This window comes from Janthinobacterium algoris, assembly GCF_051380935.1.
Lineage (GTDB): Bacteria > Pseudomonadota > Gammaproteobacteria > Burkholderiales > Burkholderiaceae_D > Janthinobacterium.
Genome location: NZ_JBNYXZ010000007.1, coordinates 225,300 through 282,801, shown reverse-complemented (window position 1 = coordinate 282,801; position 57,502 = coordinate 225,300). Strand labels below are relative to the sequence as shown.

General features: G+C 62.6%; 51 protein-coding genes (2 of these 51 only partly in view). 16 read left to right on the top strand and 35 right to left on the bottom strand.

The window, feature by feature from the left end:
- A protein-coding gene (locus ACQ4W7_RS13205) for a hypothetical protein (protein WP_436530993.1) crosses the window boundary here: on the bottom strand, positions 1-241 show its 5' portion. 224 nt of this gene lie to the left of the window's left edge; only the first 241 of its 465 coding nucleotides appear in the window; its start codon is at positions 239-241; its stop codon lies beyond the left edge, outside the window.
- 292 nt (positions 242-533) lie between these two features.
- On the opposite strand from ACQ4W7_RS13205, the gene ACQ4W7_RS13200 reads away from it, so the two are divergent.
- The gene (locus ACQ4W7_RS13200) at positions 534-1,286 is read left to right on the top strand and encodes an SDR family oxidoreductase (RefSeq protein ID WP_436531027.1); all 753 of its coding nucleotides are present in this window, start codon (positions 534-536) and stop codon (positions 1,284-1,286) included.
- A 76-nt stretch (positions 1,287-1,362) separates the two neighbouring features.
- On the opposite strand, the gene cheY is transcribed toward ACQ4W7_RS13200, so the two are convergent.
- The 15 genes from cheY to ACQ4W7_RS13125 form a co-directional block, all read right to left on the bottom strand.
- A complete protein-coding gene (cheY, locus tag ACQ4W7_RS13195; RefSeq protein ID WP_010396677.1) occupies positions 1,363-1,761 on the bottom strand; it encodes a chemotaxis response regulator CheY in 399 nt (132 codons plus the stop codon).
- A gap of 147 nt (positions 1,762-1,908) precedes the next feature.
- Complete coding sequence (locus ACQ4W7_RS13190) at positions 1,909-2,979, bottom strand: protein-glutamate methylesterase/protein-glutamine glutaminase (RefSeq protein ID WP_426072316.1); 1,071 nt, start codon at positions 2,977-2,979, stop codon at positions 1,909-1,911.
- A 107-nt stretch (positions 2,980-3,086) separates the two neighbouring features.
- Positions 3,087-3,695 carry a chemoreceptor glutamine deamidase CheD gene (cheD, locus tag ACQ4W7_RS13185; protein ID WP_071078257.1) on the bottom strand — a complete coding sequence of 203 codons (609 nt, stop codon included), beginning with the start codon at positions 3,693-3,695 and terminating at the stop codon, positions 3,087-3,089.
- 9 nt (positions 3,696-3,704) lie between these two features.
- The gene (locus ACQ4W7_RS13180; protein WP_131687379.1) at positions 3,705-4,577 is read right to left on the bottom strand and encodes a CheR family methyltransferase; all 873 of its coding nucleotides are present in this window, start codon (positions 4,575-4,577) and stop codon (positions 3,705-3,707) included.
- A 71-nt stretch (positions 4,578-4,648) separates the two neighbouring features.
- Complete coding sequence (locus ACQ4W7_RS13175) at positions 4,649-6,370, bottom strand: methyl-accepting chemotaxis protein (RefSeq protein WP_436530991.1); 1,722 nt, start codon at positions 6,368-6,370, stop codon at positions 4,649-4,651.
- Positions 6,371-6,558: 188 nt separating this feature from the next.
- Entirely contained in the window at positions 6,559-7,065 is a 507-nt protein-coding gene (locus ACQ4W7_RS13170; RefSeq protein ID WP_034758356.1) for a chemotaxis protein CheW, read from the bottom strand.
- Between the two features lie 30 nt (positions 7,066-7,095).
- On the bottom strand, positions 7,096-9,297 hold the full coding sequence (gene cheA, locus ACQ4W7_RS13165) for a chemotaxis protein CheA (RefSeq protein WP_436530989.1): 2,202 nt from the start codon (positions 9,295-9,297) through the stop codon (positions 7,096-7,098).
- A 43-nt stretch (positions 9,298-9,340) separates the two neighbouring features.
- Positions 9,341-9,706 carry a response regulator gene (locus tag ACQ4W7_RS13160; protein WP_034758362.1) on the bottom strand — a complete coding sequence of 122 codons (366 nt, stop codon included), beginning with the start codon at positions 9,704-9,706 and terminating at the stop codon, positions 9,341-9,343.
- A gap of 83 nt (positions 9,707-9,789) precedes the next feature.
- Complete coding sequence (locus tag ACQ4W7_RS13155) at positions 9,790-10,338, bottom strand: chemotaxis protein (protein ID WP_101480496.1); 549 nt, start codon at positions 10,336-10,338, stop codon at positions 9,790-9,792.
- Positions 10,339-10,384: 46 nt separating this feature from the next.
- Complete coding sequence (motB, locus tag ACQ4W7_RS13150) at positions 10,385-11,350, bottom strand: flagellar motor protein MotB (RefSeq protein ID WP_426072319.1); 966 nt, start codon at positions 11,348-11,350, stop codon at positions 10,385-10,387.
- A 58-nt stretch (positions 11,351-11,408) separates the two neighbouring features.
- Positions 11,409-12,269 (bottom strand): flagellar motor stator protein MotA, encoded by an 861-nt coding sequence (motA, locus tag ACQ4W7_RS13145; RefSeq protein WP_426072320.1) that lies wholly within the window; start codon positions 12,267-12,269, stop codon positions 11,409-11,411.
- A 220-nt stretch (positions 12,270-12,489) separates the two neighbouring features.
- Complete coding sequence (locus ACQ4W7_RS13140) at positions 12,490-13,251, bottom strand: class I SAM-dependent methyltransferase (protein WP_436530986.1); 762 nt, start codon at positions 13,249-13,251, stop codon at positions 12,490-12,492.
- A gap of 103 nt (positions 13,252-13,354) precedes the next feature.
- A complete protein-coding gene (gene flhC / locus ACQ4W7_RS13135) occupies positions 13,355-13,918 on the bottom strand; it encodes a flagellar transcriptional regulator FlhC (RefSeq protein WP_426072322.1) in 564 nt (187 codons plus the stop codon).
- 39 nt (positions 13,919-13,957) lie between these two features.
- Positions 13,958-14,275, bottom strand: a complete 318-nt coding sequence (gene flhD / locus ACQ4W7_RS13130) for a flagellar transcriptional regulator FlhD (RefSeq protein ID WP_353658013.1) — start codon at positions 14,273-14,275, stop codon at positions 13,958-13,960.
- Between the two features lie 285 nt (positions 14,276-14,560).
- The gene (locus tag ACQ4W7_RS13125; protein ID WP_436530984.1) at positions 14,561-14,869 is read right to left on the bottom strand and encodes a hypothetical protein; all 309 of its coding nucleotides are present in this window, start codon (positions 14,867-14,869) and stop codon (positions 14,561-14,563) included.
- Positions 14,870-14,879: 10 nt separating this feature from the next.
- Here ACQ4W7_RS13125 and kynU point away from each other — a divergent pair, with 10 nt between their 5' ends.
- The 5 genes from kynU (at position 14,880) to ACQ4W7_RS13100 (ending at position 20,777) form a co-directional block, all read left to right on the top strand.
- On the top strand, positions 14,880-16,130 hold the full coding sequence (kynU, locus tag ACQ4W7_RS13120) for a kynureninase (RefSeq protein WP_436531025.1): 1,251 nt from the start codon (positions 14,880-14,882) through the stop codon (positions 16,128-16,130).
- Positions 16,131-16,138: 8 nt separating this feature from the next.
- Positions 16,139-17,026 carry a tryptophan 2,3-dioxygenase gene (kynA, locus tag ACQ4W7_RS13115; RefSeq protein WP_426072325.1) on the top strand — a complete coding sequence of 296 codons (888 nt, stop codon included), beginning with the start codon at positions 16,139-16,141 and terminating at the stop codon, positions 17,024-17,026.
- A 17-nt stretch (positions 17,027-17,043) separates the two neighbouring features.
- Positions 17,044-17,589: an RBBP9/YdeN family alpha/beta hydrolase gene (locus ACQ4W7_RS13110; protein ID WP_436530982.1), complete on the top strand. Its 546-nt coding sequence runs from the start codon at positions 17,044-17,046 to the stop codon at positions 17,587-17,589.
- A 105-nt stretch (positions 17,590-17,694) separates the two neighbouring features.
- Positions 17,695-19,749, top strand: coding sequence for a toxin-antitoxin system YwqK family antitoxin (locus tag ACQ4W7_RS13105; protein WP_436530980.1), 2,055 nt, complete (start codon positions 17,695-17,697; stop codon positions 19,747-19,749).
- Positions 19,750-19,751: 2 nt separating this feature from the next.
- Positions 19,752-20,777 carry a leucine-rich repeat domain-containing protein gene (locus tag ACQ4W7_RS13100; protein ID WP_436530978.1) on the top strand — a complete coding sequence of 342 codons (1,026 nt, stop codon included), beginning with the start codon at positions 19,752-19,754 and terminating at the stop codon, positions 20,775-20,777.
- Between the two features lie 2 nt (positions 20,778-20,779).
- On the opposite strand, the gene ACQ4W7_RS13095 is transcribed toward ACQ4W7_RS13100, so the two are convergent.
- Positions 20,780-21,814, bottom strand: a complete 1,035-nt coding sequence (locus ACQ4W7_RS13095; RefSeq protein WP_436530976.1) for a hypothetical protein — start codon at positions 21,812-21,814, stop codon at positions 20,780-20,782.
- 133 nt (positions 21,815-21,947) lie between these two features.
- Here ACQ4W7_RS13095 and ACQ4W7_RS13090 point away from each other — a divergent pair, with 133 nt between their 5' ends.
- A complete protein-coding gene (locus ACQ4W7_RS13090; RefSeq protein ID WP_436530974.1) occupies positions 21,948-22,688 on the top strand; it encodes an alpha/beta fold hydrolase in 741 nt (246 codons plus the stop codon).
- A 302-nt stretch (positions 22,689-22,990) separates the two neighbouring features.
- Here ACQ4W7_RS13090 and htpG read toward each other — a convergent pair whose 3' ends face one another.
- Both htpG and ACQ4W7_RS13080 read right to left on the bottom strand, forming a co-directional pair.
- The gene (gene htpG / locus ACQ4W7_RS13085) at positions 22,991-24,919 is read right to left on the bottom strand and encodes a molecular chaperone HtpG (RefSeq protein WP_436530972.1); all 1,929 of its coding nucleotides are present in this window, start codon (positions 24,917-24,919) and stop codon (positions 22,991-22,993) included.
- A 98-nt stretch (positions 24,920-25,017) separates the two neighbouring features.
- The gene (locus ACQ4W7_RS13080; protein WP_436530970.1) at positions 25,018-26,442 is read right to left on the bottom strand and encodes an aminotransferase-like domain-containing protein; all 1,425 of its coding nucleotides are present in this window, start codon (positions 26,440-26,442) and stop codon (positions 25,018-25,020) included.
- Between the two features lie 127 nt (positions 26,443-26,569).
- Here ACQ4W7_RS13080 and ACQ4W7_RS13075 point away from each other — a divergent pair, with 127 nt between their 5' ends.
- From ACQ4W7_RS13075 to ACQ4W7_RS13065, 3 genes are all read left to right on the top strand, one after another.
- Positions 26,570-27,487: a DMT family transporter gene (locus tag ACQ4W7_RS13075; RefSeq protein ID WP_426072333.1), complete on the top strand. Its 918-nt coding sequence runs from the start codon at positions 26,570-26,572 to the stop codon at positions 27,485-27,487.
- A gap of 176 nt (positions 27,488-27,663) precedes the next feature.
- Positions 27,664-28,857 carry an aminotransferase-like domain-containing protein gene (locus ACQ4W7_RS13070; protein ID WP_436530967.1) on the top strand — a complete coding sequence of 398 codons (1,194 nt, stop codon included), beginning with the start codon at positions 27,664-27,666 and terminating at the stop codon, positions 28,855-28,857.
- A gap of 403 nt (positions 28,858-29,260) precedes the next feature.
- Positions 29,261-30,619, top strand: a complete 1,359-nt coding sequence (locus tag ACQ4W7_RS13065) for a diguanylate cyclase (RefSeq protein ID WP_436530965.1) — start codon at positions 29,261-29,263, stop codon at positions 30,617-30,619.
- Here ACQ4W7_RS13065 and ACQ4W7_RS13060 read toward each other — a convergent pair.
- The 5 genes from ACQ4W7_RS13060 to ACQ4W7_RS13040 form a co-directional block, all read right to left on the bottom strand.
- Positions 30,616-32,889, bottom strand: coding sequence for a TonB-dependent hemoglobin/transferrin/lactoferrin family receptor (locus ACQ4W7_RS13060; protein ID WP_436530963.1), 2,274 nt, complete (start codon positions 32,887-32,889; stop codon positions 30,616-30,618). The two genes, ACQ4W7_RS13065 and ACQ4W7_RS13060, sit on opposite strands and share 4 nt — an antisense overlap.
- A gap of 250 nt (positions 32,890-33,139) precedes the next feature.
- Positions 33,140-34,717 (bottom strand): FGGY-family carbohydrate kinase, encoded by a 1,578-nt coding sequence (locus ACQ4W7_RS13055; RefSeq protein WP_436530961.1) that lies wholly within the window; start codon positions 34,715-34,717, stop codon positions 33,140-33,142.
- A 3-nt stretch (positions 34,718-34,720) separates the two neighbouring features.
- Entirely contained in the window at positions 34,721-34,948 is a 228-nt protein-coding gene (locus ACQ4W7_RS13050; RefSeq protein WP_426072338.1) for a hypothetical protein, read from the bottom strand.
- A gap of 123 nt (positions 34,949-35,071) precedes the next feature.
- Positions 35,072-36,625 (bottom strand): glycerol-3-phosphate dehydrogenase/oxidase, encoded by a 1,554-nt coding sequence (locus ACQ4W7_RS13045; RefSeq protein ID WP_436530959.1) that lies wholly within the window; start codon positions 36,623-36,625, stop codon positions 35,072-35,074.
- An 11-nt stretch (positions 36,626-36,636) separates the two neighbouring features.
- The gene (locus ACQ4W7_RS13040; protein ID WP_436530957.1) at positions 36,637-38,247 is read right to left on the bottom strand and encodes an FAD-binding oxidoreductase; all 1,611 of its coding nucleotides are present in this window, start codon (positions 38,245-38,247) and stop codon (positions 36,637-36,639) included.
- A gap of 139 nt (positions 38,248-38,386) precedes the next feature.
- Here ACQ4W7_RS13040 and ACQ4W7_RS13035 point away from each other — a divergent pair, with 139 nt between their 5' ends.
- From ACQ4W7_RS13035 to ACQ4W7_RS13025, 3 genes are all read left to right on the top strand, one after another.
- Positions 38,387-39,466, top strand: coding sequence for an AraC family transcriptional regulator (locus ACQ4W7_RS13035; RefSeq protein WP_436530955.1), 1,080 nt, complete (start codon positions 38,387-38,389; stop codon positions 39,464-39,466).
- Positions 39,467-39,558: 92 nt separating this feature from the next.
- The gene (locus ACQ4W7_RS13030) at positions 39,559-40,341 is read left to right on the top strand and encodes a 3-hydroxybutyrate dehydrogenase (RefSeq protein ID WP_436530953.1); all 783 of its coding nucleotides are present in this window, start codon (positions 39,559-39,561) and stop codon (positions 40,339-40,341) included.
- Between the two features lie 64 nt (positions 40,342-40,405).
- Positions 40,406-41,254, top strand: coding sequence for a DUF2071 domain-containing protein (locus ACQ4W7_RS13025; RefSeq protein ID WP_436530951.1), 849 nt, complete (start codon positions 40,406-40,408; stop codon positions 41,252-41,254).
- 32 nt (positions 41,255-41,286) lie between these two features.
- On the opposite strand, the gene ACQ4W7_RS13020 is transcribed toward ACQ4W7_RS13025, so the two are convergent.
- Positions 41,287-41,883, bottom strand: coding sequence for a hypothetical protein (locus tag ACQ4W7_RS13020; RefSeq protein WP_436530949.1), 597 nt, complete (start codon positions 41,881-41,883; stop codon positions 41,287-41,289).
- A gap of 73 nt (positions 41,884-41,956) precedes the next feature.
- Positions 41,957-42,310: a winged helix-turn-helix transcriptional regulator gene (locus ACQ4W7_RS13015; RefSeq protein WP_436530947.1), complete on the bottom strand. Its 354-nt coding sequence runs from the start codon at positions 42,308-42,310 to the stop codon at positions 41,957-41,959.
- A gap of 114 nt (positions 42,311-42,424) precedes the next feature.
- Here ACQ4W7_RS13015 and ACQ4W7_RS13010 point away from each other — a divergent pair, with 114 nt between their 5' ends.
- Both ACQ4W7_RS13010 and ACQ4W7_RS13005 read left to right on the top strand, forming a co-directional pair.
- Entirely contained in the window at positions 42,425-43,132 is a 708-nt protein-coding gene (locus ACQ4W7_RS13010) for a glutathione S-transferase family protein (RefSeq protein ID WP_436530945.1), read from the top strand.
- A gap of 118 nt (positions 43,133-43,250) precedes the next feature.
- Positions 43,251-45,341, top strand: coding sequence for a S9 family peptidase (locus ACQ4W7_RS13005; protein ID WP_436530943.1), 2,091 nt, complete (start codon positions 43,251-43,253; stop codon positions 45,339-45,341).
- 67 nt (positions 45,342-45,408) lie between these two features.
- Here the strand turns inward: ACQ4W7_RS13005 and ACQ4W7_RS13000 are convergent, their stop codons facing one another.
- From ACQ4W7_RS13000 to ACQ4W7_RS12965, 8 genes are all read right to left on the bottom strand, one after another.
- On the bottom strand, positions 45,409-47,463 hold the full coding sequence (locus ACQ4W7_RS13000) for an esterase-like activity of phytase family protein (protein WP_436530941.1): 2,055 nt from the start codon (positions 47,461-47,463) through the stop codon (positions 45,409-45,411).
- A 71-nt stretch (positions 47,464-47,534) separates the two neighbouring features.
- Positions 47,535-48,461 carry a helix-turn-helix domain-containing protein gene (locus ACQ4W7_RS12995; protein WP_436530939.1) on the bottom strand — a complete coding sequence of 309 codons (927 nt, stop codon included), beginning with the start codon at positions 48,459-48,461 and terminating at the stop codon, positions 47,535-47,537.
- A gap of 55 nt (positions 48,462-48,516) precedes the next feature.
- Positions 48,517-49,434 carry a helix-turn-helix domain-containing protein gene (locus ACQ4W7_RS12990; RefSeq protein WP_436530937.1) on the bottom strand — a complete coding sequence of 306 codons (918 nt, stop codon included), beginning with the start codon at positions 49,432-49,434 and terminating at the stop codon, positions 48,517-48,519.
- A gap of 15 nt (positions 49,435-49,449) precedes the next feature.
- A complete protein-coding gene (locus ACQ4W7_RS12985) occupies positions 49,450-50,925 on the bottom strand; it encodes a mannitol dehydrogenase family protein (protein WP_436530935.1) in 1,476 nt (491 codons plus the stop codon).
- Positions 50,925-51,974, bottom strand: a complete 1,050-nt coding sequence (locus ACQ4W7_RS12980) for an ABC transporter ATP-binding protein (RefSeq protein ID WP_436530933.1) — start codon at positions 51,972-51,974, stop codon at positions 50,925-50,927. The genes ACQ4W7_RS12985 and ACQ4W7_RS12980 overlap by 1 nt, the downstream gene beginning before the upstream one ends.
- Positions 51,975-51,992: 18 nt before the next feature.
- Complete coding sequence (locus tag ACQ4W7_RS12975; RefSeq protein ID WP_426072353.1) at positions 51,993-52,811, bottom strand: carbohydrate ABC transporter permease; 819 nt, start codon at positions 52,809-52,811, stop codon at positions 51,993-51,995.
- 10 nt (positions 52,812-52,821) lie between these two features.
- Complete coding sequence (locus ACQ4W7_RS12970) at positions 52,822-53,682, bottom strand: carbohydrate ABC transporter permease (RefSeq protein ID WP_099402681.1); 861 nt, start codon at positions 53,680-53,682, stop codon at positions 52,822-52,824.
- A 163-nt stretch (positions 53,683-53,845) separates the two neighbouring features.
- Positions 53,846-55,150 carry an ABC transporter substrate-binding protein gene (locus ACQ4W7_RS12965; RefSeq protein ID WP_426072354.1) on the bottom strand — a complete coding sequence of 435 codons (1,305 nt, stop codon included), beginning with the start codon at positions 55,148-55,150 and terminating at the stop codon, positions 53,846-53,848.
- A gap of 310 nt (positions 55,151-55,460) precedes the next feature.
- Here ACQ4W7_RS12965 and ACQ4W7_RS12960 point away from each other — a divergent pair, with 310 nt between their 5' ends.
- On the top strand, positions 55,461-56,735 hold the full coding sequence (locus ACQ4W7_RS12960) for a maltoporin (protein ID WP_436530930.1): 1,275 nt from the start codon (positions 55,461-55,463) through the stop codon (positions 56,733-56,735).
- Positions 56,736-56,811: 76 nt separating this feature from the next.
- On the opposite strand, the gene ACQ4W7_RS12955 is transcribed toward ACQ4W7_RS12960, so the two are convergent.
- On the bottom strand, positions 56,812-57,502 hold the final stretch of the coding sequence (locus tag ACQ4W7_RS12955; RefSeq protein WP_436530928.1) for a chitinase C-terminal domain-containing protein. It continues 1,622 nt past the right edge of the window; the window shows 691 of its 2,313 coding nt (coding positions 1,623-2,313); the start codon falls outside the window, past its right edge; the stop codon is at positions 56,812-56,814.

The window sequence follows — 57,502 nt, the reverse complement described above, 5'->3', positions numbered from 1 at the left end:
GTATCGGTAAACCGCCCTGCGGGCCATTCTGGTTCAGGCTGACATAATCATGACCGCCCACGCGGTGCAGATAGGCATGCCGGCCATCGCCGTCGGCTGCCGGCTGTATGGCAGGCTCCTGGACGTCGCCGGGCTGCATCTCGACGACGGCGGGTGCAACGCTGGCTTGCTCAAGGCTCACGCCGCAAGCTGCCAGCAAGGCCGTGCTCAGGGCAAAGAATAATACGGGTGCTCGGCGCATGTTGCGCTCCTTCTTGTCGGGGTCGGGGACAGAGGTGGAATAGTGCAGCGATCATGAGCCACTTTAGTTGACGTGTAAAGTTAACTTTGGGAAATATTTCATTCCACTTCGCAACTAGCTGCATGGCAGCTTTTGCCAGGCCACCGGCACAGTGGCTTGAACAGGATTGTTAATCTTCATTGCACACTAAAACCATGACGCCCATCTTTATCCACGCAACAATAAAGATCACAATAGCCATACCGGCTCGCAGAAGCACCGCACGGGCCGCCCACCCGACAGGAGAAGCATGATGAATACCATACTCACCCCAGCCAGGGTCGCCATCGTCACAGGCGCCTCGCGCGGCATCGGCGCGGCCATCGCCTGCCGCCTGGCGCGCGACGGCATGCAGGTCGTCGTCAATTACGCCAGCGGCAAGGAGGCGGCGGAACAGCTGGTGGCCACCATTCTTGCCGACGGCGGCACCGCCATTGCGGTCAAGGCCAACGTCGCCGAGGCGGGCGACGTGCAAGCACTGTTCGATGCGGCCGAAGCGGCCTTCGGCGGCGTCGACGTGCTGATCAACAACGCCGGCATCATGCCGCCCGCGCTGCCTGCCCTGGCCGACACGGATGACGCCACCTTCGACAGCCTGTTCGCCGTCAACGTCAAGGGCAGCTTCAACACCATGCGCCAGGCGGCGACGCGCTTGCGCCACGGCGGCAGCGTGGTCAACTTCTCGAGCAGCGTGATTGGCCTGGCCCTGCCCGGCTATTCCGTGTATGGCGCCAGCAAAGCCGCCATCGAGACGATGACGAATATCTTCGCCAAGGAATTGCGCGGCAAGAACATCACCGTCAACGCCATTGCCCCCGGCCCCACGGCCACGGCGCTGTTCTTGAACGGCAAGACGGCAGAAACGATACAGCGCATGAGCAAGATGGCGCCCCTGGAGCGCCTGGGCACGCCTGACGACATCGCCGCCGCCGTGGCCTTTTTGGCCGGTCCCGATGGCCGCTGGGTGAATGGACAAACTTTACGCGCCAACGGCGGCCTGGTGTAAGCAAGCTGCGAGCCGACGAAAAAAAACGCTGCCAGTGCGAACTGGCAGCGTTTTTTTGAAGCGGTTCAAACCGTGATCAAGCGCCGGCTTTTTCCAGCTTCTCGAAAATCTTGTTCAGCTTTTCATCAAGGGTCGCGGCCGTGAACGGCTTGACAACATAACCGCTGGCGCCAGCTTGCGCGGCGGCGATGATGTTTTCTTTTTTCGCTTCGGCGGTGACCATCAGCACGGGCAGCTTGGCCAGTGCGGGATCGGCGCGGATATGCTGCAGCATCGTCAGGCCATCCATATTAGGCATGTTCCAGTCCGAGACGACGAAATCGTAAGATTCCGCGCGCAGCTTGGCCAAGCCCATCACGCCGTCTTCCGCCTCATCGACGTTGGCATAACCCAGTTCCTTCAACAGATTCCGGACAATGCGGCGCATCGTCGAAAAATCGTCAACGACTAAAAATTTCATCTTTGGATCAGCCATGAATAACTCCGTTGTTTCTGTAGCGGTTTGTTAATAATATCGACATGAATGCCGACATTATGGTCGACACTACGGCAGCAAGTTGTAGGATAGCATTTTCGTTGCTTTTAGGCGAACAAACTTGCCCCAGATCATACAAAACGTGGCTTACACGCGCAAAGCACGCATGCCATGCGCAGCCAGGTGTCCCAGCACCATGCCGGGCAGCGCCGTCAAAGCGCCGACCTCATGCGTAGCACCGACGGCGATCGCCTCACGCGGCATGCCGAATACCACGCAACTGGCCTCATCCTGCGCAAAATTATACGCTCCTGCGGCCTTCATCTCCAACATGCCTTGTGCGCCATCCTTGCCCATGCCGGTCAGGATCACGCCGACGGCATTCTTGCCTGCCGATTGCGCGGCCGAACGGAACAGCACATCGACCGAGGGGCGGTGACGGTTGACCGGTTCGCCCTGGTCGATCTTGGTCATGTAGTTGGCGCCGCTGCGCGTCAGGGTCAGGTGCGAATGGCCGGGCGCGATGTAGGCGTGGCCGGGCAGCACGCGTTCGCCGCCTGCCGCTTCCTGCACCGATATCTTGCACAGCGAATCGAGGCGGCGCGCAAACGAGCGCGTAAAGCCTTCCGGCATGTGCTGCGTGATCAGGATGCCGGGGCAATCGGACGGCATCTGCATCAAAAATTCGCGGATCGCTTCCGTGCCGCCCGTGGAAGCACCCACGATGATCAGCTTTTCGCTCGACGTCAAGGGACTGCGCAGCGCAGGCAGCGGTGCGGTCACCTTGTCGCCAGCCGACGGCAGAGTGCGCGCGCGGATGCGCGCCTTCGAGGCGGCGCGGATCTTGTCGGCGATCATGTCGGTGTACTCGCGCATGCCGCTCTGGATGGAAATTTTTGGCTTGGTGACGAAATCAACGGCACCCAGTTCCAGCGCGCGCATGGTGATTTCCGAACCGCGTTCGGTCAGCGACGACACCATCAGCACCGGCATCGGACGCAAGCGCATCAGTTTTTCCAGGAAGTCCAGGCCATCCATCTTCGGCATCTCGACATCAAGGGTCAGCACGTCAGGGTTGGTCTGCTTGATCATCTCGCGCGCCACCAGCGGATCGGGCGCGGCCCCCACCACTTCCATATCGGGCTGACTATTCACGATTTCCGTCATGACGCTGCGAATCAGCGCCGAATCATCCACGATCAATACTTTGATCTTCATAAAATACCCTTCCAGGCCTTGCGGCCCTTATTCTTTATCAAATTAACACGTCCGACAAACCTGTCGCAGGCCGCAAAGCGCGACGCGCGGCAGGTTTGGTCCGGCGCTTAAAACAATTCGATCTCGCCGCCCACCGGGGCAACCTTGAGACGGCTTGCATAATCGAGTTCGCGGCGCACCAGAGTGTCGTTGTGCGTCTGCATCAGCTTTTTCACCAGGACCTTGCCGCTGCGGGGGAAAAAATACACCTTGCGCGGGTGGATGTCATTCAAGTCCTCGGCCACCACGCGCATCTTTTCCGCCTTCAGGTAATTGATGACGAAGGCCGCATTGCGTTCACCGACGTTGATCGCCGTGAAGCCGCGCAGCACGGCGCCGCCGCCAAACACTTTCGCTTCCATGTTTTCGCGCCGCGCACCAGCTTTCAACAGATCGTTGATTAGTATCTCCATGGCGTAAGTGCCATAGCGCATCGATGCGGAGATCGGACTATTCGGATCGCTGCCGCCGTCGGGCAGCATGAAATGGTTCATGCCGCCCAGGCCCGTGACACGGTCGCGGATGCAGGCCGAGACGCAGGAGCCGAGCACGGTGACGATCAGCATATCCTTGTTGGTAAAGTAATACTCGCCAGGCAAAATCTTGGCGGCGTCACAATTGAACGTCCTGTCGTAATAGACGTTAGTGGCAAATTGCTCTTTGGATTCCAGGCTCATATTTCACTCTCATGTACGATGCGACGATGCCTTGGGCGCGGCGCCCCGAGGCTGGTCGAGCTCATAGACTGTTTTACCGCGCAGCTTCAATGAATCCGACACGTACAGGAAATTCTCCGAATGGCCCGCAAACAGCAGGGCATCAGGCTTCATCAATGGCACAAAGCGCGACAGGATCTTGCGCTGCGTCGCCTTGTCAAAATAAATCATCACGTTACGGCAAAAGATGACGTCGAACTGGCCCGTCAATGGCCAACTGTCGGCCAGCAGGTTGAGCGGCTTGAAGGTGATCATCTGGCGCAGTTCCGGGCGCACCCGCACCTGCCCCTCGCGGTCGCCCTTGCCGCGCAAGAAAAAGCGCCGCGCACGGTCGGCCGGCATCTTGTCGAGCCGGTCCAGGTTGTAGACGCCATTAGCGGCCGTGGCCAGCACATTCGTGTCGATGTCCGTGGCGATGATGGTCACCGGCGGCGTGAGCGTATTAAACGCCTCGCACACCGTCATGGCGATCGAGTACGGCTCCTCGCCGGTGGAACTGGCCGAACACCAGATGGTGATCGGCCCGTTCAATTTTTTCACATGCTCGGCCAGCAGCGGGAAGTGATGCGCCTCGCGGAAGAACGACGTCAAGTTGGTCGTCAGCGCATTCGTGAACGCTTCCCACTCGTCGCCCATGCGACCCGCTTCCAGGTCGTCCAGGTAGCGGACGAACGAGGAGATGCCGGTCGCGCGCAGGCGCCGCGCCAGGCGGCTGTAGACCATCTCCTGCTTGCTGTCGGCCAGCGCAATGCCGGCCCGCTTGTAAATCATGGCGCGGACCCGTTCGAAGTCCTTGCCGGTGAAATCAAATTCCTTGACCGAATCCGTTTTAGTTTGCGGCATTTTGTTTTTACCTCTCTATGACTACTCTGACCAATGCCTTTGCAAGTATAACTAGCGGGACCGGGTTGGCGTCAGAACTCTTCCCAATCGTCGCCGCCGGCCGCCGCCAGCTTTTTCGCGGGCGGTGGCGCGCCGGCTTGCGCTGCCTTTGCCAACCGCCGTGTAGTTGCCGCCACTGCCGGTGCCGGCCGTGCCGCTTTCACCGGCACGGGTGCGGGCGCGGGCATGGCCGCCTGCACCGCGCTCTCGCCGTCCAGCTTGAAGATGCTGACGGCGTCGGCCAGTTTCTGCGCCTGCTCCTGCATGCTCTCGGCGGCGGCCGCCGCTTCCTCCACCAGCGCCGCATTTTGCTGCGTCATCTGGTCCATCTGCGCGATGGCCTGGTTGACTTCCTCGATGCCATGGCTCTGTTCCTGCGTTGCCGCCGTGATCTCGCCCATGATGTCGGCCACCTGCCGGATCGACGTGACGATCAGCCCCATGGTCTGTCCCGCCTCATCCACCAGGCGACTGCCGGCATCAACCTTGTCGACCGAGTCGCCGATCAGGCCCTTGATCTCTTTCGCTGCGCCAGCGGACCGTTGGGCCAAATTACGCACTTCGGACGCCACCACCGCAAAACCGCGTCCCTGCTCGCCTGCGCGCGCCGCTTCGACGGCCGCATTCAACGCCAGGATATTCGTCTGGAAAGCAATGCCGTCAATGACGCCGATAATATCGACAATCTTGCGCGAACTGTCCTTGATGGAACCCATGGTGTCGACCACTTGCGCCACTACCTTGCCGCCCTGCTCCGCCACCGACGATGCCGACACGGCCAGCTGGTTGGCCTGGCGCGCGTTGTCCGCATTCTGCTTCACGGTCGACGTCAGCTCTTCCATCGACGACGCCGTCTCTTCGAGCGAACTGGCTTGCGTTTCCGTGCGCGCCGACAGGTCCGCATTGCCGCTGGCGATCTCGCGCGACGCCACGGTGATGGTGTCCGTCCCATTGCGCACGTCGCTGACCGTTTGCACCAGGCTCTCGTTCATGTCCTTGAGCGCCTGTTGCAACGCGCTCGTTTCATCCTTGCCCTCGACCACCACGCGCGCTGTCAGCTCGCCGGCTGCCACCTTTTGCGCTACCGCCACGGCACCGGACAGCGGCACCGTGATCGAGCGCGTGATGAAGATGGCGCACCAGGCGCCGATCGCCACCGCCGCGCCGCCCAGGATGAAGAGTACTGTCATCAGGCGCGCATCGGCCGCCAGCGAGTCGTCCATGAAGCTTTGCTGCGCCACATGCTGCAAGTCGAGCAGCTTGTTGATATCAGCCAGGGTCGTCTTGTTCAAGGGGTCGATGCGGGTGGCAATCACCTTTGCCGCACCCTCGCTGTTAAACGCCAGCACCTGCCCCATCGCTTCCTTGAAAGCGGCATCGACTTCGCCGTCGACCTTGGCGATATTGGCCAGCAGCGCCTTCTCGCCCTCGGACAGGCCCAGGCTGGCCAGCTTGCCGCGCGCGCCGTCGTACAGCTTGCGCTGCTCGCGCACCTTGCCCTCTTCCACCTGCATCAGGCCCACATCGCCTTGCAGGCCGATATTGCGCATGGCGATACCGGTTTCCAGCATCGCGCTTTTCATCAGCGACGCCTGCGTATTCTTTTCGCTTGCCAGTGCCAGGCCCGTGAGCAACTGGGCCTTGTTACGGTAATTCAGTGCATTCGCCGAAACGATCACCACCACCAGGATGGCGAGGATGCTGCCAAAACCTATCCCCAGCCGGGTGCCTATCTTGAAATCGCGCAAACTCATTACAGTCTCCAATATTTATGTGAACGGCGCCCGTTCAACCGGACGGCGCCGTGTTATGGCCTGGTCTCTGTCGGACCTTGCAGCCTGCCGGCGCGCCTCTGCTCGCGCCGGTACATGCATATCTGTAGTGATACTTTGCGTGGCAAAACGGCAGCGCACCGGGCGCCGCCTTGCTGCCATCCGGCTGCTTACGCCGCCAGCTTGTCGATCAGGCCCATCTCGCTGCTCGACATCAGTTTGTCGATATCGACCAGGATCAGCATGCGCTCGTCGATGGTACCCAGGCCGATCATGTAGTCGGTCGAGAAGGCGGTGCCCATTTCCGGCGCCGGCTTGACCTGCTCCGGCGTCAGGGTCGTGACGTCGGAGACGCTGTCGACCACCATGCCGACGATACGACCGCCGATGTTCAGGATAATCACCACCGTGAACTGGTCGTACACGGGCGTGCCCAGGTTGAACTTGATGCGCATGTCGACCACGGGAATGATGATGCCGCGCAGGTTGATCACGCCCTTGATGAATTCAGGCGCGTTGGCGATGCGCGTGACCGCTTCATACCCACGGATTTCCTGGACCTTCAGGATATCGATGCCGTACTCTTCGGAGCCCAGGGTAAAGGCCAGGAATTCACGGCCGGCGATGTCCTTGCCGTCGCCCGCATTGCTTCCGGATGTTTGTTGAGTATCTGACATGGTGCGTTTTCCTATCTTTATCTATCGGTATTACGAAAAAATGGACTCGTCGGCCAGCTGGCGAGAGGAACGGATCAGGGCAGCGACATCGAGAATCAGCGACACGCCGCCATCGCCCAGGATGGTGGCGCCGGAAATGCCCACCACCTTGCGGTAATTCGATTCGAGGTTTTTCACCACGACCTGCTGTTGTCCCACCAGGTCGTCGACAAACAGGGCCGCCTTGCGCCCTTCCGTCTCGAGAATCACGCAGATACCTTCCGAGGGACTGGTAAAGCGCGGTACGATATCGAACATCTGGTACAGCGGAATCAGCGGCAGGTATTCGCCACGCACTTTCACCACCTGCCCGCGGCCAGCGATGTCCTTGATATCCTCAACGGCTGGCTGCAACGATTCGATGACAAAGCCCAGCGGTAAAATATACACTTCGTCGCCGACGCGGATCGACATGCCGTCCAGGATGGCCAGGGTCAGCGGCAGCGAGATGGAAATCGTCGTGCCGAAACCCTTCGCCGAACGGATATCGACCGCGCCGCCCATGGCGCTGATATTGCGCTTGACGACATCCATGCCCACGCCGCGGCCCGACACGTCGGTGACCGCTTCGGCGGTGGAAAAGCCGGGCGCGAAGATAAGCTGCCACACGTCGGCGTCACTCATCGTCTCGGACACGTCCAGTCCCTGCTGCTGCGCCTTGGCCAGGATGCGCTCGCGGTTCAGCCCCGCGCCATCATCGGAAACTTCGATGATGATGTTGCCGCCCTGGTGGCTGGCCGAGAGGAACAAACGACCGGCCTCAGTCTTGCCGGCGGCCACGCGGGCGGCCGGCATTTCCACGCCGTGGTCGATGCTGTTGCGCACCAGGTGCGTCAGCGGATCGACGATGCGCTCAATCAGGCCCTTGTCCAGTTCCGTGGCGGCGCCATTGGTGATGAAATCGACCTTTTTGCCCAACTTGGTCGCCAGGTCGCGTACCATGCGCGGGAAGCGCGAAAAGACGAAATCCATCGGCATCATGCGGATCGACATCACCGCTTCCTGCAAGTCGCGCGTATTGCGCGTCAGGTGGCTGACGCTGTCGAGCAGTTTCTCGTGCAGCATCGGGTCGAGCGCACCGGCGCGCTGCTCGATCATCGCCTGCGTGATCACCAACTCGCCCACCAGGTTGATCAGCTGGTCGACTTTTTCAATCGAGACGCGGATCGACGACGATTCGGTACCGGCCTTCTCGCCCTCTTTTTTGGCCGGTTTCTTTTCCGGCTCCACCTCGGTCGCGGCGCTCGCCACGGCCGGCCCGCCGGCAGCGCCGGCGTTGCCCGCCTTGGCGGCATCGGCGCGGATCTGGGCCAAAGGCTGGAAGAAACCATAGCCTTGTTCGGCGTCGCTCTGTACACCGGCGGCGGCGCGGATGTCCTCGAGCGGCTGGAAGAAACCATAGCCGGGGTCCATCGCGCCCTGAGCGGCAGGCGCCCCTGGCAGGGGGTCGAAGAAACCATAGCCCTGGGCTTTTTCCTGCGCCGCGCGGGCCGCTTCGGCTTCGCCTGGCGCCAATGGCGGCGCCTGCGTGATCACCATGTCGTCGGGATTGAGCACGAACGAGCAGATGGCCAGGATATCGTCCAGGCTTTCATGCGTCGTCACTTCCAGCAGCTTGCGTGCGTCGGCCAGGGTGGACACGGCGACATCGCCCAGCAAGCCCAGTTCGGCCGCCAGCGCCTCGACTTCGCGCTCTTCCATCTTCGGCAGTTCCAGGCGGTAGCGCTGGCCACCGGCGTGGCTGACGGCTGCCTTTTCCGTCGTATGGAAGGCCGGCGCGACAGGCGTGAGCGCGGCCACGGGTACGTCCTGCGAGAACGACTGCAGCATCATGCGCACATTGGCCACGGCATCCTGGTCGACGGCGCTGCCCAGGCGATGGCCGTCGAGCTGCATCTTGAGGATGTCCTTGGCGGCCAAAAAGGCGTCGACGTGTTCCGCCGTCAGGGCCATCTGGCCCTGGCGGATGCGGTCGAGCAGCGACTCGAGGATGTGCGTCACCTCGCTCATGTCGCTCAGGCCGAACGTCGATGCGCCGCCCTTGATCGAATGGGCGGTGCGGAAAATGGCATTCAGGTCTTCGGCGTCGGGCGCCGCAATATCAACGGCCAGCAACAGCCGTTCTTTTTCAGCCAGCAGTTCTTCGGCCTCATCGAAAAAGACCTGAAAAAACTGGCTAATATCGATGGTCATAGGGTGACTCCGTCAATTGCATCGTTGCGCTGCGCGACTGGCATCAGCCGATCACCTTCTTGACCACTTCGATCAGGCGTTGCGGATCGAAGGGCTTGACCAGCCAGCCATTGGCGCCGGCGGCACGTCCTTTCGACTTCATTTCGTCCGACGACTCCGTCGTCAGCATCAGGATGGGCACCTTCTGGTACGTCGGCAGTTCGCGCAGCAGTTTGATCAGCTCCAGGCCATCCATGCGCGGCATGTTCTGGTCCGTCAATACCAGGTCCACGGTTTGCAGCTTGGCTTTTTCCAGTCCGTCCTGGCCATCGACGGCCTCCACCACCTGGTAACCGGCGGCTTTCAGACTGAACGCCACCATCTGGCGCAATGAGCTGGAATCGTCCACTGCAAGTATCGTTTTGGCCATCTTTGCTCCCACTTATTCCGGGCATCCTGCCCGAGTATTTGATTAATCAATCCATGCAACCGCAAGCGTTCCGTATTGGCATGCTAGAACAGCTCGATGTCGCCACTTTCCAAATGCTGTTGACTGACAGCCTTGCGCAGCACGCTGCGCAACTCCAGGCTTTGAATCGCCAGCGCCATGCTGACCCGTCCCAGCAAGGCGACAATTTCTTCATTGTCGCTCTCCGGCAACATCTCCGCGCCATGCGAGCCCAAGGTACCGAGGAACTCGCGCAAGCCCGTCACCCGTTTCAAGGTGCGCTCGATCAGCTGACTGGTCATGTCCTGGAACTGCAGGCTGGTGATGGCGGCATTCACGTAGCCTCCCACTTCGTCCTGCAACGCCAGCAGTTTTTCCCGCTGCTGCTCGGCCGGAATACCGCCTTCGAGCAGCATGGCGATGGTATCTTGCTGCGCAGCGACGGCTGCATGTATCGCCATGAAATTGAAGGACAGCTTCTCGATCGCCTCTTCCAGCAAGATGCCGGTCTGCACCAGGTCGGTTTCCACCTCCGTCAAGTGCTTGCGGCCATGGTCCGACACGCCAGACAGCAGGCGTTTTACATGCGAGCCAAGTATTTTCTTTCTTGTCATAAAGGTCTCATTGTTTCAATACACCACGCGTAGACAGCCTTGCATGTCATTTTTTCGCCGCTGCCGGGATGGGAGCGGGCGGCGCACCCGCCGCCAGCCCTGAAGCGATAGCGGCGGAAGCGGCATCGGTCACCGGCAGCTCGATCGCCGACCCATCGCGCAGAACATTTTCTTCCGTGCGTTTGTTCATGACAATGATGCTGATGCGCCGGTTGATCGGATTGAAGGGATCGAGCTTGTCCAGGTGGGCGGCCGAGCCCAGTCCCACCACGCGCAATACTTTTTCTTCCTTCATGCCGCCAATCACCAGTTCGCGCCGCGACGCATTTGCGCGGTCAGCCGACAATTCCCAGTTGCTGTAGCCGGCATCGCTCATGTAGGGCGTCGAATCCGTGTGCCCGGACAGGCCGATGCGATTCGGTACTTCATTGAGCACGAAGCCGATGGCGTGCAGGATTTCCTTGGTATAGGGTTGCAGATTCGCATTGGCGAGCGCAAACATCGGACGATTCTGCTCGTCGACGATCTGGATGCGCAAACCTTCGCTGGTAATATCGAGCAGCAATTGGTTCTTGTATTTTTTCAGCAGGGGATTGGCATCGATGGTCGCCTCAATGCGCGCCTTGAGCGCCTGCAGGCGCCGGCCTTCCTCGCGTTCGAGCGCGGCCTTGGCGGAATTGAGGTCAAACGACTTGCGCTGCTGCTCTTCCTGCGCCTTGCGCACTTGTCCATCCTGGCGTGACAGGTCCTGGCCGCCGCCCTGGATCACGGAGTTGCTCTCGCCGCTGCCGGAACCGCCCGCCATCGCCACTTTCAGGGGCGTCTTGAAGAATTCGGAAATGCCGTTCAAGTCGCCCTTCGACGTGGAACCCAACAGCCACATCAGCAGGAAGAAGGCCATCATGGCCGTGACAAAATCGGCGTAAGCGATTTTCCACGCCCCGCCATGGTGGCCGCCAGCCGTTTTCTTGATACGCTTGACGATAATCGGGCGCATGCCTTCATCGGCCATGGCGTCCCCCTTCCGTGTGCTGCAAATGACTCATGGTGTCCAGGCGTATGTTCACTGCTTACTTCGTTTTCGATTTCTTGATGTGGTCTTCCAACTCGTTGAACGTCGGGCGCTCGGTCGAGAACAGGACCTTGCGGCCGAACTCCACGGCCAGCGCCGGCGCATAGCCGTTCAAGCTGGCCAGCAAGGTCACTTTGACGCACTGGAACATCTTGCTCGACTCATCCAGCTTCTGCTCCAGCAAGCTGGCCAGCGGCCCCACGAAACCGTAGGCCAGCAAGATGCCGAGGAAGGTGCCGACCAGCGCGTGCGCGATCAGCATGCCCAGCTCGGCTGGGGGTATGCCCACCGATTCCATCGTGTGCACCACGCCCATGACGGCGGCGACGATACCGAAAGCGGGCAAGCCGTCGCCCACCTTGGCAATCACGTGGGCCGGCACGGCGCCTTCGTGATGGTGCGTCTCGATTTCGTTGTCCATCAGGTTTTCGATCTGGAAGGCATCCATATTGCCTGATACCATCAGGCGCAGGTAGTCGGTCATGAATTCGACGATGTGGTGATCGGCAAGCACGGCCGGATACTTGGAAAACAGGGGGCTCTCTTCGGGTTTGTCGATATCGCCTTCGATCGACATCAAGCCTTCCTTGCGCACCTTGCTGAGCACTTCGAACAGCAGCGACATCAGTTCCATGTACAGCTCTTTGGTATAGCGCGAACCCTTGAACAGGCTGGGCAAAGCGGCGATCGTCGCCTTGATGGCCTTGTTATTGTTACCAACAAGGAAGGCGCCCAGGGCGGCGCCGCCGATCATCAGCAACTCCAGCGGCTGGAACAGCGCCGCCAGATGGCCGCCGGCCATTGCGAAGCCGCCAAAGACCGAGGCGCAGACGATGATGTATCCGATTATGACTAACAAAGTGCCCTGACTCCCAATAAAGGCCGGGACTGTGTGCCCGGCATGTTCAAACCCGTTCCTGCCCTCTGGCGACTGCGGCGCCGACGAAGACAGCGGCAAAAAAAGTGACCGAAAGTCAATTGAAATGCGTCGCTTTTCAATGCAATTCCGAGAAAATGCCGTGTGGAACTACAATAACGTGAGATCGCCCTCCGGGCAAGCAAATAACGCAGACAATTGCTTAAAAGCACCATATGTAAAGCAAAGGGCCACCCTCTGTGGCGGCGATGGTCTTATCGGGTTCGCGTGCCGCAATCTGGAATTCGTAACTAAGAAGCATGCTACCGGGCAACATCTCCCTTTCCGCCTTGCGCCACAGGGCCGCCATCGCCGCTGGCGACAGGTAAGCAAAGACCGCGTCGTAGCGGCTGAAATCGAGCGCTTCGTAGTCGCCGCGCAGGAAGCGCGCACGGCTCCCCGACAGCCGCGCGCGCAAGAGGCTTGCCAGCCACGGCAGCGGCGCCAGCTCGATGCCGGAAAACTGCCCATCGGGCCGGCGCCGCGCCAAGTCCAGCACCAGGCCGCCCAGGCCGCTGCCTATATCGATCAGGCGCACGCCGGGACGGTCCGCAATCAGCTCGGCAACCGCACGCCATACGCGCGGCCCGGACGGATAAAACGGCACTTGCGTGCGAAACGTGGACCAATACAGGCTTAGCAGGAAGACAAAGGCCGCCAGGAACACGGCCGGGGGCCAGTGCAACAAGCTGGCCGCCAGCAGCGCAGGCGCAAACAGCAGGCCGATGGCGCACCACCAGCGCGCCAGGCCCGCGCGCCAGGTAATAAGCGCCGCCAGCACGCCCTGCAGCAAGGCGACGACCGGCAACGACATGGCCAGGCCCACACGCGCCAGGCCATATACTAATAGCAACATCAAGGGAAAGGCCAGCACCTGGATCAGGATGGCCTTGAGCGCGGGCGCGCGCAGGATTTGTTGCAGCATGGGACAGTCATCGGAGGAAAACGCCAGTGTAAGCGAAAGCACCATGAAAAAGCCGGAGTCCGGTCTGGCGACCGGCTCCGGCTTGAACGATGCGGGGGCAGTCTCAGGCGATCACACTCGGCGACGCGATTGCGGCCGCTTCATCGCGCGCCTTCTTGGTCTTGCCTGCACGCGAAGGCATGTGGCACAGGCCGCAGACGTAATCGGCGTTCAGGTCGAGGCAGTTGACGACAAACTTGCCGCCGCACTTGCCGCAGGGCGCCATGTTCAGCATCTTGCTGCTGAAAAAGCGCACCAGGGTCCAGGCCCGCGTCAGCGACAGTTGCGGCTCTTCACCGGCCTCTGGCGGCATTTGCTCCAGATACAGCTTATACGCCTTCATCACGGCTTCGATGCCGGTGGCGCCGGCGTGGTCGACGAGGAATTTGTGGATATTGATGAACAGTGAGGAATGGATATTCGGCTGCCAGGTGAGGAACCAGTCGGTGGAAAAGGGCAGCATGCCCTTGGGCGGCGAGACGCCCTTCAATTCCTTGTACAGGTTCAGCAGGCGTTCGCGCGACAGCGAGACTTCGGTCTCCAGCAGTTGCAGGCGCGCGCCCAGCTGTATCAACTCGATGGCCAGCTTGATTTCTTGCGCTTCCGATACGACACTTTTCTTGGCCATGCTGACTACTCCGCGACTGACGAGTACAAATTTAAAAACTTAGGCGATTTCTTCGACGCCTTGGCCGGCCATCAGGATAGCGGCATGCGACTGGGCCAGCGAGCGGTCTTTATTGTAGTTCGTCAACATACCCAGGATGGCGCCGTCGTCGAAGCGGAAGCGGGCCAGCATCATGTTGCCGCCTGCGAGCTTCAGAATCTGCGCATTGCTCATGCCTTCGATCAATTCGGCGATTTCGGCGGCTATGCCCAAACGGAAGATGGCCGTTACCTTGTCCGCACGAATCATTTGCTGGGCCAGCATCAGGTAGCTCAGGTTAGCGTCGCGAATCTCAGCCATCATGTCGTTAGCAGTCATTTCCATCTCCTCAATCCGTTGAATTCAGCTGGCGTTGTTTGTTGCCAGTGAGATACATTCTGCAGGAGCAACATCAAACGCAACAGAGGCGAAGGACTGTATTTTTGGTCGGGAAATGGCGGACAGGACCGTAGGTGTTTGTCTGACAAACACTGCTCGATCATGGTCGCACGCCAGTAACGGCGCGGATGTGGAAGGTGGGCGCGGGGCGGAATTTACCCGACTTCAGGCCTGTAAAAAATATCACTTTTTTACAACAACTTGACCAGAATCAAGTCTGCTTACCTAGATAACGGCTGCCTTGGCAGGAACTTTAGGGCTTTTTCGAAAAATATTTAAAAGCCCCGCGTTCTTTTTGAGCGGTTTAGCACCGTTCATATGATTGTTGACGGCGGCGCCTGGCAAAACTTTAGGGCGATTTGAAAATATTTTAAAAAATCGTGATTTTTTTCGTTGACGCCCCACAGGGAGGTACTTTCCGCCCCCGTTCAGCGCGCAAATTCCGCTTTTTGGCGGGGATTTGCTACACTGGCTGCTTCCGCATAATACTTTAGACTTCAAACAATATTGTGCTATTAAGACAAGAATTAACATGAAAGCCACCATGATTTCTCGACATGACTGCAGCGCGCGCGATCTCGATGATCCCCTGGCGCCCTTGCGCCAGCAATTCGACTTGCCGCAAGGCGTAATTTACCTCGATGGCAATTCCTTGGGCGCACGGCCGAAAGCGGCCCTGGCCCGCGCCCAGCACGTCATCACGGCAGAATGGGGCACGGACCTGATCCGCAGCTGGAATACGGCTGGCTGGTTCGACTTGCCCAAGCGACTGGGTGACCGCCTGGCCCCGCTGCTGGGTGCCGGCACGGGCGAAGTGGTCATCACCGACACCACCTCCGTCAACCTGTTCAAGGCTCTGGCCGCCGCCCTGCAGATGCAGGCCAGCGATCCCACCCATGCCGCGCGCAGAATCATCGTCAGCGAGCGCAGCAACTTCCCCACCGACCTTTACATGGCGCAAGGCCTGGCCGCCTGGCTCGACCGCGGCTACCAGCTGCGCCTGGTCGACAGTCCCGAGGAACTGGCACAAGCCATCGATGCCGATTGCGCCGTCGCCATGCTCACGCACGTCAACTACCGTACCGGCTATCAGCACGACATGGCCGCCATCAGCAGCCATTGCCACGCGCAGGGCGCGCTGGCGCTGTGGGACCTGGCCCATTCGGCCGGCGCCGTGCCGCTGGACCTGAACGGCGCCGGCGCCGACCTGGCCGTCGGCTGCACCTATAAATATCTGAATGGCGGCCCCGGTTCGCCCGCATTTATCTGGGTGCCGGCAAAGCACCAGGCGCGCTTCCGCCAGCCTTTGTCCGGCTGGTGGGGTCACGCCACGCCGTTCGCCATGGACCCGGGCTACACCCCGGCCGACGGCATCGCCCGCGCGCTGTGCGGCACGCAGCCGATTCTCTCGCTGGCCCTGGTCGAATGCGGACTGGATATCTTTGCGCAAACGAGCATGGAAGCCATCCGCCGCAAGTCGCTGGCCCTGACCGATTTGTTCATCGCCCTGGTGGAACAGCGCTGCGCCAGCCATCCGCTGGGCCTCGTCACCCCGCGCGAGCATGCACGGCGTGGCAGCCAGGTCAGCTTCACGCACCCGCACGGCTACGCCGTGATGCAGGCGCTGATCGCGCGCGGCGTGATCGGCGACTACCGCGAGCCGGCCATCATGCGCTTCGGTTTCACGCCCCTGTATACGAGCTTTGCCGACGTATGGGATGCCGTGGACATCTTGCGCGACATCCTCGATAACCAAGCCTACGACATCGCCGCCAAACGCGACGCGGTGACCTGAACCATCCCATGAGCGACGAAAAGAATATGAACAAGGAAAACACCAGCGGCTGCCCCATGCATGCCGGCGGCCAGGAGGCGCAGTGGCATGGCGCGCAGATGGATTTCAGCGAATCGATGAGCTACGCTAACTACCTGGCGCTGGACCGCATCCTGACGGCCCAGCATCCGCTGTCGCCGAACCACAACGAAATGCTGTTCATCGTGCAGCACCAGACCAGCGAATTGTGGATGAAGCTGATGCTGCACGAAATGCATGCCGTGCGCGCCAACCTGCAAAGCGGCGACCTGGCGCCCGCCTTCAAGATGCTGGCCCGCGTAGCGCGCATCATGGACCAGCTGGTGCATGCGTGGGACGTGCTGGCCACCATGACGCCGCCCGAATACACGGCCATCCGCCCCTACCTGGGCGCTTCGTCCGGCTTCCAGTCCTTCCAGTACCGCGAAATTGAATTCATTTTAGGGAACAAGAACGCCGCCCTGCTGAACGTGCACACCACAGCGCCGGACACCTATGCGGTGCTCGACGCTGCCCTGCGCACGCCGTCCGTCTACGATGAAGCCGTCAAGCTGCTGGCGCGCAGCGGCCTGCCCATCGCCCCCGAACGGCTGAACGCCGACTGGACGCAGCCGACCGCCGCCGATGCCTCGGTAAAAGCGGCCTGGCTGGAAGTCTACCGCGACCCGTCGAAACACTGGGCCCTGTACGAGCTGGCCGAAAAGCTGGTGGACCTAGAGACGGCCTTCCGCTTCTGGCGCTTCCGCCATGTGACGACGGTGGAGCGCATCATCGGTTTCAAAACGGGCACGGGCGGCACGGCGGGCGTGAGCTATTTGCGCAAGATGCTCGACGTGGTATTGTTCCCCGAGCTATTTGCCCTTCGCACGGAGCTCTGATTTCAAAAGGAGAAATGATGTCGCCTCTCGTCCTGACCCTGGCCGGCCTGTGGAATTCCGGGCCGCAGCACTGGCAAACCCACTGGGAAGCGCGCCACCCGCAATGGTCGCGCGTGCCGCATGGGGAATGGCAGACGCCGGACAAGGACGAATGGGTGATGGAGCTCGACCGCGCCATCGCCGCCTGCGAGCGCCCACCCGTGCTGGCCGCGCACAGCCTGGCCTGCACACTGGTGGCCCATTGGGCTGCCAGCGGCTCGCCGCACAGGATCGCCGGTGCCTTCCTCGTTGCTCCCAGCGATGTGGAAGCGCCCTCCTACCCCGCCGGCACGACGGGCTTTGCGCCCATGCCGCTGCAAGCCTTGCCCTTTCCCAGCCTGGTAGTGGCCAGCGGCGATGATCCCTACGTCAGCTTCGCGCGAGCACGCGCCTTTGCCGCCGCCTGGGGCAGCGATTTCACCATGATCGGCGACGCCGGCCATATCAACGGCGATGCCGGCTACGGCCCGTGGCCGGAAGGCGAACATCTGCTGCTGGATTTTTGCGCCGCGCACCAGCCCTGAGCGGCAGGGCGCGCCGCACACGATACGCGCGCGCATTTGCCCGCATCATAGAACACAGGCAGAATCGTGGCCTTTCCATTGCGGCGCCGCGGCGCCAGCCCCACGATGAAACGTCTGCTTTTGCCCTTGCTCCTCTGCTCCGCCCTCGCCCATGGCGCTCCCTTCTACGAAGGCAAGAGCCTCGTCCATCCCGCCATCAGCGCCTCGCAGGATAGCGGGCTGGATGTCGCCTTTCTCAAGGAAAAAGAGGGCGTCAACGGCTACTACTGCGAATGCAAGAGCGGCAGCACGAAACCCTTGCTGCTCGACCAGTTCGGCAACGCCGTCATCCGCTCCGTCTTCTACGCCGCGCTGGACCAGGAATCGAACACCAGCGTGCAAACCATGCTGGTGCTATTCCGCCAGAGTGACAAGAACGGCCTGCGCGCCTACCGCTACCATCGCAGCTCCGGCAAATACCGGCGCCTCGACGGCCTCCAGCCGGCCCTGAACCGCATCGTGGCGCAAAGCGCCGCCCCCAATGCGGGTCAGGTCAAGGCGGCGCTGGCGAAACTGGCGCCGATGGATTACAGCGTCGCGCGGGGCAAGAGCGGCAATGCCGATTTCGACGCCATCGACCATACGCAAGGCACCATCGTCGGCTACTACAGCGATGACGGCAAACCTGTGGCGGGCGGCGGCAATGACGCCATCACCTACAAGAAAACCTTCCAGAAAAAAGGCGAGCGTTTTCTCACCGCCAGCTACACCCGGTACAGCGATGCAGGCGCGGGCATCCTGCCCAACTACCGCCTGTGGCAAGTGACGTGGGAAACGGCGCCGCGGCAATTCACGGGCAGCCAAGACGGCCTGTCCGTCCTCTACAGCCTGGCCTGGGATGACGGCTCGGTGGTCGAACGGGGCCAGTACGTGAAGGGCAAACGCCAGGGACTGTGGGTGCGCGAAGGCATGCATGAAGGCAGCGAAAAGGGCAATTACGTCAACGGCCTGCAAGAAGGCCTGTGGCAATTCAATTATCCCAAGCAGAGCGAGAGCGGCATGTACCGGGCCGGCAAGCGCGAAGGCCGCTGGACCGTCATCAACTATGCCGATGAAGAGGAAGTGACGGGTGTCGACACCTATGCGGACGGCCAACTGAACGGCCCGCACGAACGCCGCATGGGCGGCAAGCTGCGCACGCGCGGCAACTACGTCAACGGCGCGCGCCATGGCGCATGGATCACGGAAGACGGCGACGGCAGCTTTATCGACGGCTTGCGCGATGGGCCGTGGAAGCTCAAGCTCAAGGACAGGGTCACGCAAAGCGTCACTTTTGTGAAAGGCAAGAAACACGGCGAGTCGGTCGACACGGATGCGCAAGGCGCGCTGCGCGTGCGCGACCACTACCAGGCGGGCGTGCTCGAAGGCGCACGCACGCGCTACCTTGGCCCGGCCGGCAAGGAATACGCTGTCTACACGGCCACCTACCGCAACGGCCAGCTCGATGGGCGCGAACAGGCGTTCGACGACAGCGGCAAGATCCTGCGCCTCGATACGCTGTGGGACAACGGCAAGAAACAGGGCCTGGACGCGCGCTACTACCCGAACGGCAAGCCGGAACGCCTGGCCGTCATCGATCAGGGCCGCCTGCTCACGCACCTGCGCGAATACTATGAGGACGGCCAACTGCTCAACGACATCCACCGCTGCACCTTCAAAGAGTACGGCAGCACGCGCGACGACGTGTGCGAATACCACCACATGTACTACCCCGACGGCAAGCCGCAGTATTACTACGCCTTCCAATACGGCCAGCGCCAGGAAGGCTATTCGAACTACCCGAATGGCAAGCGCAAGGACGAACTGCTGGTCGACCGCGTGGCCGACACCTCCGTCGTCAACGCCTATTACGACAGCGGCCAGCTCAAATGCACGGAGCCACGCAGGGGCCACAGCACGCGCACGGTCAACGGCGAGAGCATGATCAGCTACGGCTCGGCCGACCGCGATGGCGACAATATCTGCTACCACCCGAATGGCAAGGTGGCCAGCATTTTCACCTTCCGCAAACGCGTGCTCGTCGATTGCGGCAAGCGCTACGATGACACTGGCAAGCAGACGTTCCCCGGGCCGGAAGGCTGCCCCCCCCCCAGGCAGGTGGACTACCCCATCGGACTGTGACCATGACGCAAACAAGACAGCCGCAGCGCATCCACAACCCAACAAGCATCGATACCGCCGCCCTGTGCGCCGCCATCGCCGCCGACGGCAAGGTGATCGTGCAGTTTGGCGAACACTTTGACGCGGCACCGCTGCTGGCGGAGCTCGATGCGCTGGCGGCCAGCTGCGGCGCGGCGCTGGGAATCCGCTTCTACGGCTACCACTTCACGCCGTTCGACGCCGCCATCCTGCGCGCGCTGCCACATGTTGCCAACCTCTCGCTGGACTGCCACACCAGTGCCGTCAAGCTGGAGACCCTGGGTGAACTACGGCACCTGAAGCGATTGCAGCTGGGCGTCTACGAGATGCTGGAACACGATATCCTGGCGCTGGAGAATCTGCGCGCGCTGGAATACCTGAGCCTGGGCGAGACGCGCAAGGCGAACATCGACCTGGCGCCGCTACGGCACTGGCCGCAACTGGCGCAGCTGAACACGACGGGCCACGTGAAAAACATCGCCGCCATCACGGCCCTGCCCGCGCTGGCGCAGCTATCGCTGTCGCAAGTCAAGAGCAAAGATGACGTGGACTTCATCGATACCATGCCGGCCTTGAAGCAACTGCGCTTCATCCTGGGCGGACGTACGTCGATCGCCCACGTTGCGGCGCCGCTACTGGAAGACCTAGAAGTAGTGCGCGTGCGGGGATTGGAAGACTTGGGCGACATCGGCCGTTTTCCCCGCCTGCAGCGCTTGTCGGTGGAAGACCAGATCAAGGTGCAGGAAGTGCGGCTGGGTGAAAATCCCGCGCTGGCGTGGCTGATCCTGCGCAACTGCAAGGCCCTGGCGCGGCTGCACGGCGTCGCGGCCCTGCCGGCGCTCGGCAATCTGGCCGTGTACCTGACGCAGCTCGACATCGATGCGCTGCTGGCCGGCGGCTTGCCGGCTGCCCTGAAACACCTGACCCTGACGACAGGGAAAAGAAAGCGCGATGAAGAGATCAAGGCGCAATTGGCAGCGCTGGGCTACGTAAAGGCGCGCTTTTATTGAATCTAGCGGCCAGCGGCCAGCTTGCGCTGCCACAGCGCCACGTCGATCATCACGCCGTCCGCGCCCGTGTTGCGGATGTAGACGCGGTAGCTACCCTGCCCCATGTTGCCATCAAGGTAGGCCGTGCGCTCATTGCGCTGCAGCCTGGCGCCCTTGGCCAACTGGCGGTAGCGCTCGACCACCGTATCGAAACTGGCATAGCTGCGCAGCGCCACTTCGAGGTCGCGCGGCGGGCGCCCTTCGGCATGGTCCAGCACATTATGCTGTTTCGTGCCCTTGAGCGTGAGCGGATAGGCAAACACGCCGGCACCGGCCGACGTCAGCACCGTGGATTTATCGAGCAGCAGCGGCAAGAGCGCCGGTGGATACGCGGGCGGCAACTGGGCGCGATTCCAGCCCGGCAGGGCCGGCTGCGCCAACACATATTCGACACTGGCGATCTTCTGCCCATCGGCGCCCGCTTCCTTGTCGCCCGCGATCAGCGCCAGCATGGGCGGCAATTGCCTGGCCCATGCCAGCAAGGGCGCCGCTTCGCCGACCAGCATACCCTTGCGATGGAACACCGTCAGTACCGTATTCGGATCGGGATTGCAGACTTTCGCCAGTGGTTGGCCCTCCAGGCGGCAATGTCCGTTGACCAGGCCAAAGGCAATGATGGCACCGCGCTTATCGAGCAGCATGGCGCCCCGTTCGCGGCCTTGCTTGCGCTCATTCATCGACGCCAGCAACTGTCGGCCATCAGCCAGCACGGTGCGCGTGGCGTCGCGCTTTTCGCTGATCGCCTCGAGCGCCTGCGCCAGCAACAGTTCATCGTCTTCCGTGTAGCTGCCACGCGCGTAACCGAAGAAATCGAACAGGGCCGCGCGTACCTGCGCATCCTCGCTCAGGCGCGGCAAGGGACCACCGGCCAGCAGGGAAGACAGGCTTTTCCCGGCCGGCGCCGAGGGCGCCGCCGTGGCGCGGGCTGGCTGGGAAAGGACGCAGGCCGCTGCCAGCAAGACGCCCAGGGTGCGGTAATTCGAAAAAATGATATGCATGATTCTGTCTGTCGGAGATTTGGCCGCCATGACGGCCACGCATGACGCGCCGGCGATTCTAGCATGGCGCCAGCCCCCATGCGGTGCGGCTGGCGGACTGCGCGTGGCCGATGCGGCTGTTATGATGGCCGCAATGACGACACCAACCCATGCCTCGCCCCTGCTTGTCCTGCTGCCCGGCATGGATGGCACGGCACGGCTCTTCCAGCGTTTTGACGCCGCCTTGCGCGCACAGACCGCCATCGACACCCAGGCCATCGCCTATCCGGCCGCGCCACTCGATTACGCGGCGCTGGAAGCGTTCGTGCGCGAGCGCTTGCCGCAGGGCAGGCCTTTCGTCGTGCTGGCCGAATCGTTTTCCGGCCCGCTAGGCGCAGCCCTGCGCGCCGATCCGCCGTCCGGCATGCGCGCCCTGATCCTGTGCTGTTCGTTCGTGCGCAATCCGCGCCCGGTGCTGTCGCCGCTGCGCCACCTGCTGAAATTCGTCCCCTTTGGCGCCCTGCCCGGCTTCGCCCTGCGCCAGGCGCTGCTGGCCCCCTATGCCACGCCGCAGTTGCAGGATGAACTGGCAGCGACGCTGGCACAAGTGCCACCCAGCGTGCTGCGCCAGCGCCTGCGCGCCGTACTGGCAATGCTGGAAAAGGACACCTTACGCAGCTTCGCGCGCGGCAGCCTGCCCGTGCTGTATTTGCGCGCCCGCCACGACCGCCTGGTACCGCCGGCAAACGCCTTGCAGATACTGCGGCTGGCGCCAGGCACGCGGCTGGTCGACATCGATGCGCCGCACATGCTGCTGCAGGCTGCGCCGACAGCGGCCGCAGTGGCGGTCGCCGCTTTTATCGCGGGCCTGTCAACCCCGCAGGCGCCTGCTTAGGTGCGCGCTGGCCAGCACGGCCAGCCAGCTCAAGCCACCCGACAGCACGCCGAAGTAAATGGCCCGCAGCGGATGCTGGGGCAACAGATACGCGAGTACCACCGCGCCAAGCAAAGGCGCACAGCACGGGTTTCACCCTACCAGGCGGCAGCAGCGCCAGCAGCAAGTTCGTGCCCGCATACACGTAAAACACCAGCAGCAAGGCCAGGCCGCCATCAAGCGGATTTTCATGATGCTCCCTAAAGAAAAAGCCGGCCCTTTCACGCAGAAAGGACCGGCTTGCTGACGTTTCAGCGAGGCGTTTACTTCGCCGAATTGAGCAGCAATTCGTTGAGGCGCTTGACGAAACTGGCAGGATCGGCCAGCGAACCGCCTTCTGCCAGCATGGCCTGGTCGAACAGGATGTTGGCCCAGTCGCCGAACTTGCCGCCTTCGGCGCCATCCACACCCTCATATTTCAGACGCGTCACCAGCGGGTGGTTCGGGTTGATTTCCAGAATCGGCTTCGATTCCGGCGCGCTCTGGCCAGCCGCCTTCAACATGCGCAGCAGGTTGCCCGACAATTCGTTTTCATCGGCCACCAGGCAGGCTGGCGAATCGGTCAAACGGAACGTCACGCGCACATCCTTGGCCTTGTCGGCCAACACGGTCTTCATCTTGCCCACCAGGTCGGCGTACGAGGTTTGCGTTTCTTCGTGCTCTTTCTTTTCCGCTTCGTCTTCCAGCGCGCCCAGGTCCAGGCCACCCTTCGCAACGGAGACCAGTTCCTTGCCTTCGAAGTCCTGCAGGAAGGACAGCATCCATTCATCGACGCGGTCTGTCAGCAGCAGCACTTCGACTCCCTTCTTGCGGAAGATTTCCAGGTGCGGGCTGTTCTTGGCGGCGGCGTAATTGTCGGCCGTGACGTAATAAATCTTGTCCTGGCCTTCCTTCATGCGCGCCACGTAGTCGGCGAACGAGGTGATTTGCTCGTCGCTGTCGTTGGCGGTCGAGGCAAAGCGCAGCAGCTTGGCCAGGCGTTCCTTGTTGGCCGCGTCTTCGCCGATGCCTTCTTTCAGCACCTGGCCGAATTCCTTCCAGAAGACAGCGTACTTGTCTTTCTTGTCTTGCTCGTCCGCGTTCGCCAATTCTTCCAGAATGCCCAGCACGCGCTTGGTTGAGCCTTCGCGGATCACCTTGACGTCGCGCGACTCCTGCAGGATTTCACGCGAGACGTTCAGCGGCAGGTCGGCCGAGTCGATCACCCCGCGCACGAAGCGCAGGTAGGTCGGCATCAGCTGCTCGGCATCGTCCATGATGAAGACGCGCTTGACGTACAGTTTGATGCCGCCGCGCTTGTTGCGGTCCCACATGTCAAACGGCGCCTTGGCAGGGATGTACAGCAGCTGCGTGTACTCGCTGCGGCCTTCCACGCGGTTATGCGTGTGGCTCAAAGGCGACTGGAAGTCATGCGAGACATGCTTGTAGAATTCGTCGTACTGTTCCGGCTTGATGTCGGCCTTGTTGCGCGCCCACAGGGCGCTGGCCTGGTTGACGGTTTCGAATTCGTCTTTCAGGACGGTTTCTTTTTTCTCCTCGTCCCACTCTTCCTTCTGCATCACGATCGGCAGCGAGATATGGTCCGAGTATTTGCGGATGATGGACTTGATCTTCCAGCTCGACAGCAATTCGTCCTCGCCTTCGCGCAGGTGCAGGATGATGTCCGTGCCGCGCGACGGCTTGTCGATCGATTCAATGCTGTAATCGCCTTCGCCGGCCGATTCCCAGCGCACGCCTTCGGACGCATCCGCGCCGGCGCGGCGGGTTTCGACGGTGATCTTGTCGGCAACGATGAAGCCCGAATAGAAGCCCACGCCGAACTGGCCGATCAGGGCCGCGTCCTGCTGCTGGTCGCCCGACAGCTTGCCGAAGAATTCCTTGGTGCCCGACTTGGCGATGGTGCCCAGGTGCGAGATCGCCTCGTCACGGGTCATGCCGATGCCATTGTCGGAAATGGTGATGGTGCGCGCATCCTTGTCGAAGCTGACCTTGATCTTCAATTCGTGATCGTTGCCGTACAGGGCGTCGTTATCGATCGCTTCGAAGCGCAATTTGTCGGCCGCGTCGGACGCGTTCGAGATCAATTCGCGCAGGAAGATTTCCTTGTTCGAGTACAGGGAATGGATCATCAGGTGCAGCATTTGCTTCACTTCGGTCTGAAAACCCAGGGTTTGCTTTTCGGAGACAGCCATTTTTACCTCATAGTCTTGTGGATGGGACGGATGCTACGGAGTTGGGGATGGTACAAGCAATTTCAAGAGCCCCCGCCGAATGTCCTGGAATGACCAGTTTACCCCAGTGCGCGGGCGAAAAACGCCCATATGCGCTCGTCCTGCACGGTGGCCAGGTTCAGGCGCATGCGGGTGGACGGCAACTGGCGCGGCGATAACAGGCTGCCCGGCGCCAGCACCAGCCCCTCGGCCAGCGCCTTTTCAGCCAGCAGATTCGTGTCGCAACCCGCGTCCGCCCACACGAACATGCCGGCCGGCGCAGGATCGAAGCGCAAGCCCGCCTGTTCGACCTTGCGGTAAGTACCCTCGCGCACCTTGTCAAGCCGCGTGCGCAGGCGCTCCGCATGCTTGCGGTACAGCCCCTGCGAGAGGATTTTATACACCACGCGCTCGCCGATGTCGCTGGTGGTGAGCGTGGCAAGCATCTTGCGGTCGGCCAGGCGCTGCGCCCGCTCCGGCGACGTGGCGATGAAGCCCACGCGCAGGTTCGCCGCCAGGCTCTTGGAAAAGCCGCCCAGGTAAATCACGCGGCGCAGCTGGTCCAGCGCGGCCAGGCGCGTGGCCGGCTGCACCAGACCGGCTGCTCCCGGGTGCATGTCGCAATAGATATCATCCTCGACGAGCAGGAAATCGTGCTGTTCGGCCAGCCGCAGCACCTGGAAAGCCTTGGCCGCCGAGAGCGACGTCGAGCTGGGATTGTGCAGCACCGAGTTGATCACGTACAGCTTGGGACGGTGCAAGGCCGCCAGCTCGGCCAGCACGGCGATATCGGGGCCGTCTTTCAAGCGCGGAATGCCGATGACATTCATGCCCATGGCGGCAAAGGCGCCGAACATCAGCCAATACGCGGGATCGTCGACGAAAATGGTTTCGCCAGGGCGAACAAACTCGCGCGCCACCAGGTCCAGCGCCTGCATCACGCCCACCGTGGTGACGATCTGCTCGGGCGGGCAGGCGATTTCCAGCCCCGCCAGTTTCAGCTGCAACTGCTGGCGCAGCGGCAGGAAACCCTGCGGCGCGCCATAGCCCAGCAGAAAATTGCCGGGCTGGCGACTGACGTCGCGCAAGGCGCGCGCCACCAGGTCGCCGTCGAGCCACTCGGCGGGCAGCATGCCGGAGCCGGGTGCGGGGATGGCCGGCGTCCGGCGAAACATGTTTCGGATCAGCCAGACCACGTCCATAGTCTGCGCCGCCGCATCCTGCGCGCCAGCCGACGGCACCGGCGCGTTCAGCGGCGAGCGCTCGCGCACGAAAAAGCCGGCGCCACGCCGCGATTCGAGGTAGCCGCGCGCCACCAGCTTGTCGTAGCTGGCCACCACCGTGGCGCACGATACGCTCAAGCTGGCGGCGCACTGGCGGATCGAGGGCATGCGCGCGCCGCCGCGCAGCAGCTTGTCGTCGATGCGCGCCACCAGCGAGCGTACGATCTGGTCGATCAGGGTTTCGCCCGAGGCGCGCGACAGCAAAGGGAGTGTATTGCTCATATGACCATGACAGTATGTGAAATTATGCGTGTAAGTGTATTTGTACCGTACTGCTATTCAAGCCTAGGATAGCAGCATGGATCACACAAATCCATGCCTTTCCCTTACCGCACGCACCAGGAAACCCATGTCTTCACTCACCAGCACCGCCACCTCTACCACCCGCCCGCCCCGCCTCAGCGATGACCGTAAGGGGTTGCTGCTGGGCCTGATCGCCGTCGCCCTCTTCAGCCTGACCCTGCCCTTTACGCGCCTGGCGGTGGCCGAACTCGATCCCACCTTTGTCGCCCTGGGCCGCGCCCTGGTGGCCGCCAGCCTGGCCGGCCTGTGGCTATGGCAACAGCGCGCACCGTTGCCGCGGCGCGAACAATGGTTGCCGCTGGCGCTCGTGTCGCTGGGCTGCGTGCTGGGCTTCCCCTGGCTGACGTCGATCGCCATGCGCAGTCTGCCCGCCTCGCACGGCGCCGTGCTGGTGGGCATTTTGCCACTGGCCACCGCCGTGTTTGCCGTGCTGCGCGGCAAGGAACGCCCTTCGCCGGGATTCTGGCTGATGGCCGTGCTCGGCACGGCGCTGGTAGTGGCGTTTGCGCTGCGCCAGGGCGGCGGCAGCTTCCACATGGCCGATTGGCTGATGTTTGCCGCCGTGCTGCTGGCTGCACTCGGCTATGCCGAGGGCGGACGCCTGGCGCAAGCCATGCCCGGCCAGCACGTGATTTCCTGGGCGCTGCTGCTGGCCGTGCCCTTCGCGCTGCCTGCGGTGCTGTGGAACGCCTGGCCGCAGCGCGCACTGATGGCGCAGGCCAGCAGCGCGGCTTGGCTGGGCTTTGCGTACATCTCCGTGTTTTCCATGTTTATCGGTTTCTTTTTCTGGTACCGGGGCATGGCGCTGGGCGGCGTGGCGCGCGTGGGCCAGACGCAATTGCTGCAGCCTTTCCTCACGCTGGTGGGCGCCGCCGTGCTGCTGCACGAGCCATTGACGGGTGAAAGCCTGCTGTTTGCCGGCGCCGTGATCGCCGTAGTGGCCATCGGACGCAAACTGAAATAGACCGGCTTGACGCCCGTTTGCAACGCCCTTGCGCGTGCGGATGGGCAGAGCGGCGTGCAAGCCGTACAATACCGCAGCACCATGGCGACGCCTATCCGGCGCCGCTTGCGCACGCACCGCCACAAGCGGGCCAACAAATCCAGCCGGCGCAGCTCGGCATCTTCTGTGAGACTCGTATGAAAATTGAAAATCCGAATCCGATCCAATGGCGCTTTGCCGAACGCGCGGAACAGCTGCAAAGCTCGTTCATCCGCGAAATCCTGAAGATCACGCAGCGTCCCGAGATCATCTCGTTTGCCGGCGGCCTGCCCTCGCCCGCCACCTTCCCCGTGGAAGAAATGAAGACCGCCTTCGACAAGGTCCTGTCGAACAATGGCAAGGTGGCCCTGCAATACGGCCCGACCGATGGCTATCTGCCGCTGCGCCAATGGATCGCCGACTCCTTATCCAGCAATGGCAGCACCATCCTGCCAGAACAAGTGTTGATGACGTCCGGCTCACAGCAGGCGCTGGACTTGCTGGGCAAGGTCCTGATCGACGAAGGCAGCCGCGTGCTGGTGGAAACCCCCAGCTACCTGGGTGCCTTGCAGGCATTTTCCGTCTACCGTCCCGAATTCGTTTCCGTTGATACCGATGACGAAGGCCTGGTGCCGTCGTCGATCGACCCCGTCGCCGATGGTGCGCGCCTCTTGTACGCGCTGCCGAACTTCCAGAACCCGACGGGCCGCAGCCTGTCCGTGGCGCGCCGCGTGGAACTGGTGGAAACCTGCGCCCGCCACGGCCTGCCGCTGATCGAGGATGATCCGTACGGCGCCCTGAGCTACAGCGGCGAGCCCTATCCGAAGATGATCAACATGAATCCGGACGGCGTAATCTACATGGGTTCATTTTCCAAAGTACTCACGCCCGGCATCCGCCTCGGCTACGTGGTGGCGCCGATGCCGCTGGTGCGCCGTCTGGAACTGGCCAAGCAGGCGGCCGACCTGCACACCTCGCAGCTGACGCAGATGGTCGTGCATGAAGTGATCAAGGATGGCTTCCTGGACCGGCACATTCCCAGCATCCGCAGCCTGTACGGCAACCAATGCCAGGCCATGTTGTCGGCGCTGGAAGAGCACTTCCCGGCCGGCGTCACCTGGACCAGACCGGAAGGCGGCATGTTCATCTGGGTCACGCTGCCGAAACACATCGACGCCATGAAACTGCTCGATGAAGCCATCGCCAACAAGGTTGCCTTCGTGCCCGGCGCGCCGTTCTACGCAAACACGCCGGAAACGCACACCTTGCGCCTGTCGTTCGTGACAGTGCCGCCGGAACGCATCCGTGTAGGCATCGCCATCCTGGGCAAACTGATCGCCGCAAAAATGTAACTCACCCTCCCCGCCCCGCCTGCCGCGGGGCGTGTCCAGCTGCCCCCGCGCCAACGGAGACGCGTCTTTTCCGCCTAAAACCTGCCTTCACGATAGCAACTTCGTGTATTTATTTTTAAAAGTATCATAAAAATAATATTTTACCACCTCGCAGAGCATCGATTTTTTCACCCAAAAAATTGGCAAAGCGGTATGATTTGATTGCTGTATCAGATTTGAACCCGGTCAGCCTTTAACTACACGTGTACATCCGCTCACGGTCCGCGGTCTGCGGCCAGGGCAACACTCCCGCTAACACCTTGCCTGCCGCCATCTGCGCCGGCCACGGCATGCGGGACTTCGGCATCACCGAAAGTGTAGCAAATGCTGGCATCGCAGAGTACATCGGAGAAGGCCGGAAGAAATGAGTCCAGGCAGTGTGGGGCATTCCCAGCGGCATGAAGCCGCCATTTTGATTGTCGATGATGCGCCGGCCAACCTTGAGCTGCTGCGCAAGCTGATGAGTGAACAGGGCTATCAAACCTATGTCGCCAAGTCCGGCGAACGGGCACTGGCGATCGCCCAGCGCGCCCATCCCGACCTGATCCTGCTCGACGTGCTGATGCCGGACATGGATGGCATAGAAACCTGCCGCCGCCTCAAGCAGCACCCGCTGACGCAGCGCATTCCCGTTATCTTCATGAGCGCCAAGACGGAGACGGAAGACGTGGTGGCCGGCTTCGACTGCGGTGCCGTCGACTACATCAGCAAGCCGCTGCGCATGGCCGAAGTGTGCGCGCGCGTGCGCGCCCAGCTGCACATCCGCAGCAGCAATGAAAGCCAGCAGGAACAGGCCGAGCGCCTGCGCACCATCGTCAACAACATGGCCGAGGGCTTGCTGATCATCGAGGCGGACGGACGCATCCAGTACACCAATCCCGCCTGTGACCAGTACCTGGGCTATCGCGAAAACGAACTCGCCGGACGCTCGATCGCTGAACTGCTCAGCCCCCTGGTGACGCAGGAATACCTCGATTACTTCGCCATGTACGCGGCCAACCCGGAGACGGCGCACAAGCACGGCACGCGCGAAGTGGCAATTCGCCACCGCAACGGCGCGGCGCTGAGCATGGACATGACGCTCACGCCCATGTATCTGCGCCAGCCCCTGTATATCGGCCTGCTGCACGACATCACACACCACAAGCAGTCGGAAGACGCCTTGCAGCGCGCGGCCTACCTCGACCCGCTGACAAAGATCTCCAACCGCCGACATTTCGACAGCTTCCTGGAAAAAGAGTGGCAGCGCGCCGTGCGCGGCGGCGGCGCCCTGTCGCTGGTGGTGCTCGACGTCGACCACTTCAAGCTGTACAACGACAGCCTGGGTCACCCGGCCGGCGACAGCTGCCTGCAACAGGTGGCGCAAACCATCGCCTCGCATGCCGCCCGCCCGGGCGACCTGGCGGCCCGCTACGGCGGCGAGGAATTCGTTATGCTCTTCGCCGACACGGACGCCGACGGCGCCCTGCATCTGGCCGAAGCCATCCGTATGCACATCGAAGCACTGCAACTGCCGCATCCGCGCTCCGCCACCTCGCCGTGGATCACCGTCAGCATCGGCGTGGCGACCATCCACCCGCACCAGCTGGACGACCGCGAAGCGCTATTCGTCGCCGCCGACCGCGCCCTGTACGTGGCCAAGGAAGGGGGACGCAACCAGGTGCGCGCCACGCATTCGGGCAGCGCGGCCAGGGAAACGGTCAAGGCGCTCGTACTACGTTAAAACTTCCTTGACACGCTCAGCTTCGCATTGCGTCCCACACCTGTCACCGCTTCGCTCAGGTACGGCATGTAGTTGCGGTTGAAGACGTTATCGACCGTCAGCCGCACTTCTGTGCCGCGCCACACGCCCTGCTTGCCATTCCACGATGCGAACAAGGTGTGCAGCGCATAGCCTTTTGACGGTGGCAGGCGGTAAACACTCCCCACCGGCAGGACGCGGTCCTGCTTCGCCACGAAGCGGCCCTGCCAGCCGATGCTGGCCCCAAGGTCGGGCATGCGCCAGCCCAGGCCAGCCATCAATTTATCCGGCGCGATGGTCGACACGGGTTCGTCATGGCCCCATGGGTCGCGCTGGGAACCGGTGCGCGTGCCGCGCTGCTTCGACAGCGAAGCGCTGGCAAACAGGCGCGGCGAGTTGTAGTAGGACTCGATTTCCACGCCCTGCGTGCGGAAACCGGCCAGGTTGCGGTAGGACGACAGGGCTGGCGGCACCTTGCCCGAGCCCGGCACATAGCCTTCGATCAAGATGCCCAGGCGCGGGCCGATATTGTCGCTGACGCGGTTGCGGTACGCCGTCAGGCGCAGTTGCACGTCGTCAAGCTCCATGAACACGTTCTGCCGGTGCAGCATGACACCCGTGCGCACGGCCGTCACGCGCTCGACGGCCAAGTCGCGGCTGGTGCCCGGCGTCGATGAACCGAGCCTGGACGACACATAGTATTCGTTCGAATACATCTCGTCGATCGTTGGCGCACGCCAGGTGCGGCTCAAGTCGCTGAACAGCGCCACGCTGCTCGACGCCTTCCAGAACAGGCCCAGGCGGGGCGACCAGTCTTCGTGCGCCTTTTCGCTGAAGTCGTGGCCGGCCGCCGCCAAAGGGCTGTTGTAGCGCGAGGCCTTGTTCGGCACACCTGCGGAGACGACCCGGTCGTGGCGCAGGGCCGCCGTCACCGTCAGGTCGCCATACGTCATCGCATCCTGCAAATACAGGCCCGTTGTTTTCTGGCGCCCGGCCGGCATGTAGTAAGGCTGGAAGTAGCCGTAGTTGTAGCTGGGGTCTTTCAGTGCCGTCGACGAGGGGTAATACATCAGGGTGTCGCGCACGTTCTTGTGCCATTGCAGGCCCGTTTGCAGCACGTGCGAAATGGCGCCCGTCATAAACACGCTTTCGTTGCGCACCTCCGCGATGCGGTCCACGTACGAAGCCCAACTCTCGTTGCCCAGCGATCCCAGGTAGGAACCCAGCGAAGCAGACGGCAGGCGCTTGTCATGCTGGTCCGTGTGCGAATAGCCGGCGCTTGCCGTCAGCTTGATCCATGGATTGTTCTGCGGTGCGTACTGCCACTTTACGGAATAGGTATCGTCGTCCTGGTCGCGGAAAACGGCCTTGCGCTGCCACGCTTCTTCCAGGCCATACTTTTTGATTTCCGCTTCGGTCGGCGTGGGCACGTCCTCGCCCATGGCGGCGAACGGGCCCCAGCCCGTGCTACCGCTCTTCATGGCCGTCAGGGTCAGCAACTGCTCCGGCGTCAGGCGGATATTCAGCTTCGCCAGGCTCGATGGCGCATCGATGGCGGAGAAGCGGAATGGTTTGCCATCGGGTTTGCGCAAATCATCCGACTTGCGCCGCGTGGTGAATGCCATCGCATCGAAGCGACCATCTGCGCTGCGACCATACACGGCCACGGTGGCGTCGTTTTCCGCATTGTTCGAATGACGCGAATACTTCAGCATGGCGCCCACGTTTTCGCCGCCTTCCAGCAAGTCTTGCGCATCCTTGGTCTCGACCGTGATGACGCCGCCGAAGCCGCCATTACCATACAGGCTCGTATGCGCGCCCTTGTTCACCTCGATCTGCTTGATCAATTCCGGCTCGATGAAGATGGAGCCCTGGCGGTATTTTTCAAAGCCCTTGGGCACGCCGTCAAGAATGACTTTCACGTCCTGCACTTTATTGAAGCCCCAGATATTAAGGCTCTGTCCACTGGGACGGGCCGTGCCGGCCAGGTCCACGCCGGGCAGGGTGTCGAGCAGCGAAGCGACATTGTCGGCCTGCTGGCGCTCGATGTCGGCGCTGTTGATGTACGAGCGCCCGGCCGTGCCGGCGCTGATGGCGTCGCCAAAGACGCTGATGGCGGGCATTTGCACGTCGTCAGCCTTGGCGGCCTTGGCGGCCATCGCTGCCGCCCACGCATGACCATGCGCGCCGCCCAATGCCAGCGCCAGCGCGGCGGCCAGCGGGGTCCATCCTTGTTTGCTGCTGCTCTTCATCGCTATCCTTGCCTGGGTTTGCTTACTACTTGATGCTTCTGGAATGAAAAAACACTGGGGCAGAGGATAGGCGGTGCACGATCAAGCGGCGGCGTTGAAGGAAGCGTTGCGGCGGAACTCTGCCCGCGCGGACACGCCGCCGGCGCATGGCCGGCGGCGCACTGCAGTCACCTGGATGAGTTGCCTTAGTGAAATGCGAAATACATCATATATCGGATGCGAATGATTCGCAATACGATTTAAGGGATGGCTATTCTGGATAGCCGGTGATGTCGGCGATCTCGCGGTACAGGGGCTGCAGCCGCGCATACATTTTCTGGTACACGCGCCGGTACAGTTGCTCATAGACCTTGCTGTGCCCGGAGTGCGGCTGGAATACCTTGCCCTTGCGCGTCATGGCTTGCACGGCGGTGGGGAAATCCGCATGCCAGCCCAGGCCCACGCTAGCGGCGATGGCCGCGCCCAGGCCCGAACTTTCATACACGTGGGCGCGCGCGGCGGGCAAACCGAAGATATCGGCCGTCAGCTGCATGGCAGCGTCGCTTTGCGAGCCACCGCCCGCGATGCGCAGCTCCGTAATCGCAATGCCGCTGCGCTGCTCGATGCGCTCCTTGCCTTCGCGCAGCGCATACGCGAGCCCTTCGAGGATGGCGCGGTAGATGTGCGCGCGCGTGTGCACGTCGCCAAAGCCGATCATGGCGCCCTTCGCTTCCGGGCCCGGCACCTTGATGCCTGGACTCCAGTACGGCTGCAACATCAGGCCCATGGAACCGGGCGGCACGGCCTCGACCAGGCGGTCGAACAGCGCTTCGGCAGACAAGCCCGCACCATCTTCGGCCGCCGCCGCCCGTTCACGGTCGCCGAACTGCTCTTTGAACCAGTTGACCATCCAGTAGCCGCGGAAGATTTGCACTTCCGTGCTGTAGGCGCCCGGCATGGCGGCCGGATACGGCGGAATGAAGCGCGTCACCTCCACATACTTGCGGTTGGTCGTATTGATGGTGGCGGTGGTGCCGTAACTGAGGCACGCCACATGCGGCTCGACGCAACCGGCACCCAGCACTTCGCACGCCTTGTCGGCGGCCGCCGCCAGCAAGGGCGTGCCCTCCGGGATACCCGTCGCCGTCGCCGCCGCGGCCGTGATGGCGCCCATGCGCGTGCCCGGGGTCACCAGCTCGGGCAGCATGGAGCGTTGAATCGCCAGCGCCTGCCACTTCCAGTCGAAGCGCCCGGCCCAGGCGTGGCGCTTGTAGTCGAACGGAATATACGCCACTTGCGATCCAGTCGAATCGACGTAGCGCCCGCAGAGGCGGTGGTTCAAAAAACCCGACAGCAGCAGGAATTTGTGCGTGCGGCGCCAGATGTCAGGCTGGTGCGCGCTGATCCAGTTAATCTCGGCCTCGCGGCGGAAGTACGTAATCGTGCCATCGAGGCGCATGACGCGGAAAGCGGCGCGCCACCATGGCGACAGTGGGGGAATCTGGCGCGTGCTGCGCTGGTCCAGCCAGGTGATGGCAGGGCGCAGGGTAGCGCCATGTTCATCCACGTTGACCACCGTGCCGCGCTGCGTGGTCACGGCCACGCCTACGACCGACGATTTTTCAATGGCGGTGCTACGCCATAACTGCTGGCACGCTTCGCACACGGCTTGCCAGTAGCCGTCGGCGTCATGCTCGGCCCAGCCGGGGTGCTCGGAGTAATACGCTTCCAGGAACACCTGCGCCTTGGCCGCCAGATTGCCGTCCCTGTCAAACAGCAGCGCGCGCACGCTTTGCGTGCCATTGTCGATGGAGAGGATATAGGGGCCATTGCCCGCTGCGGAGGCCATCACTTATGCCACACTGGCCAGCGCGGCGCGCAGCGCCTGCAGCAGCGCTTGCGGATCTTTTTCCGGCTGCGCGCTGAACACGGGCGCTTGCCAGTCCTGCCCGCGCACGGCCACCACGCGCAAGCGTCCCTGCGCATTCCAGGCCGGATACCAGCCCACGTCGACGATGTCGCCATTCGCACACGTGATTTGCAGCAAATCTTCCCCCAGGTCCTCGACGAGGGTATCCACGGGCTGGCGCAAGTCCAGCGGCGACAGGCTGTCATAGGTGATGCGGGCGTCGCCCAGCGCCAGGGGCAGGCCAAACAGGGTGGTCTCGATAATACTCTCCTCTTGTTTATTCTTATGCTTGTTTCACTCGCCCTGCGGCACGCTGTAATGGCGGCGCCACAGGGCCAGGTAGCGCGCCTGTTCCGCGTCCCAGCGCGCATCGTCCCACCCCAGTTCATTTTGGCACATGGCGCGCAGGCGCGGCATGATAGCAAGCGCGCCGCCGGCCAGCTGCAAACCGAGGCGCGTGCGCCGCAGCAGCAGGTCATCCAGGTGCTGCACGTCCTCCATGCGCGCACCCCAGCGCAGCTGCGCCCACAGGGTCTGCGTGCCGGGAATCTGCGCCAGTTCGCCCTCCTGCGCCGTATCGCACAGTGCCTGCGCGGCCGCGCCATGACGGCCCAGCAGGCGCACGCGCTGTTCGCCATCGAGCAGCAAGGCCTTGCCCGACAAGGGCGGCGTTGCGTCAAAAATGGGCAAGGCGCGCAAATCCGCCTGCCAGCCCGGCAGCAGCGGCGCGGCGCGGCGCAATGCGTCGAGGGCGATCGCGCGAAACGTCGTCAGCTTGCCGCCCGCCACCGTCAGCAAGCCGTTTTCCAACCATAGCGCATGTTCGCGTGCTTCCTTCGACGGGTCAAGCTGCCCGCTGTCGATGACGGGGCGCACACCGGCAAACGTGGCCATTACGTCGTCTTCGCCCAACGCCAGTTGCGGGAACTGCCAGCGCAGCGCCACCAGCAGGTAATCGAGTTCGCCGCGCGTGATGGCCGGTTCCAGGTCCAGGCTGGCGCCGTGGTCGACATCGGTGGTACCCACCAGTGTCACGCCCTCCCAAGGATAGGCAAACACGGGACGGCCATCGTGCGGATGCATCAGGCTGACGGCTTGCGCCAGCGGCAGACGCCAGGCCGGCAGCAGCAGATGGCTGCCGCGCAGGGGCCGCAGTTTCGGCGGCGCGCCCACTTGCCCCCGCAAGCCGTCGGCCCAGGCGCCCGTGGCGCTGATCACCAGGCGCGCGCGCACCGTTGGCGTTTCGCCGCCGACGCCATCGATCAAGGTGGCACCGACGACCCGCTGCCCCTCTCGCAGCAACGATGCCACGCCCAGGTAATTGACGGCCACGCCGCCATGGCGGCGCGCCTCCTGCAGCACGCGCAGCACCAGGCGCGCATCGTCCGTCTTGGCGTCCTGGTACAGCATACCGCCCTGCAAGCCTTCGCGCTGGATGTGCGGCGCCAGCATGGCAAAGTCCGCCGCATCGACATAGCGGCGCGCGCGTCGGCCCGCCATCACGTCATAGATCGCCAGCCCCAGCATGAACTGGCGCCGCCCCGGCTTCCTGCCGACGTAGTCGCCAAAAGCAAAGCCTTGCGGCTCAACCAGCCCGGCCGCATCCGTCAGCAAGGCTTGCCGCTCATGCACCGATTCGCGCGTCAACGCGAACTGGCCCTGTTTGAGGTAGCGCAAGCCGCCATGCACCAGCTTCGATGAACGGCTCGACGTGCCCCAGGCGAAATCGCGCTGTTCCACCAGCAGCGCCGTCAAGCCGCGCCGCGATGCTTCCAGCAGGATGCCGGCGCCCGTGATGCCGCCGCCGACGATCAGCACATCCCAGTCGCGCGCCAGGACGCCAGGCAAATCCTCCCTGCTCACAATCCGCCCCCGGCCTCGGGCAGCAGTTTGCCGGGGTTCATCATGCCCTGCGGGTCGAACTGGCGCAGCAGCGCGCGCATGGCCGCAATACCCAGCTCGCCCTTTTCGGCGGCCAGCCACGGCGCGTGGTCCGTGCCCACGCCATGCTGGTGGCTGATGGTGCCGCCGTTGGCCACGATGGCGGCGCAAGCCGCGCCTTTCAGGCTGCGCCAGCGCGCCATGTTTTCTTCATACGTGGGCGCCAGCCGGTACACATACGTGGTGTAGACGCTGGCGCCCTGCGCATACACATGCGACAGATGCGTGTAGGCGTGCACCTGTTCGTCATGCGCGGCTAGCGCATTAGCGCCCGCCTGCTCCAGCGCCGCCATCATGGGCGCCACGCGCGGCCAGTCGACGGCAGTTTCCACCGTGTCGATGACATAGCCATGTTCCCAGGCGCCATTGCGCAGGTAGACGTTGCGAAAGCGCCCCTGCTTCCACTTGTCGCCCATGTGCCGTCCCACGTGCACGCCCTGGTGCCGCCGCGCCAGCGCCAGGGCGCCGCGCAGGGCTGCGCGCGCCGGTTTTGCGTCTCCGCTGACGCCCACCATCAGCATGCATTTTTCTTCTGCGCAGCCGCGCAGGGACAGGTAGCGCTCCAGCAATCCCACCAGTTTCTTGTGGCCGGCCAGCGTCAGCATGGTTTGCGTTTCGAGCGCGTTCGACAGGCGCAGCATGCACAGAGGCAGGCGTGACTGGGCCAGCGCCCGCACAGCCGCTTGCGCCTGGCCCCAGTCGGCGAAAAACACGGCGTGGAATGCTTCATGGGGCGGCAGCGGCGAGATGCGCACGGTTGCCTGCGTCAGAATGCCCAGCCGCCCTTCGGAACCGAGCACCATTTCGCGCAGGTCGATGCCGGCCGCCGAGGCCGGAAACGTTGGGATGCTCAGGGTGCCGGACGGCGTTTCCACTTCGCCGCCCGCAAACAACTGCTCGATGCGGCCATAGCGCAGCGATTGCTGGCCCGACGAGCGCGTGGCGATCCAGCCGCCCAGGGTGGAATATTCGAACGACTGCGGATAGTGACCCAGGGTATAGCCATGCGCGCGCAGTTGCGCTTCCAGGTCGGGGCCATACACGCCCGCGCCGAACGTGGCCAGCTGCGCCTCGCGGTCCAGATGGCCCAGCGCACACAGGCGCGTGAGACTGAGCGACAGCACGGGGCGCGAGCCCGCCGCCACCGTCAGGTGCCCGGCCACGCTGGTGCCGCCACCGTGCGGTATCACGGCCACGCACGCCTGGCGCGCATGCGCGAGCAGCTGGCGCACCTGCAGCGCGCTGTCGGGAAACGCCACGCCATCGGGCACCGCGCCGATGCGGCCATGGCGCAGTTTGAACCAGTCGGGCAGGCTTTGACCTAGCGCATGGCGCACGCGCGTGGCAGGCGTGGTATCGATCAACTGATGCGGCGCCAGGCGCGAGACGGGAACCCGCGCGCAGGCCTCGTCAAATGTGGCATCGAGCATGCCGCTGCCTGGCCCCAGGCGCTCGCCCAAAAAAGCCAGCGCCTCCGCACTCAGCGCATACGTGACGCTCTCGTCCCCCCAGCCATTCCAGCGTTGCATCGATATCCCCTGTGTTTGGCCAGTAGCGCGCCACGACGGCTTGCTATACTGTCCTTACCTGATTTTCTTGCTAGATCAATAGCATATGCCGCCAGAGACGAAGGGTATTGGTTTTTCATGACAATTGCATTGTTCCATCATGCCAGGCACTGACAGCCACCACGCGGAAGGCAGGGTCGCGGGCGCCTATCTGCAGCCGCTGCTGGAAGCGGCAAGCGCGCACGGCATCGCTGCCGCCGCCCTGGCGCACGCGGCCGGCGTGGCACCGCACAGCCTGGAAGCGTCAGCGGCCAGCCTGGCCGCGCGCGACTACGTGCGCCTGCTCGATGCGGGTGCGCAACTGGCGGGCGATGCGCATTTCGGCCTGCACGTGGGCCAGCGCGTGCGCATGGGCACCTACAGCGCGTATGGCTTGATTTTGCTCAGTTGCAAGAACGTGGGCCACGCGCTGGAACAGACGGCCCGCTATGAACGGCTGGCGCACGACCTGGGCCGCTCCACGCTGCAGCGCGATGGCGCCGTCGCGCATTACCGCTGGGCCAGCCACTACCCGGGCGCCAGCCGGCACCTGGTCGACAGCGTCTTTGCCGGCATCCGCGTCTGCGGCGACTGGCTGGCAGGCCTGCCGCTACCGCCGGCCCGGCTGGCGTTTACCCACGATGGCGGCGGCGACTTGCTGCGCCACGCGGCGCACCGCGACGAATACGTGCGCGTGCTGGGCAGCCTGCCCGCCTTTGGCGCCAGCGCCAACACGGCCACCTTCGATGCGCAATTGCTGGACTGGCCCGTGCCGAACGCCGACGTCAGCCTGTATCCCGTGCTGTGCCAGCATGCGGAACAGTTGCTGGCGCAACGGCAAGCCGCAGCGGAGATGGGCGGCGGCGCTATCGAGGCGCAGGTGCACGCGGCCATCGTGGCGGGCTTGCGCCAGGGTTCGGCCCGGCTGGCCACCGTTGCCGCCACCTTGGCCGTCACGCCGCGCACCCTGCAGCGCAAGCTGGCCAACGGGGGTACCAGCTTCCAGGCCCTGCTGGACCAGGCCCGCTACGGCCTGGCGCGTGACTATTTGCGCGAACAAGACTTGTCGCTGGTCGATATCGCCTTTCTGCTGGGCTACCAGGAACAAAGCGCGTTCAATCACGCGTTCCGCGTCTGGGCTGGCACCAATCCCGGCGCCTGGCGCCTGCAGGAATTGCAGGCGAGGCAAGCCGGTTTGTAGGCGTGCGCAAGCCATGCCCGGCGCGTTTTCTGGCTATACTGGCATAGTCTGACTTCCCACGATCACTCCAACCCGCAATGCAAAGGATTAATATGCAACTCAAAGACAAAGTCGCACTGATTACCGGCGCCGCCAGTGGTATCGGCAAGGAAATGGCCATGGAATACGCGAAACAAGGCGCCAAGGTCGTCATCGCCGACCTGGTCCTGGAAGCGGCCAGCAAGACGGCCGAGGAAATCAAGCAATCGGGCGGCCAGGCGTTTGCCGTCGCCATGGATGTCTCCAGCGAAGAACAAGTCGACAAGGGCGTGGCGGATGCTGCGGCACACTTCGGCGGCATCGATATCCTGATCAGCAACGCGGGCATCCAGATCATCAGCCCCGTCGTCGACTACCCGTTCGATCAATGGAAAAAGATGCTGGCCATCCACATGGACGGCGCCTTCCTCACCACGCGCGCCTGCATGCGCGAAATGATCAAGGCCGGCCGCGGCGGCGCCATCATCTACATGGGTTCCGTGCACTCGCACGAAGGCTCGCCCTTCAAGAGCGCCTACGTGGCCGCCAAGCATGGCTTGCTGGGCCTGGCCAAGGTGGTGGCCAAGGAAGGCGCGAAGGATGGCATCCGTGCCAACGTCATCTGCCCCGGCTTCGTGCGCACGCCGCTGGTCGACAAGCAAATCCCCGAACAGGCGGCCCAGCTGAACATCAGCGAAGAAGACGTGATCAAGAAAGTGATGCTGAAAGACACCATCGACGGTGAATTCACTACCACCCAGGACGTGGCGCAAACGGCCGTCTTCCTGGCAGCCTTCCCATCGACGGCACTGAGCGGCCAGTCGATCGTCGTCAGCCACGGCTGGCACATGCAATAAACACGTAACGCATCCGGCAGGCGGCGCCGTCCGCCTGCATCACCGCAACCGAAAGACTTCCCAATTGCACGACAACACTTACCGCCACCCGCGCGCGGGCTGGCCGGGGCGCCTGTTTGCCGCGCTCGCCAACTGTACGCACTTTGCCAACCTACGCCAGGCCGTCATGTCGCGCCTGCCCTTCCTGACCCTGCACAGCGACGTGCGCGATGTCGTGTATGTGAGCTGGCTGGTCGACGCCGCTGCCGCGCAGAAATTGCTGCCTGCCGGCGTCATCTTGTGGCAGCGCGAGGGCAAGACGCCGTTTACCGTGCTGACCTACCGCCATGGGCATTTCGGCCCAGCCCTGCCCACTCCCCTGCGCCGCCTGCTGCCATCGCCCCTGCAAAGCAACTGGCGTTTGTACCTGGACCACACGCCTCCGGGTGCGCCCGCCGTGCCCTGCGTCTACTTCCTGAAAAACATCATGGATAGCGTGCCCCACGCGCTGGGCACGCGGTTGTTCAGCGATATCTTGCCGACCCACCTGGCCGCCGGCATGACGCTGGAGGTCCGTGCCACGCAGGCCCACTGCAGCATTGCTGGCGGTGCCGGTAGCGCCCCGGCACTGGACGTGCAAGCGGACATCGCCAGTAGCCAGACCCTCGACGGCGATTGGCAGCAGTTGTTCGGCAACTGGCACGATGCCGTCGCCTTCCTCGCTTGCCAGGATGCGGCCATCGCGCACGTGCCACGCAACGACAAGCTGGTTTTCGGTGAAATCGACCTGCCCGTTGATCTAGATCAAGTGCAAGCGCTGACCGCCTTGCGTGCCGACTGCGCCTTGCTGGGGCAGTTGCCCCCCGTGTCCAGCCCGTTCGCCTTCCTCGTGCCCGAGGTTCCCTTCAAGGCGCTGTCAGAGCGCCTGCTGTAGCGCGGCGCTCGATGGGCGCAGGGGCGTGGCGTTTAACGTGGCACGTAACGCCAGTTACCGCTTTCCAGCATGAAGGTCATTTTCGTCTTGATGCCTTCAGGACGGCTTGGCATGCTCAATTCCGTATCGCATTCCAGGTAACCCGTCTTGCGCTTGACGTCGCACTCGTTGATGGCCTTGACCTGCATGGTGCTCTGCGCTTCCTGCATCTGCACATCCTTGGCCGCCTCCGGATCGCGCGCCACTTCTTCCTTGGCCCAGGCGCGTATCATCGCTTGCGCCTCGGCCGGCGACGGTCCCTCGAACTTGGCATCCTTGCGCTCGACGCCCACCCATGTACCGTTCTCGTTACGCAGCGGCAGCACCATAAAACCATCGCGCATGCCGGCGCTCATGGCGACCAGGCACACCACTTCGCCGGGCACTTCCTGCGAATCCTGGCAGCCGGTCAAGCTGGTAACCTTGACGGCGATCGGTACCGGCATAGTCGATTGCATCTTGGCTCGGGTCTTGGCCACGCCCACCTGCACGGCGGCGTGGATTTGTTCAAGCGTCGGCATGGTGGCCGCCTGGGCCGGCAAGGCGGCAAACAGGGCGGCGGCGGTCAGGGCGAAGGAAGTCAGGCGCATGGGTATCAAGAGTAGTGATGAAAGGCCGGCAGTCTAGCACTTTGCATCAAAACAGCTGTTTCTATAGAGACATTTACCCGGCATCGGGCGCGAGAAAGGCGCCACCCCCATCCGCCTGTCCGCGCAGGCGCAGGCCGATGCCTCGAAGCATTTCCACCAGTTCCTGCAGGCGCAGGCCCTCCTCCGTCAGCCGGTATTCCACCTTCACTGGCACTTCCGCGTAGATGGTGCGTGTCAGCAAGCCCGCCTCTTCCAGCGCGCGCAAGTCCAGGGTCAGCATGCGCTGCGAGATATTCGGCACGGCGCGGCGGATTTCGCTGAAGCGCTTCGGTCCCGCCATCAGATAGCTGAGCAGCACGATGCGCCAGCGCCCGCCCAGCAGGCGCATGGCTTCTTCCACGGCGCAGCCGGAGACATTGTCTTTCATGGTTCGCTTCCCACCTGGTATAAAAAATGTACCCATACCACATTATTCTGCCTTCTTCCAAATAGTAACCATTGCCCTTAGACTGCCCTTCCCTCACCCCATTGGAGTTTCGACTTGGAAACCACCCTGATCTACAGCGTGCCGTTCGGCTGCTCGTTTGCCGCCATCGCCGCCCTCGAATGGAGCGGCTTGCCCTATCGCCTGGCCCGCGTGGAAGCGCGCGACCCGGCCAGCAAGCAGCATGCCGCCTTTCTCGCCATTAATCCGCTGGGCCAGACGCCGGCCCTGCTCACGCACGCGGGCGCGCCGCTGCTGGAAAGCATGGCGATCCTGCTGCACCTGGCCGCCCGCGCGCCGGACAGCGGCCTGGGTTTTGCACAGGGCACGCCGGAATACGACCGCCTGAACAGCGTGCTGTCGTTCCTGCACACGACCTTCCACGCTGCCTTCATGCCCGCCTTCCAGGCATCGCGCGCGGCACCTGACGATGCGCGCGCGTCCGTCTGGCGCGAAATGGCCGTCGAGAAGGTCAACAAAAGCCTGGCGCACCTGGAGCGCCTGCTCGATGGGCGCCGCTGGCTGGCAAGCAAGGCCGCGCCAAGCGTAGCCGACGCCTACCTGGCCGCCACGGCGCGCTGGGCCGAACCGCTGCAACTGGCCAGCCTGGCCGACTATCCGAACGTGGCGCGCCTGCTGGCGACGCTGGAACAAGACCTCGGCATCCGCTTTGCCCACGCCATCGAAGCAGGCTTGCCAGCGGCCAGCCAGCGAGGTTTCCTGGGCCACGTGGCGCTCGACCAACTGGCAACTCCGGCCGGCTAACCGGCGGTCAACTCCCGCAGCAGGCACGTCTTTATTGCTATGATGTCGGGCTGCCGGCGGTACAGCCGGCCACGTCAATACCATATCGATAACGTCGCAATATAAAACGGGAGTTTGAATGAGTTTACGTCTGCTGCTCTTGGGAGCATTCAGTGCCGCCATGGCCACCACCGCCGCCGCTGCAGAACCTGCGCTGGCCGCGCCACGCGGTTTCACCGTGGAAGACATGGTGGCCATGGAACGCGTAGGCAGCCCCGTGCTGTCGCCGGACGCCACGCGCGTCGTCTACACGGTGCGCACGACCAACCTGGACAAAAACCGTGGCAACACGCAGCTGTGGATGATCGACCTGCGCGCACCGAACGCGGCGCCGCGCCAGCTCACGCGCGGTGATGCCAGCGCCAGCGACCCGCAATGGTCGCCGAACGGCGACGCCATCTACTTCCTGTCCGGCCGTTCCGGCTCCTCGCAAGTGTGGCAACTGCCCCTGAACGGCGGCGAAGCGGCGAAGGTCACCGACCTGGCGCTGGACGTCGACACCTACCGCTTGTCGCCGCAGGGCGACCGCCTGGCCTTCAGCATGGGCGTCTTCCTCGATTGCGCGGACCTCGCCTGCACCAAAAAACGCCTCGATGAAAAAGCGAAAAACAAGGCGACCGGCATGGTCTACGACCAGATGTTCGTGCGCCACTGGGATACCTGGGCCGATGGCCGCCGCAACGCGCTGTACTCGGCGCCCATCGACGCCACCGGCAAGGTCAGCGCCGCGCCTGTCAGCCTGAGCGGCACCCTGGACGGCGACGCGCCTTCCAAACCGTTCGGCGACAATAGCGAATACCACTTCAGCCCGGACGGCAAGACCGTGGCCTTCTCGGTGCGCGTGGCCGGCCGCACGGAATCGTGGTCGACCAACTTCGACGTCTACACGATACCTGCCACCGGTGGCCAGGCGCCGCGCAATCTCACCGCCGACAATCCGGCCTGGGATGCGAAAGCCACCTACTCGCCCGATGGCCGTACCCTGGCGTATGTCGCCATGACCAAGCCTGGCTTCGAGGCGGACCGCTTTCATTTGGTGCTGATGGATGTCGCCACCGGCAAGAAGCGCACCCTGGCCGACGACTGGGACCGTTCCGTGGCCGACTTCCGCTGGACGCCGGACAGCAAGGCTTTCCTGGTCGCCGCCGATGACGTGGGCCAGCACCGCTTGTTCCACATCGATGCGGCCAGCGGCAAGGTCGCTGCGCTGACGGACAAGGGCGCAGTGGGCGACTTCGACGTGCGCGGCAATACCATCGTGCTGGCGCAAGCCAACCTGGCTTCGGGCGCGCAGTTGTACACGCGTAAACTCGACGCGAAGTCGGAAAACGCACCGATGCAGCAACTGACGAAGCAGAATGCGGCGGCCCTGGCCGACGTGCGCTTCGGCGAATATGAACAGTTCTCGTTCGCGGGCGCGAATGGCGAAACCGTGTATGGCCACGTGATGAAGCCATGGAATGCCAAGGCCGGTGAAAAGTATCCGGTCGCCTTCCTCGTCCACGGCGGCCCGCAAGGCAGCTTTGGCAATAGCTGGAGCTACCGCTGGAATCCGCAAGTGTATGCGGGCGCCGGCTACGCCACCGTCTTCATCGACTTCCACGGCTCCACCGGCTATGGCCAGAAGTTCACGGACTCCATCAGCGGCGACTGGGGCGGCAAGCCACTGGTCGACCTGCAGAAAGGCCTGGAAGCTGCCACCAAGAAGTTCCCATGGCTGGACCGCGAACGCAGCTGCGCGCTGGGCGCCTCGTACGGTGGCTACATGATGAACTGGATCGCCGGCAACTGGCCGGACGGCTTCAAATGCCTGGTCAACCACGACGGCGTGTTTGACAACCGCGGCATGGCTTACGCGACGGAAGAACTGTGGTTCACGGAGTGGGAAAACGGCGGCCCGTACTACGACGCGCCAGCCAAGCACGAACAGTTCAATCCCGTGAACTTCGTGAAAAACTGGAAGACGCCGATGCTGGTGGTGCAGGGCGACCTGGACTTCCGCATCCCTACGGCGCAAGGCCTGGGCACCTTCACGGCGCTGCAGCGCCAGGGTATCCCGAGCAAGCTGCTGGTCTTCCCGGACGAGAACCACTGGGTGCTGAAACCGGCCAATTCGCTGCTGTGGCATCACACGGTGCTGGACTGGTTGAGCACCTACACCAAAAAGTAAGCCTGGCCCACAGTAAAAAAGCCGCACAGTTCACACTGTGCGGCTTTTTTTCATCCGTCCGGCTGCATCAATACGTATTGAGCGCCTTGGCGAACTTCACGATCCACAAACGGCTTGGGCGCTCGCGGTCGTCGCCGCGCGCCACGCGGATGGTGTTGGCGGCATTGCAGCCGACGGCAGCGCTGGTGACGATCGTACCGTTGGCATCGACCGTGCACTTGGTCACGTCGGCGTCCGCCACTTCCACGCCATTCGCGTCAAAGATCTTCGTCTTCAGGCCGAAGTCGTTGTCGTTGGCCAGCGCGATGGTAGAGTCGTCGATCAGGGTCAGGCCTTCGGCCTTTTCCGCCGCCCAGCCGATGGCGTTCAAGTCCAGCAGCAGGGTTTTCTTCAGCGGCGTGACAGCCGCCCAGTCAGCGCCATTCACGGCTGCGCCGCCCATGCTGCTTTTTTCCAGGTCGGACGTCGTCGCATTGAAGGCGGCTGCCGCGATATCGGTGGCCCCCTTCAATTCGACCAGCATCAGCTTGTTGAAGACCTTGCCCGATGGCGCGGCGCCCTGTTCGATGACAAGGAACTTGCCGCCGCCCAGCGCCACCATGTCGCCCAGCTTGGCGTTGCCCGTGCGGCCATCCTGGTAGTCGGCGGCATTCAGCGGATACGCATACATCTTGCCGCTGCTGCCCGTCGTCGGGTCGAATTCGATCCAGCGCGTGAAACGGGCGAAGCGCTCGACCTGTTCATTCTTCTTCGTCACCGTGTATGGCGCGCTGCCGTCGGACAAGGGGCTTTGCAAGAAGGCGTACAGCTTGTCGTTGCTCGTGTCGAGTGTCATGCCTTCCATGCCGCGGTTCGCGCGGCGCTTGGCAAACAGCGCCGGCAAGCCTTTGCCCGGCTCATACTTGGCCTGGATGAAGCCCGTGGCCGCATCGATCTTGATGATGAACGGGCCGTATTCGTCGGACACCCACAGCGCATTTCGCTTGGCATCGACGACGATGGCTTCCGAATCGAGGCCGCCCGCATTGAAGACAGCCTTGCCTGCGGCATCGAACTTCATCGCATCCATGACGGGAATCTCGGCCGAATTACCCACCGCGCCCACAGGCACGGGCAAGCCCGAGCTGTTGACCGTGGCCGACACCTTGATCGGCGTGCTCGATGCCAGCACGGCGCCGTTCTTGCCCACCGTGATCACGCCGAACGAGGGAGTAAAACTGGGCGAGGGGAAGATCTTGCTGCCGCTGGTGCCCTTGCCCGATGGGTCGGGCACAAGCGGGCCGTCGCCGTTCGGGCCGCGGTCCGTCAAGCCATAAAATTCCAGGTCGCCGTTTGCATTCTTGCCCTTGTAGGCCAGGCCCGAACCGTAGGAAGGCAAGAAGCCGTTCGGAAATTCGCCCTTGATCTTCGCATTCGCGCCTTCGTACGGCACATAGTATTTTTCCGCCGCCTGGATCTGGTAGCGCGTCACGGTAACTTTCACTTCGCCCACCGGATTGGCCTGCGTCAGGGCCTCGTTGACGGGCGCGCCCGCCTTGGAAGCGAGGGTATCTTCGAAATGCTCGCGCACCAGCGCGCGCCGCTCCGCATCGACCGTGCGACTGGCAAATTTCCCGCCGACGCTGCTCAAGTGTGCAGCCAGGGCCGCGTTGAAGACGGCCGGAGCACCGGCAAAGTCCAGCGTCTTGCCGGCCAGCGCCGCCTTCACTTCGGTCGTCAGCTTGATGCCGTTCGACGGATCGCTGTCCTCATCGAGCAATTGCAGCGCCAGCAGGCGGTTAACGACCTTGTCGTCTGCCACATTCGTGCTGGCGGCCAGCGCCAGCGGCGTGACGACGGCGCCGCATGGCGCCGAGCCCAGGGCCAGACCGCCCACGCTGAAGGCCACGGTATCGCCCGGGTTGCACATGAATTCGCCCTTGGCATTGGTGCTGGCCTTGGCCGCGCTGCCGGCCACGTAATCGAGACCTTCCACCGCGCCGTCGAGGAACACGCCCGTTTGCGCCACGGGCTTGGAAGGCTCCGCCGGCGTATTGTCGCTGCCGCCGCAAGCGGCCAGGGTCAGGCCGGCGGCGATGGCCAGCAGGGTCAGTTTCGGGGTGGACGTTACGGCAGTCTTCATGCATTCCTCGGCTAAGGTGGGATTGAAGCCGTGGAGAGTAACTGGGCAAAGTGACAAGCCCATGACAGCCTTCACGCCAGTGGCGTATCCGCAACAGGCCCGCCGATGCCGCCAAAGCGGCCATCGGCCTGGCGCCGGAATTCCTTCGGCGTGACGCCCTTCACCTGCAGGAAGCGGCGGTTGAAGTTGGCTACGTTCTGGAAACCCACGTCATAGCAGACGTTCGACACATAGTGATCGGTATCCATCAATAGCTGGCACGCCTTGTTGATGCGCAAACGGCTGATGAAATCCGTGAAGCTGTTGCCCGTCGCCTTGCGGAAGAAGCGCGAGAATTTACTCAGCGACATGCCCACCTGCTCGGCCAGCATTTCCGCCGAAATCGGCTCACGGTAATTGTCCGTGATGTAATTGAGGACGGAGTTGACCTTGGCCAGGGTGGCGTCATCGTCGTACGAGCGCAGCGAAGCGCTCGATAGCAGGCGGTAGTTGGCCGTGCGCGCCAGCTTGCTCATCAGCTGGACGAATGCGGCGAAGCGCTCGGCGCCATGCGTGGCGCGGATGCGCGCCAGGTGCTGCTCGGCCTCATGGCCCATCTCGAAAAACTCCACGCCGTAGCTGGAGCGCTCGAGCAGGGGCAGCAGCTCGCGCAGTTCGGGGATGACGCGCGCGGCGCCGGCCAGTGGCGTATGGGCGAATTGCACGATCATGTCGCGCAGTGCCACGCCCCCTTCCGGCACCAGGTTGGAAATCCAGTTGTGCGGCAGGCGCGGGCCTGTCAGCACCAGGTGGCCGGGCGAAAATTCGCCGATATAGTCGCCCACGAACAGGCGTCCGCTGGTGGCGACGATCAGGTGCAGCTCATACTCTTCATGGCAGTGCCAGCGCACGCGCGAGCTGGGATAGCCATGTTCCAGGTAATTGATGATGCCATCGTAGCTTTCGCGTTCCAGTTCGGGCGCCTTGCGCTCGCTGTCCTTTTGCCACAGGTGTTCCATGCGCGTCTCTCCCAGGCTGTCCCCGCCTGTGCCATCCAATGTACCTCAAAAAGCCTCACGCGCCAAAACGCCCCAACGCCTGCTGGCGAAACTCCTTCGGCGTCATGCCTTTCAACTCCAGGAAGCGCCGGTTGAAGTTGGCCACGTTATTGAATCCCGCTTCGTAGCAGATGTTGCTGACATAACGCTCCGTCTCCATCAACAGCTGGCAGGCCTTGTTGATGCGCAGGCGGTTGACGAAGTCCGTGAAGCTATTGCCCGTGGCGCTGCGGAAGAAGCGCGAAAACGTCCGCTCTGGCATGTCCACCTGCTCGGCCAGCTGTTTCAGCGAGAACTGGCCGCTGTAATTGTGCACGATGAAGTTGATGGCCGAACTGATGCGCGCCAAGGCCACGTCGTCGTCGCTCGACTGCATCGGCACCGTCGACAGCAATTGGTAATCGCTGGTCTGCGCCAGTTCACCCAGTAGTGTCAAGAATTCGATAAAGCGCGGCAAGCCGCTGCTGTCGCGGATGCACTGGAAGCGCCGCAAAGACTGTTCGCTGACGCCAAAAAATTCCACGCCGTGCAAAGCGCGCTGCAGCAGCGGGAAAATATCCTTCAATTCGGGAATGGCGGCGGCCATCGAGGCCAGCGGCACATGCGAAAACTGGATCACCATGTCGCGCAGGGCCACGCCTTCGGGTGGCGTGTCGAGCGAAACCCAGTTATGCGGCACGCGCGGCCCCGTCAGCACCAGGTGACCGGGCGCAAACTGGCCGATGTAGTCGCCGACAAAGACCTTGCCGCTGCTTTCGACGATCAGGTGCAGTTCGTACTCGTCGTGATAGTGCCAGCGCACCAGCGCATTCGGAAAGCCGTGCTGCAGGTAGCGGATGAAGCCGAAACTGCCTTTCGGCTCGAAACCGGGTGTGGCGTCTCGCTGCTGTTCCAGCTCCATCTGCGGCAACGAAACATCGGCTTTGCGTGGCATGGCGCGCCCTCCCCGTCAGGCAACGCTCTGTTCCAGCGCCGCGCGGGCGCCCAGCCCGTACATGCTGGCCAGCGCCTCGCCCACCGCCTGCGTGAACGGGGGCGCGTCGGAGAGGTCGCCGAACAGCTCGCGCAAGGACAGCAGCGCCGTGGCGTCCGCCCCGCCCTGCAGCGCCAGCGCCCGCAGGCGCACCGCATAAGGGTCACTCAAGGGCATCTCGCGTCCCTGCTCATCGTGGCCTTCCAGGTAACGGAACCAGCACGCCACCGTGAAAGCCAGCAGCGTGATGGCGCCGCCCTGCTCCAGCGCTTCGCGCACGGACGGCAGCACGAATTTCGGGATGCGCGCCGAGCCTTCCGTGCCGATGCGCGCCAGTTGGTCGCGCACTGCAGGATTCGAAAAGCGCTCGATCAGGGTGTCCTTGTACAATTCCAGGTCGATGCCGTCCACTTTGTCGAGCAGAGGCGTGACCTCGTCATCCATCATGCGCCGCACGAGCGTGCGGATGCCAGGATCGTTCATCGCTTCGTGCGCAAACGTGTAACCGAGCTGCATGCCGATGTAGCACAGGGCCTGGTGGCTGGCATTGAGCAGACGCAGCTTCATCTTTTCATATGGCAGCACGTCGTGCGTCATCTGCGCGCCCACCTTTTCCCAGGCCGGCCGGCCCTGCGGGAATTCGTCTTCGATGACCCACTGGCGGAACGGCTCGCACACCACGGGCCAGGCGTCGATGATGCCGAAGGACTCGCGCACCAGCGCCCGGTGTTCATCCGTGGTGGCCGGGGTGATGCGGTCGACCATGCTGTTGGGGAAGCTGCCATGCGTGGCCAGCCAGCGCGCCAGTTCCGCGTCGCGCAAGGCGACAAAAGCCAGCAGCATCTTGCGCGTCACATCGCCATTGTTTTGCAGGTTATCGCAGGACATGATGGTAAACGGCGCCAGGCCACGCTGGTGGCGCAGGGCCAGGGCGGCGGCCAGGTAGCCGAAGGAGCAGCGCGGCGCATGCGGGTGTGCCAGTTCATGCACGATGTCGGGGTGTTGCGCATCGAATTCGCCCGTGCCCTGGTTCACATAATAGCCGCCCTCGGTGATGGTCAGCGCGACGATGCGCGTGCCAGGATCGGCCAGCTTTTCCAGCACGGCCTGCGGCTCGTCGGGAGCATACAGATACTCGCCGATGCTGCCGATGATGCGCGCCGTATCGCCGGCCGCGCTGCGCTCGACCACCGTGTACAAGCCATCCTGCGCCTGCATGGCGTCGCGCATGGCCGCGTCATGCGGCAGCAAGCCCACGCCGCAATAGCCCCATTGCTCATTTCCGGGCAAGGCCAGCAAATCGTCAAGGTACACGGCCTGGTGGGCGCGGAAAAAGCCGCCCACGCCGATATGCACGATGCTGGCCACGGGCGCGCCGCGCGCATACGCGGGCACGGCAACGTTGGCCGGCAGCTGCGCCAGGTTCGCCTGCTTCAATGCGATGGCGTCCATTACAGCCCTCCTTGCGCGGCCGCGTAAGTCTTGCCGGCGCGGTCAAAATAATGCACGAAGCCCGGCTCGAACGTCAAATGCGTCTGCTGGCCTGGCTGCAGGCTGCTGCGTTCGGCGCCGCGCGACACTACCTGCACATTATTCGGCAAGCGCACATAGGTCAGCGTTTCCACGCCCAGCGATTCCACCAGGTCGACGGTGACGGGCACGCTGCCCGGCTGCGCCGCGCCCAGGTGCACGTGCTCGGGACGGATGCCGACAAAACCGTCGGCCTGCGCCGCGCTGCCCGCCTGCGCCAGCAACTGCGGCGCAGCGTCGGCCGGCACCACGTTCATGCTGGGCGTGCCGATGAATTGCGCGACAAAGCGGTTGGCGGGACGGTCATACAGTTCCAGGGGCGAGCCATGCTGCTCGATCTGCCCGTCGCGCAGCACCACCACGCGGTCGGCCAGGGTCATCGCCTCCACCTGGTCGTGCGTCACATAGATGGTGGTAGCACCCAGCTCGCGGTGCAGCTTGGCGATCTCGATGCGCGTCTGCACGCGCAGAGCCGCATCGAGGTTCGACAGCGGTTCATCGAACAGGAACACTTTCGGGTCGCGCACGATGGCGCGGCCGATGGCCACCCTCTGGCGCTGGCCGCCCGACAGCTCCTTCGGCGTGCGCTCCAGGTATTTCCCCAGGTCAAGGATGGCGGCCGCCTTGTCGACTTTTTCGCGGATGATGGCGGGATCGACGCCGGCCAGCTTCAGCGCGAACGACATGTTCTGGAACACCGTCATGTGCGGATACAACGCATACGACTGGAACACCATCGCCAGGTCGCGCTTGGACGAGGGCAAGCCGGTGATGTCGCGCCCGTCGAGCGACAGCTTGCCGCCGTCGATAGGTTCCAGGCCCGCGATCAGGCGCAGCAGGGTTGATTTTCCGCAACCTGACGGCCCCACGAAGACGACGAATTCGCCTTGTTGAATGTCCAGGTCGATGCCCTTGATGGCGCGGTGCTCGCCGAAGAATTTTTCGATATTGTTCAGTTGAAGGTAAGCCATGATGTCATCCAATAGTTTTTACTTAACAGCGCCAAAGGTCATACCTTGGACCAATTGTTTTTGACAGAACCAGCCCAGCGCCATGATGGGCGCAATCGCCATCAGGGAGGCGGCCGACAATTTGGCCCAGAACAAGCCTTCCGGGCTGGAATACGAAGCGATGAGCCAGGCCAGGGTGCCCGCGTTGGAGGCGCCCAGGTTCAGCGACCAGAACGATTCATTCCACGACCACACCATGCACACCAGGGCCGTGGAAGCGATGCCGCCCACGGACAGGGGCAGCACGACGTGGCGGAATTCATCCCACACGGTGGCGCCATCCATGCGCGACGCTTCCAGGATTTCACGCGGCAACTCCTTCATGCTGGTGTACAGCAGCCAGATCATGATGGGCAGATTCATCAGCATGAACATGATGGTCAGGCCGATGCGCGTGTCGAGCAGGCCGAAATACTGGTAGCAGATATAGATCGGCATCAGCGCGCCCACGCCGGGCATGTAACGCGAGCTGAGCATGAATTTCAGCAAGCCGATGGTGCCGCTTGTGGGAAAGAAGGCCATCGAATACGCGGCCGGGATGGCGATCAGGAGGCCTATGGCCGTCGACACCACGCTGGTAAACAGCGAGTTCCACGCGTAGCCAAAGTAATTGTCGCGCGCCAGCACTTCGCGGAAGCTGTCGAGCGTGGGTGTGAAGAACAGCAGGGGCGGCGTGGAAATGGCTTGCCCTTCCGTCTTGAAGGCCATCAGGCCCAGCCAGAAGATGGGAAAGAACAGCAGTAACGCGCACAGCCAGGCGGCGGCCGTGCGGCTATATAAATTTAGTTTGCTATGCATCAAGGTCTCCTTATTTCGACAAATTCTTGCCGATGACGCGCATCAGAAAGAAGGCGGCGATGTTGGCGATGAGCACGGCGAACAGGGCACCGGCAGAGGCCGCTCCAACGTCATACGACAGCAGTGCCTGCTGGTAAATCATGAAGGTGATGGTGGTCGTGTCGAAACCCGGACCGCCGCCTGTGGTGGTAAAGATTTCCGCAAAGATCGATAGCAAGAAGATCATCTCGATCATCAGCACCACCGAAACGGCGCGGCCCAGGTGGGGAATATAGAGGTAGCGCAACTGCTGCAGATAGGTGGCGCCATCCATGCGGGCCGCTTCCAGTTGTTCGCGGTCCATCGATTGCAGGGCCGTCATGAAGATCAGGCAGGCAAACGGCAACCATTGCCACGAGACCATCATGATGATGGAAAACAGGGGGTGGGCCGACAGCCAGTCGACGGGCGTGGCGCCAAAGAACAGACTGATTTGCGCGAACAGGCCGTAGATCGGATTGAGCAGCATGTTCTTCCACATCAGGGCATTCACGGCCGGCATGACGAGAAACGGCGAGATCAAGAGCACGCGCACGATGGCGCGCCCGGGGAACGCTTCATTGATCAGCAAACCCAGCGCCGTGCCCAGCACTACTGTGATCAGCATGACGGAAAACAGCAGGGTGAAGGTATTCTGCAATGCCGGCAGGAAAGAGGCATCGGTAAAGAAAAAGTGGAAATTGGCCAGGCCATGGAAAGGATGGCCGCTCGGATCGAGCATGGAATAGCGCACGAACGCGTAATACAGCGTGATCAACAACGGAATCACGGAAATGACGGAGACGGCGACCACGGCCGGCGTCAGCAAAGTCCGGGGGATAATGCGTTTCATAATGTTCTCTTGGGGCAGGTGAACCGATAACCCGCAAAGCTAAAGTACCGGGGTCGGACCCTGAGGGGGAATGCGTCCCAATGGGATGCATTCCGATCCGAAGGTCCGACCCCAGATTTACGCCGTTGGGGTAAGCAAACTGTGCAACTAAGACGTAGCTGCCTTATTTGTAGTAGCCGCCCTTGCGCATTTCGCGCTCCGCCGTCTGCTGCGACAATTCCAGCGCCTGATCCACCGTCACCTTGCCCAGCAGCGCTGCCGCCATCTGCTGGCCTGCCGCCACGCCGATCACCTGGAATTCGGGGATGGACGCGAATTGCACGCCCACGTAGGGCGATGGCAGCATGGTGCTTTGCACGGCGCGCGTGGTGGCCAGGGCCTTGCCTTCGGCCGCGGCAAATTTCGCCGCTTTCTGGAATTCGGGGCTGGCATACGTCGACTTGCGCGTGCCCGTCGGCACGTTGGCCCAGCTGGTTTCCTTGGCCACCAGTTTCACGTAGTCGGGCGACGTGGCCCAGTTGATGAAGCGCTGCGCTTCATTCGGGTGCTTCGAACTCGCGGGTATGGCGAGCGACCAGATCCACAGCCAGTTGGCACCCCGCTCCGTCACGCCGATGGGTGATTGGGCGAACGCCACCTTGTCGGCTACCTTGCTTTGCTTGGGGTCCGTGATGAAGGAGGCGGCAATCGTCGCGTCGATCCAGATGCCGCACTTGCCCTGGTTGAACAGCGCCAGGTTTTCATTGAAGCTGTTGGCGGCCGCGCCCGGCGGGCCGTATTTCTTCATCAGATCGACATACATGGTGACCGCGTCTTTCCACGGCTTGCTGGTAAATTGCGGCTTCCATTGCATGTCGAACAGCTGACCGCCGTAGGAATTGGCCATGGTCGTAATCAGGGCCATGTTGTCGCCCCAGCCTGGCTTGCCGCGCAGGCAGATGCCATACACGCCGTTGGCCGGATCGTGCAGCTTGGCCGCTACATCGCGCAACTGGTTCCAGGTGGGGCGGTCTTCGATCATCACGCCGGCTTTTTTGACAAGGTCGCTGCGGTACATGATCATCGAGCTTTCGCCATAGAATGGCGACGCGTACAGCTTGCCATCGCCGGAGAGCCCTTCACGGATGGCCGGCAACAAGTCGTCGATATCATATTTGGCGTCCGGCTTGATGGGGATCAGCCAGTTTTTCTTGCCCCAAATGGGGGTTTCATACAGGCCGATGGTCATCACATCGAACTGGCCGCCCTTGGTGGCGATATCGGTGGTCATGCGCTGGCGCAAGACACCTTCTTCCAGGGTCACCCATTTGAGCTTGATGTCGGGATTGGCTTGCTCGAAGAACTTGCTGAGCTTTTGCATTTCGATCATGTGGCCGTTGTTGACGGTCGCGATGACCAGGTCGGTGGCGGCAAAGGCGGACGAGCTGAGGCAGCCGGCGCACAGCGCGGCAATGGCGGAAAGTTTCATTGTGTGTCTCCAGTGTTTTTTGTCGTTGGCAATGCTCAGGTACTTAGCACCACGACCACAATGTATCACCGGACTTTGATACTTTCTGATACTCCAAAACCGCAATTCAATACTCTTTTGCAGTCCCTCTATGCACCAGAGTATCGATATTGAGTAAAAACAACACTTTGAAAGAAAGTATCGCTACTTGTTCGTTTTGTATCAGGGTGCTTAAAAAAGCGCTGCTAGACTTGGTTTTCGGCATTAGACCGTATGCGATGGCCGTCCTCCGGGGCGCCGCCGCTACCACCTACATCTTTCTGGAGACCGCATGAATCGCACTGCATTGAAAACCTTACCTGCCCTGCTCCTGGCCATCGCCAGCGCGTCCGCCCTTGCCGACCCCATGTACCCAGGCGATGCCGAAGGCTTCCACGGCTACCTGCGCGCCGGCGCCGGCAGCAATACTTCGGGCGGCGGCGGTTCGCAAGGCTGCTTCGGCCTGGGTGGCAATACCATGAAATACCGTCTGGGCAATGAGTGCGACGCCTACACGGAATTCGGCTACACCAAGTCCGTCGCCAAGTCCGGCGGCGTGAACTACCTGGCCACCATCTGGGTCAACGCCTACGCGCCAAATTCGGATTTCGGCGACAACAAACTGGGCATCGTCAAGGCCTATGTCGAAGCGCAGGGACTCGATTTCCTGAACGGCGGCACGGCCTGGATCGGTAAACGCTTCTACTACCGTCCTGACATCCACATGCTGGATCTGCAATACATCAACATGAACGGCACGGGCGCCGGCCTGGACCGCATTCCTGCCGGCCCGGGTAAATTCTCGTATGCCTTCTTCAAGGACAACGACGTCAAGACCGTGTTGCCGACCGGCGGCGTCAACACCAAATCGGCCGTGCGCCAGAATTTCATCTTTGGCGAGATTCCCGTCAATGAAAACGGCACCCTGGACCTGGCCGCGACCTACATCATCGGCGAAGGCAAGGATGACCTCGCCACTGGCAAGCGCAATAACGGCTGGCAGCTGTCGGCCTTCCACCGCCAAGGTAAAGTGTTTGGCGGCGGCAACACCTTCGGCGTGCAATACGGCGTCGGCCCTGGTGTCGGCGGCGCGGGCAACGGCCAGTTCGGCGCTTCGGGCGACACCAATTTCGGTTCGGACGTGAAACGCACGCGCATCTTCAATGACATGGCGATCCAGCCGATGGCCAACTTCGGCATGGAATTCGTCGCCCTGTGGCAAAAAGACGAGTCGAATGCCAAAGGTTCGTCGACCTGGACCTCGGTCGGCGTGCGTCCTGTGTACGCATTCACCGACAACTTCAAGCTGGTGGGCGAACTGGGCACGGACCGCGTGACGCAAGCGGGCGGCCTGCCGGCCAAGCGCTTGACCAAGCTGACCATCGCACCGACGATCTCCGCCGGTCCCGGCCTGTGGTCGCGTCCTGAACTGCGCGCTTTTGTGACCTACGGCAAATGGAACGATGCGGCCACCGCCTCGGTCAACGCGTCGAACAACGGCGGCCCGATCTACAACAACAATACCAGCGGCACATCGTATGGATTCCAGGTTGAAACCTGGTTTTAAACGGGATCAGCGGTAAAAACTAAAAAGGGCGGAACCGCGGTTCCGCCCTTCGCTGTTGACACTAACGCGTCATCCCTTACGGCAAGGCCACCGGCAATTCCGGGTACTCTTGCGTCAATGCATACTTGGTGCCGCCCACGGTGACCGTATAGTTGGCCGGCCCCGAGATCGGCAAGCGGTAGTTCAGGGTCAGCGCCACGGAGCCACCCGGCGCCAGCGATTGCCAGGCGGGAATCGCAAAGCGGGCACGGTTGTAATTCTTCGTGAAGCCGCCGATATTGTTCGGCCCCGTGTAGCCGGCATTGATCACCGTCAAGCCGAAGCCCGACTGGTCACTCATGTCCGATGGCGCCGAGACGGGATAGTCGAACTCCACCACGGTGCCGCCCGGCAAGGTCGACGCCGTGTTGTTCTTCACCGTCATCACGGGATTGATGGGGAAGTTATTGTCACCCAGCTTCCAGCCACCAAGGCTGATGCTGACGTTGGCCGCCGTGCCTGGCATGGCGATTTCGGCGCGCTTGTTGCCGTACACACCAGCCGTGCGGAAGGCCTGGTACAGCACGTCCGTCAGGGTAGTGCCCATGAAGTACTCGCCCTTGCCGCCATTGCGCGTGGCATCCCAGGCATAGTCGCCCGCCATTTCCCAGATCATCACGCCGCCGATATTGTTGTTGACGATGTACTGTGCCTTGGCCGCGATCGATTGCGTGGTTTCCGTCGAAATGAACACTTTTTTGGTCGCATTCCACAGCCACGGCGCCACC

Coding starts and splice junctions, on each gene's coding strand:
- ACQ4W7_RS13190 (WP_426072316.1), bottom strand. CDS start 2,979: ATGAAGATCAAAGTATTGATCGTGGATGATTCGGCGCTGATTCGCAGC.
- ACQ4W7_RS13060 (WP_436530963.1), bottom strand. CDS start 32,889: ATGAAGAGCAGCAGCAAACAAGGATGGACCCCGCTGGCCGCCGCGCTG.
- ACQ4W7_RS13065 (WP_436530965.1), top strand. CDS start 29,261: ATGAGTCCAGGCAGTGTGGGGCATTCCCAGCGGCATGAAGCCGCCATT.
- ACQ4W7_RS12970 (WP_099402681.1), bottom strand. CDS start 53,682: ATGAAACGCATTATCCCCCGGACTTTGCTGACGCCGGCCGTGGTCGCC.
- ACQ4W7_RS13160 (WP_034758362.1), bottom strand. CDS start 9,706: ATGGCCAAAACGATACTTGCAGTGGACGATTCCAGCTCATTGCGCCAG.
- ACQ4W7_RS12960 (WP_436530930.1), top strand. CDS start 55,461: ATGAATCGCACTGCATTGAAAACCTTACCTGCCCTGCTCCTGGCCATC.
- ACQ4W7_RS13070 (WP_436530967.1), top strand. CDS start 27,664: ATGAAAATTGAAAATCCGAATCCGATCCAATGGCGCTTTGCCGAACGC.
- ACQ4W7_RS13180 (WP_131687379.1), bottom strand. CDS start 4,577: ATGCCGCAAACTAAAACGGATTCGGTCAAGGAATTTGATTTCACCGGC.
- ACQ4W7_RS13005 (WP_436530943.1), top strand. CDS start 43,251: ATGAGTTTACGTCTGCTGCTCTTGGGAGCATTCAGTGCCGCCATGGCC.
- ACQ4W7_RS12995 (WP_436530939.1), bottom strand. CDS start 48,461: ATGGAACACCTGTGGCAAAAGGACAGCGAGCGCAAGGCGCCCGAACTG.
- ACQ4W7_RS13090 (WP_436530974.1), top strand. CDS start 21,948: ATGACGACACCAACCCATGCCTCGCCCCTGCTTGTCCTGCTGCCCGGC.
- ACQ4W7_RS12965 (WP_426072354.1), bottom strand. CDS start 55,150: ATGAAACTTTCCGCCATTGCCGCGCTGTGCGCCGGCTGCCTCAGCTCG.
- ACQ4W7_RS13000 (WP_436530941.1), bottom strand. CDS start 47,463: ATGAAGACTGCCGTAACGTCCACCCCGAAACTGACCCTGCTGGCCATC.
- ACQ4W7_RS13055 (WP_436530961.1), bottom strand. CDS start 34,717: ATGGCCTCCGCAGCGGGCAATGGCCCCTATATCCTCTCCATCGACAAT.
- kynU (WP_436531025.1), top strand. CDS start 14,880: ATGATTTCTCGACATGACTGCAGCGCGCGCGATCTCGATGATCCCCTG.
- ACQ4W7_RS12975 (WP_426072353.1), bottom strand. CDS start 52,811: ATGCATAGCAAACTAAATTTATATAGCCGCACGGCCGCCGCCTGGCTG.
- ACQ4W7_RS12985 (WP_436530935.1), bottom strand. CDS start 50,925: ATGGACGCCATCGCATTGAAGCAGGCGAACCTGGCGCAGCTGCCGGCC.
- ACQ4W7_RS13155 (WP_101480496.1), bottom strand. CDS start 10,338: ATGACAAGAAAGAAAATACTTGGCTCGCATGTAAAACGCCTGCTGTCT.
- ACQ4W7_RS13170 (WP_034758356.1), bottom strand. CDS start 7,065: ATGTCAGATACTCAACAAACATCCGGAAGCAATGCGGGCGACGGCAAG.
- ACQ4W7_RS12980 (WP_436530933.1), bottom strand. CDS start 51,974: ATGGCTTACCTTCAACTGAACAATATCGAAAAATTCTTCGGCGAGCAC.
- flhD (WP_353658013.1), bottom strand. CDS start 14,275: ATGACTGCTAACGACATGATGGCTGAGATTCGCGACGCTAACCTGAGC.
- ACQ4W7_RS13125 (WP_436530984.1), bottom strand. CDS start 14,869: ATGTTAATTCTTGTCTTAATAGCACAATATTGTTTGAAGTCTAAAGTA.
- ACQ4W7_RS13140 (WP_436530986.1), bottom strand. CDS start 13,251: ATGCTGCAACAAATCCTGCGCGCGCCCGCGCTCAAGGCCATCCTGATC.
- cheD (WP_071078257.1), bottom strand. CDS start 3,695: ATGAGCCTGGAATCCAAAGAGCAATTTGCCACTAACGTCTATTACGAC.
- ACQ4W7_RS13020 (WP_436530949.1), bottom strand. CDS start 41,883: ATGCGCCTGACTTCCTTCGCCCTGACCGCCGCCGCCCTGTTTGCCGCC.
- ACQ4W7_RS13035 (WP_436530955.1), top strand. CDS start 38,387: ATGCCAGGCACTGACAGCCACCACGCGGAAGGCAGGGTCGCGGGCGCC.
- ACQ4W7_RS13175 (WP_436530991.1), bottom strand. CDS start 6,370: ATGAGTTTGCGCGATTTCAAGATAGGCACCCGGCTGGGGATAGGTTTT.
- ACQ4W7_RS12990 (WP_436530937.1), bottom strand. CDS start 49,434: ATGCCACGCAAAGCCGATGTTTCGTTGCCGCAGATGGAGCTGGAACAG.
- kynA (WP_426072325.1), top strand. CDS start 16,139: ATGAGCGACGAAAAGAATATGAACAAGGAAAACACCAGCGGCTGCCCC.
- ACQ4W7_RS13080 (WP_436530970.1), bottom strand. CDS start 26,442: ATGAGCAATACACTCCCTTTGCTGTCGCGCGCCTCGGGCGAAACCCTG.
- cheY (WP_010396677.1), bottom strand. CDS start 1,761: ATGGCTGATCCAAAGATGAAATTTTTAGTCGTTGACGATTTTTCGACG.
- ACQ4W7_RS13040 (WP_436530957.1), bottom strand. CDS start 38,247: ATGCAACGCTGGAATGGCTGGGGGGACGAGAGCGTCACGTATGCGCTG.
- ACQ4W7_RS13030 (WP_436530953.1), top strand. CDS start 39,559: ATGCAACTCAAAGACAAAGTCGCACTGATTACCGGCGCCGCCAGTGGT.
- flhC (WP_426072322.1), bottom strand. CDS start 13,918: ATGGCCAAGAAAAGTGTCGTATCGGAAGCGCAAGAAATCAAGCTGGCC.
- ACQ4W7_RS13095 (WP_436530976.1), bottom strand. CDS start 21,814: ATGCATATCATTTTTTCGAATTACCGCACCCTGGGCGTCTTGCTGGCA.
- htpG (WP_436530972.1), bottom strand. CDS start 24,919: ATGGCTGTCTCCGAAAAGCAAACCCTGGGTTTTCAGACCGAAGTGAAG.
- ACQ4W7_RS13105 (WP_436530980.1), top strand. CDS start 17,695: ATGAAACGTCTGCTTTTGCCCTTGCTCCTCTGCTCCGCCCTCGCCCAT.
- ACQ4W7_RS13100 (WP_436530978.1), top strand. CDS start 19,752: ATGACGCAAACAAGACAGCCGCAGCGCATCCACAACCCAACAAGCATC.
- cheA (WP_436530989.1), bottom strand. CDS start 9,297: ATGACCATCGATATTAGCCAGTTTTTTCAGGTCTTTTTCGATGAGGCC.
- ACQ4W7_RS13110 (WP_436530982.1), top strand. CDS start 17,044: ATGTCGCCTCTCGTCCTGACCCTGGCCGGCCTGTGGAATTCCGGGCCG.
- ACQ4W7_RS13015 (WP_436530947.1), bottom strand. CDS start 42,310: ATGAAAGACAATGTCTCCGGCTGCGCCGTGGAAGAAGCCATGCGCCTG.
- motB (WP_426072319.1), bottom strand. CDS start 11,350: ATGGCCGATGAAGGCATGCGCCCGATTATCGTCAAGCGTATCAAGAAA.
- ACQ4W7_RS13075 (WP_426072333.1), top strand. CDS start 26,570: ATGTCTTCACTCACCAGCACCGCCACCTCTACCACCCGCCCGCCCCGC.
- ACQ4W7_RS13200 (WP_436531027.1), top strand. CDS start 534: ATGAATACCATACTCACCCCAGCCAGGGTCGCCATCGTCACAGGCGCC.